This window comes from Halohasta salina (assembly GCF_024178165.1).
GTDB classification, from domain to species: domain Archaea; phylum Halobacteriota; class Halobacteria; order Halobacteriales; family Haloferacaceae; genus Halohasta; species Halohasta salina.
This window is the reverse complement of the sequence record NZ_JAMZIE010000006.1, coordinates 112276-153053: the sequence shown is the minus strand read 5'-3', so window position 1 is coordinate 153053 and position 40778 is coordinate 112276. Positions and strand designations below refer to the sequence as shown.

Below are 40778 nucleotides of genomic sequence, written 5' to 3'. Positions count from 1 at the left end.
GGGTGGGCAGTCGGTCGAGCGTTCGTCGCTGGTGTTCGCAGTTTGTACATTATTATAACCGCCAGCGACCGCATCAATCGCTAGATGATCGAACGCCAACTGAGGAGGTCGCTAACTAGACAGTGCCTGTGGAAACGGATGGGGTTAAGTGTCGCCCCTGCCGAACTCGGGTACCAATGAGTGCTGGCGCGATCGGCTCGTCACGATCCACGTACGCGATTCTCGGCTGCGGGAGCGTCGGCCACGCGGTCGCCGAAGAGCTCGCCGAGGAGGGCAACGACGTGCTCATCCTCGACAAGGACGACAGCCGTGTCGAGGCGTTGCGCGATCAGGACCTCAACGCCAAAGTCCAGGACATCAGCGACCCCGCGGTCGCCGACGTCGTCGACGACCGGGATATTATCCTCGTGTTAGCCTCCGACGTCGAGGCGAGCAAGGCCGCCGTCTCGGCGATCCGCGATCGCGGCAGCAACCAGTACATCGTCGTCCGAGCCTCGGATCCGGTCACCGAAGAGGAGCTCCGCGATCTGGGTTCGGACGTGGTGATCAACCCCTCGACGGTGATCGCCGAGTCCGCCCTCCGGAGCCTCGAATCCGGCGAACTCCAACACAAGGCCCGCCAGCTCGCCGACATCCTCGACGCCACCGACGACCGGATCGCCATCCTCACGCGTGACAACCCCGACCCCGACTCGATCGCCAGCGCCACGGCGCTGCAGGCGATCGCCGCCGAGTTCGGCGTCGAGGCCGACATCCTCTACGACGGCGACATCGGCCATCAGGAAAACCGGGCGTTCGTCAACCTGCTGGGGATCGAACTGCTGGCCCGTGAGGACGCCCCCGCTCTCGAAGAGTACGACCGGCTCGCCTTGGTCGACAACTCCAACGCGACCGACGACCGCCCCGAGCCGACGCCCGACGTCCTCATCGACACCTCCGAGCCCGACGAGGACGTCGACGCCGCCTTCGTCGACATCCGGACCAACGTCTCCTCGACGTCGACGATCCTCACCAAATACCTCCAGGAGTTCGACCTCTCGCCGAGCGAGACGGTCGCCACCGCCCTGCTGTACGGCATCCGGGCCGAAACGCTGGATTTCAAGCGGGATACGACACCCGCAGATCTGACGGCGGCGGCCTACCTGCATCCGTTCGCCAACCACGACACCCTCGAACAGGTCGAGTCGCCGTCGATGTCCCCCGAGACCCTCGACGTGCTCGCGGAGGCGATCCAAAGCCGTGAGGTCCAGGGGAGCCACCTGTTTTCGACCGCGGGGTTCATCCGGGACCGGGAGGCGCTCGAACAGGCCGCCCAGTACCTGCTCGATCTGGAGGGGATTACCACCAGCGCCGTCTTCGGGATCGTCGACGACGAGATCATCGTCGCCGCCCGGTCGAAGGATATCCGGATCAACATCGGGAGCGTCCTTCAGGGGGCGTTCGCGGAGAGCGGCGAGGTCGCCGGCCACTCCAAACAGGGGAGCGTCGAGGTGCCGCTCGGCATCTTCACCGGAATCGAGACCAGCGAGGACAACCGGGAGACGCTGCTCCAGTTGACCGAAGAGGCGGTCCGCAGAAAGCTCTTCGCGGCGATGGGTGTCGAGGGATCGGAGAGTACGAACGGGTCCTAAACGACGGCCTCTTCGGTTTCCTCTGGCTGTTTGAGGCGCTCGATGACGTCGTTGATCAGAATGACGTCGCCGACCGCGCGGACCCACCGATAGGGAACGATGATGCCCTCGCCGGGCGAGACGGTCTCGGCGAACAGCTCGGTGTTGAGCTGACCGACCGCCAGTCCCGTCACTGCCTCCTGATCGAGATTCAGTCGGACGTCCTCGACTTCACCGACGAATACACCGTTGTTCGAGTAGACTTCCCGTCCGACGAGGGTCGTGATCTCCTGTGGGGTCCCGTCCATGCCGTGACCGTTGGGTGTGTTGATAATAAGTTTTCGTGGTCGACCGCCAGTTGTCTGACAACACGGTCGACGCCACTGGTCGACCAATGGTGGCGACGACGCCGATCACTCGACAGACGGTGACGACAGCGGCTGGGACTGCAGTAGATGGTCGTTGATGCGCTCTCGGACCCACGAGACCGCCGGACCGGCGTCGGTCTCGATGAACGCCCGCGCGCCGTTGGCCTCGTCCATCACCATCAGCCCCGCGGTCGCTGTCGTCTCGTCTTCGGCGACCACCAGCCCGTAGGTCGGGGTCTCTTCGACCTGATGGAGCGAGAGACAGGCGTCGGCGATGAGCTGCTGGAGGGCCTCGGCGTGGCTCCCGACGAGCTTCTCGACCACCGGCTCGGTCAACACGATATCGGCCCGGATCATCTCGCCCTCGCACAGCGAGAGCCACCGGTCGAGGACCTGCGGAAACACCGCCGGGAAGACGGTCTGGATCCAGCGGGCCTCCCCCAGCAACGAACAGAGCGCCGAGACGGGCTGGTGGGGGGCATACTGGCTGGCGGTGACGACCGTCGCTTCCTCGAACACGACGGGGTCGAGATCGAACTCCGGAGGGAGATCCGACAGTAGCTGCTGGCCCTCCGAGAGCGTCTCGGCCATCGAGGCGAACTGGTCGTACTCCGCCAGCAGGAGCTCGCCGAACAGGGTGCGGCGGTAACCCGCGGCCGACCGCGCCAACAATCCGGCAGTCTCCAGCTCTCGGATGCCTCGGTCGACGGTCGACCGGGAGACCGCCAGCCGGTCGACGAGTCCGCGCTTGTCGGCGGCGTCGCTGCCGACCGCGCGCAACAACTGCTCGCGGCGCGTGAGCAGTCGGAGTATCTCGCCGGCTTGGGGCATTGACTCACTCACCTCCAGTACGGGTGACAGGTGCGTTTGCCACAGTATATAAACAACCGCCACATATATAAGTCTTGGTCACCCCCTGCGCGCCGGGCTCAAACAGTGAGGTAAAGATGGAACCGGCCGCTTGTATAGACGCCGGGGTGCCTCTGACAAACCGGCAACGTGATCGGTCGCCTTGCCCGGACGGTCGATCACCCCCGCTTGATGGCTCTTGCCCGGACCATCAGGCACCGCCAGCCGACTTTGCCCGGGTCGGTCTGGCCACGCGTTCGGCCGGCTACCGTTTGTGGCCGGGCGAACGTTTTCAGTTCTCACACGCCGAGTGACGACTCGTATCTGGAGGCCAGCTATTATCCCAACGCGTGCCGAACGGCCAGTCGACTATGAGCGAGGAGACAGCGCCGACGGTCTGTGTCGTCGGCGGCGGCCCGGCAGGACTGAGCGCAGCACTGTTCACCCAGAAGAACGGTCTCGAGACCCACGTCTTCGACACCGACGAGACGTGGATGCACAAGGCCCACCTGTTCAACTACCTCGGCGTGGGCTCCGACGACGGCACGGCGTTCATCGAGACCGCCCGCCGGCAGGTCGAGAGCTTCGGCGTCGAGCGGCATCAGGGCGAGGCCGTCGAGTCCGTCGACGAATCCGGCGACGGGTTCGTCGTCGAGACCGCCGACGGCGCCTACGACGCCGACTACGTCGTCCTCGCTACGGGGGCCGACCGCAGCCTCGCCGAATCGCTGGGGTGTGCGATGACCGACGACGGCGTCGTCGAGGCCGACCTCTCGATGCGGACCAGCGTCGACGGCGCGTACGCGACCGGTGCGATGGTGCGGGCCGAGGAGTGGCAAGCGATCATCGCGGCGGGCGACGGCGCGGCGGCGGCCCTCGACATCCTCTCGACGGAGAAGGGCGAGCACTTCCACGATTTCGACGTGCCCGCCGACGCCGATACGGTCTTCGGCGCGATGAGCGACGAGGCGTAGGCCGCCGAATACCACAACGTTTGACACCGAGGCCCACGAGAGGGGGCGTATGCGATTCGATAGAGCAAGCGGCGTGTTCCTCCATCTCACCTCCCTGCCGGGGCCCCACGGGATCGGCGACCTCGGGGAGGGTGCCCGGGAGTTCCTCTCGTTTCTGGAGACGGCCGAACAGGACTACTGGCAGTTCTGCCCGCTGGGACCGACCTCCTCGGCCCACGGCAACTCGCCGTACCAATCGTTTTCGGCCTTTGCCGGCAATCCCCTGCTGATCAGCCTCGATCGACTGGTAGCGGACGGCTGGCTGACCACAGAGGACCTCCAGCCCGTCCCGGAGTTCGACGACCATGACGTCGACTACGAGGCGGTCGGCGCGTACAAACGCGAGGCGCTCCGGACGGCCCACGAGCGGTTCCGCGAGACCGCCACCGAAGACGACTACGCCGCCCTTGATGCGTTCCGCGAGTCCGAACCGTGGCTCGACGACTACGCGCTGTTCCGGGCGCTCAAACGGAAACACGACAAGGTGGCGTGGGTCGACTGGCCCGAGCCGATCCGGACCCGAGACCCCGAGGCGCTGGCCGACGCGCGCGAAGAACTGAGCGAGGAGATCGAGTACCGAACCCTCGTCCAGTACTGGTTCGACAAACAGTGGCAGGCGTTCAAAGACGACGCCGAGGAGGCGGGCATCAAGCTGGTCGGCGACGTGCCGATCTACGTCGGTCTCGACAGCGCCGACGTCTGGTCGAGCCCCGAGGCGTTCCAACTCGACGCGGGGAACCGGCCCACTGCGGTCGCGGGCGTCCCGCCGAACGCCGGCGACTCGGGCCAGCGGTGGGGCAACCCGCTGTACGACTGGGAGCGGCTGGCCGACGACGACTACGACTGGTGGGCCCGCCGGCTCGACCGGCTCTTCGAGCAGGTCGACGTTACCCGACTCGACCACTTCCAGGGCTTTCTCGAATACTGGGCGATTCCCGCCGACGCCGACGACCCCGCCGCCGGCGAGTGGCGCGACGGGCCGGGGGCGGACTTCTTCGAGACGATCGGCGAGCGCCTCGGCGACCTGCCGTTTATCGCGGAGGATCTCGGCTTCCCCGACGCCGAACTGCAGGCGCTGATGGACCGGTTCGGCTTCCCGGGGATGCGGGTGCCGCAGTACGCCGACTGGTGTCAGGGCGGCAACGCCCACCAGCCGATGCACTACCCCAAAAACGCCGTCGGCTACACCTCCACACACGACACCGACACCATCCGGGGCTACTACGACGCCATGTCGGACCGCCAACGGGAGTGTCTCCACTACAACCTCGGCGTCGACGGCGAGGAGATCGCGTGGTCGGTCATCGAGGCGGTCTGGCGCTCGGAGGCGGGGCTGGCGTTTACGACGCTGCAGGACCTGCTGGGCCTCGGTAGCCACGCGCGGTTCAACACGCCCGGCACCGCCGAGGGCAACTGGACGTGGCGGGTGACCAGTGAAGGCCTCGACGAGGAGATCGCCAAACGGCTGGGGACGCTGACCCAGATCGAACTCCGGTAGCCGGACGATCGGGACGGCGGACTCCTGTCCGGACTCCTGAAAAAGGGTTTACACGCCGGCCCCCGAACCCGGATGAAGAATGCGTTCGACGACGTCGCTGCCACGGAGCCGGCGGGGGCTTTCCGACGCCGTCGACCGCCACTGGTTCCGGCTGCTCCTCGGCGGGTCGGCGCTAGTGGTGGGGGTGGTGACGCTGCTCCAGTTTTGGGCCGCACCGTTCTATATCAACAAGGACTCGGCGCTGTTCCAGCACGCGGGGTGGTCGATTCTCAACGGGGCGGAGCTCTACGTCGACATCTGGGACCTGAAGCCGCCGTTGATCTACTTCGTGACGGTGGTGCTGGCGGCGGTATCGTTCGGCGATATGGCCGTGTTGCACGTCCTCAGCGTGATCGTCGCCGTCGCGGCGGTCGTCGCCGGGATCACGCTGGTCGGCGTACTCACCCACCGCCTGACCGACGATGGCGTCGCCGCAATCCTCGCGGCGGGTTCGATGCTCGTACTGACGTCGCTGTACGGGTTTCCGTACGCGGGAATCCGCCCCAAATATCTCGCCTTCTGCTGTGGGGTCGGTGCGCTGGTGTTGGCGGTCGACGACCGGCCGTTTGTTGCTGGAGGTGTGGGCGCGATGGCCGCCGGCTTCTGGCAGCTCGGCGCGCCGATCGCCCTACTGGTCGTCGGGATGAGTGCCCAGCGGGGCGGCTGGGACGGCCTGTGGCGGGCGATCGGCGGCGGCGCAACCGTGACGGTACTGACTGTCGTCCCGTTCGTGGCACAGGGCAACGCCGTTCCGCTGTTCGTCGAGACCGTCCTCGCGCCGCTCTACGGTGTCGAGGGGTACACCATCGTCGGGCGGCTGCTTCGCTTCGTGATCGAGATCGGCTACGGCGTGGCGATCGTCCCGCTGGCGGTCGCCGGCTGGGGACTGGCTGTCGCCGACCGCGACCACTGGTGGGTGGCCGTCGGTGGCGGGCTCTACCTCTTTCAGCTCTTCCTCGAATTTCAGGGGGCGATTGAACTCGTCCTGCTGTTCGTCTTTCTCGCGGTGGGCGTCGGCCTGCTCGTCGCCGAGTGGTCGAGGCCATCCAGTCGGGCAGTGATCGCCGGCTGTGTCGTCCTGCTAATCGTCACCAGCGGCTACTGGAACCTCCACGGCGTCGTGGGAGAGAGCCCCGAGCCGCCGGGACGGGCAGCCATCGACGCCGAGTACGACCGGTGGGAGGTCCCGAAGTACGATTCGCTGCCCGACGACCCGGAGGGGTGGCCCTCGATGGAGACGATCTACTGGGAAAAACGCCAGCCCGACCAGTGTCACTACCGGTTGGGGCTCAAACAGCAGTACTTCGAACAGGAGACCGGCGGCAGCCTCTACAAGTCGACCTGCGGCCAGTGGCCCTTCGCGGAGCCACCCGCCGAGTGGCTCGCCGGGGCGGTCCTGCCGGGATGACCGGCTCGGTCTCGATCGGCGACTTGTTTTCATCTCTGTACGTCCGCAGAATTAACACCCAGTACGGCGTCGGACGCCTGTATGAGTGGTCAGCTCTCGCAGCCGGTAGCAGGCGGTGAAACGCCATGAGCGACGCTCTTGGCGTCGTTATTCCCGCCTACGAGCCGGACGTCGACGCGCTCGCGGCGTCGGTCGGCGCGATCCGATCGGCACTCGACCCGGTGACGGTTCGCATCGAGATCGACGCCCCCAGCGAGTCGACGCTGGCACGGGTCGAGCCGCTGGCCGACGAGTTGGGTGTGGCGAGGCGTCGGCGCGGTAAAGGTGGGGCGATCATGGACGGCTTCGACGAGCTTTCGACCGCCGTCCTCGCGTTCGTCGACGCCGACGGCTCGGTGCCCGCAGCGTCGCTGGCCGACATCGTCGACCACGTCCGCCAGCGGGCCGACACGGTGGCGATCGGCTCCCGTCGGCATCCCGAGGCGCGGATCGTCGACCATCAGACGGTCGGCCGGCGGCTGCTCGGCGACGCCTTCGCGGTCAGTGCCCGGAAACTGCTGCCAACAGCCTGTTACGACTACCAGTGTGGGGCGAAGGCGCTTCGGGCCGAGGCGTGGGCCGAGATCGGCCACCACTGCTACGAGTCGGGGTTCGCGTGGGATCTGGAGTTCGTCGCGGTCACCGGCGCGCTCGGCTACCGGATCACCGAGGTCCCCGTCACGTGGGAGGACCACCCGGAGTCGACCGTCGACCCGCTTTCGACCTCGCTGGAACTCGGGCGGGCACTGTTCGACGTCCGGCGGCGCGCGCAGGCCATCGCCACCAGCCCTCGCTACCGTGACGTCCAACCGACCCACGGGTCGACGCTCAGCCCGACGACCGATGGCGACTGAGTCGCCGCTGTCGGCGCTGGCCCACCGCGCCCGGATCGGGAAGTTCCTCTCGGTCGGCGCGCTCGGTGCGAGTATCGAGACGCTGGTCGTCGCCCTGTTGACTACCACCGCCGGGATCGGCCCGCTGGCGGCGAAGGCCGTCGGCGCTGAGCTGTCGATCTCGACGATGTTTCTGGTCAACGACCGCTGGACCTTTGCGGCGGCCGGCAACGCCGGCGCGAGGCCGGCCCTCGGTCGGTGGGGGCGCTCACATCTCGTCCGAGCGGTCGGTTTGGGGGTCGGCTTCGCCGTGCTGTTCGGGCTGACGAGGCCTATCGAGGCCACCTTGCCGATCGCCGGCGTCGACCTCTGGCCGACGGTCGCCAACGGGATCGGCATCTGTGTCGGCATGACGTTCAACTACGTCGCCGAGAGCCTCGTCACGTGGGACGTCGGCTAGCCCGTCCGGGACGGCCACACGACACCGAAAGGCCGAAGCGCGCCGCCTGTCAGGATCGGGTAATGGAACAGGGTGCGATTCCGATCGCGGAGCTAGCGGGGGGGTTCGACCTCCAGTCGACCGGCGAAAGCGGCCAGAGCTACCTGTGGGACCGCCCCGACGGCGAGATGTACACCACGACCGCGGCCCACGGCGGCGATGCGTGGTACGAGACGGTCGTCACGCCGATCCCCGACGTGATCGAGGAGTCGGCCGTCGTCCGGGTCCGGCAGGTCGACGGCGAACTCCGGTGGGAGTCGACGACGGATGCGGTGCCGCTCCTCACCCATCTCCTGCGACTCGACGATGACCTGCATGCAATCGAGGCCGACACGCCAGCCGACCCACTCCTCGACAGTGCCTTCGAGCGGTACCGCGGGATGCGACTCGTGCGCGATCCGGTCTTTCCGTGTCTGATCTCGTTTATCTGTTCGGCCCAGATGCGCGTCTCGCGGATCCACGGGATGCAGCGTCGACTGGCCCGCGAGTACGGCGACGAGATCCAGGTCGACGGTGAGACGTATCATGCCTTTCCGACGCCCGGCCAGCTCGCCGAGCGAACCGAGGAGGAACTTCGCGAGTTGAGCCTCGGTTACCGTGCACCCTACGTCCAGCGGACCGCCGCAATGATCGCCGACGGTGAGGCCGATCCACGGGCGGCGATGGGACTCGACTACGAGGACGCCCGTGACCACCTCACCCAGTTCGTCGGCGTCGGCGACAAGGTCGCCGACTGCGTCCTGCTGTTCTCGCTGGGCTTTACCGAGGCCGTCCCCCTCGATACGTGGATCCAGACCGCCATCGCCGACCACTATCCCGACTGCGATCAGGGCGGGTACGTCTCGACCTCACGAGCCATCCGCGAGCAGTTCGGCGGGCAGTATGCGGGCTACGCCCAGACCTACGTCTTTCACTATTTGCGGAACGGCGGAAACTGACAGACGGCAGCGGGACGAGTGTCTGTTTTTCGAGAATGTAGGCGAAGTTTCATACGCGCTGCGAGTCTATTTGGCCCCATGGACTGCCGAGTCGTCGTCGAGGCTGCGGTGCCCGTGTACGATGTCGAGACCGTGGACGAGGCTGTCCGGATCGCCATCTCCAAGACGGGAGAAATGCTGAACCCGGATCTCAACTACGTCGAGATCGAGATGGGGACGCGAACCTCGCCCTCCGGAGAGGAGTTGCCGCCCGCCTTCATCGCGGCCGACGAAGCATTGGTCGCCCTCGAACTCGAACTGATCGTCTTCAACGTCGAACAGGAACAACACGCCAGCCGCATCGCCCGTAAGGAGATCGGCCAACAACTGCACAATATCCCGTTGAAGGTGTTGTCGACCGAAGTAATACCGGAAGACGACGAGGATGAACAGGCCAATTAAAGTACAACGACGACCGCTATGACGCTGTTAACATCTCCTTGATTACAACCGAGTCGGAAGGCATGTGAATAATACGGACGGTCACTTTGTTTCCCGCGGGGACTTCGCAGGTACCGCTGATCATTCGAAACTGTATGAATTCGCCAGCGGAGAGCGTGTTCGTCGTATCACTTCGAAGAACAGTTCGGTCTGAGCGGAAGCTACTTTCGTCGAAAAAATCAGTTCCCTCGATATTTTCTGCATCGAGGCTATTCCCATCGGGTGGCAGCGCAACGACACGTCCTTGCGCATCGCCATCATCACACTCTGCATCGACCAAAATCTCGATATTGGAAACTGCTATCGAGTCACCGGCGACGTGCGTAAGACGAACAATCTGACCGGTAATTCCACTATCTGCCACAAATTTGGCATTCGACTCAGCGACGTTCGGAGCCGGCTCGCGGAGCTGCTCGGAGAAGCCGAGGCCGGCCCAGCCGACCGTGGCAGCGACGATCAAGACCATCGCCACCAATACCACAATGCCGATCACCGAAGATGTCGCCCGGTCGCAGTCGCCGGGTCGTCCCGCACCCCCCGCACCGCCGGTCGACCGACCGACCGCGGCCAGCCGGCTGGTCGGACGGGGCCACCGGTCGACCACCAGCGCCACCGCGGGATGTGTCGTATTCACTGACGTACTTTTGTACGTGACGGTGCTATATGTTTGGAACTGATCGGGGTCGACCGGCGGCCGGCGATGCTGGTGGTTTTTAAGAACCACGTCGCTACGTAGTAGCTATGGAGACACACATCGTCCCGGTCGGCTTCGACTACGACCGGCTCATTGCGCCGCTCATCCGCGATCAGTTCGATGTGGACCACGTCATTCTGCTGGAGGGCGCGGTCGGCAGCGAGGCCAACGTCGAATACTCCCGTCGACTCGCCACCAAACTCGAAACGGATTTTCAGAACTTGCTTGGCGCGGACACCGAGCGCATCCGCCTCGAAGACGTCTACGACTACGACGCCGCCTTCGAAGGAGCCTTCGAACTCATCAACGACCAACTCGACAGCGGCGCGGAGGTCTGGGTCAACGTCTGTTCGATGCCCCGGCCAGTGAGCTTCGCGTTTGCGACCGCCGCCCACTCGGTGATGGTCGAACGACAGGAGGACCGCGACCGGATCCACACCTACTACACCGCCCCCGAGAAGTACCTCGAAACCGAACTCGCCGAGGAGCTGCGGGCCGAACACGACCTCCTGTCGGACCTGCTTGAGGCGGGCGAACTCGACCGCGACCGCATGGAGACCAGACTCGACAGCATCACGGAACTGCTCTCGGAGTTCGACGAGCGCGGCGTCACCATCGGCGCAAAGGAGATCGGCGGCAGCCACATCGTCGAACTCCCGGTGGCGTCGTTTTCCAGCGTCAAACCGTTCGAGGAGCTCGTACTCTTTACGTTGGGCGAACACGGCGAGTTCGAGTCGGTCAGCGAGCTCGCGTCGACGCTCGCTCGCGACCTCAACGAGGAGTACACCGACAGCTTCCGCTCGAAGGTGATCTACAACGTCGACCGGCTCGGACCGGGCGGCAAGGGGTATATCGAACAGGAGGAGGTCGGCAAATCCTATCGGACGAAACTCTCCCGGATCGGCGAGCTGTGGGTGCGGTCCCACGCCGACGAGACCCGCGAGTAGTCAGGTCGACGACCGGTCGATCGCCTTGAACGCGGCCTCGAAATCGTCGAGTTCGACCATCAACTCCTCGGCCTCGCTGCGCATCTCGGCGGTCGCCCGCTTGAGGCGCTGGTACTCCTCGGAGTCCGCCAGTTCCTCCTCGCTCATCTCCTGTTCCAGCACGGTGAGTTTCGAGGTCGCCCGGAACAGGTCGCTGACCGTCTCGTCGTACTCCTTGGCGGTGAGCTGCTGTTCGATCGCCGCCTCCAGCGTCGCCTTGTCGACCGGCTTACAGAGGTAGTCGTCGAACGGCATCTCGATGATGTCGAACTCGGGGTCGATCGCCGTCACCATGATCACCCGGCAGTCGTAGCCGTCGGCCCGGATCCGTTCGAGGACCTCGTTGCCCGACATCTCGGGCATCCGCCGGTCGAGCAGCACCACGTCGACGCTCTCGTCGACCGCCTCGACGGCTGCCGGACCGCCGTAGACGGTGCGGACGTCGTACTCGTCTTCCAGTTGCAGCGTGTAGATATCGGCGATATCCTGCTCGTCGTCGACGACGAGCACGGTCGGCGTCTCCTGATCGTGAGTGGCCATGCAGATAGTCGTACGTATCGATAGGTAGACTGTTCAATATAAGTTTGGCTCCTCGGGGGCCTACCCGACGAGGCCGACGAGTCGAGCGGCGAAGCCGAGAACGAACGCCAGCACCAACAGCGCGGTCGTGACAATGACGACCGGCGACAGCGCCGTTTCGTCGATCTCGATGAACTGATCCATACTCCCCTTTGCCGACTCGGGGGATTAACTGTTTGTGGTCGACCGTTTGTTATCGGATCCGATATTTAGGGAGTGAAGTAAAAGTAACCCGACAGAGAGATGACGGTATGGAGCGGCGATATCAACCGGGAATCACACGGGCGACGCCGGGCGTCGACCGGGCGGCCACGCGGGCGGTATAGATGGCTCCCGCCCCGGCCGACGGTACAGCCGACGGCACGACTGACCGCATGGCCGACGCCCGGTCGACGCCGATCGAGCGGGTCGTCGCGGCCGACAAACCGCGTGAGATCTTTGCGGTTACCGAGACGGCGTTGACGGCGCTAGAGCCGGTCGAAGAGGCGTGGTGTTGGCGGTACGAACCCGACGACGAGCGGCTGGAACCCGCAGCCGACGATGGCCCGGCGTCACCGTCGACGGTGACCACTGCCGCCTTCGAGGCCGGAGCGCCGCGCTATCCGGCAGCCGACGACTCCGCACCGGACGCGGCCGCCCCGCTGGGAGAGGCCGGAGCGGTCGCTCTCCGTGCCGAGGCCTGTCCGCCGGCGGTGCGGACGCGTCTCGACCGGCTGTCGACGGTCGCCGGTGAACGACTCGAAGCGGTGTTGGCCTACAGGCGGCTCGAAGACCGGTTCCAGCAGGTCGCCGAACGGAACCGGGAGCTCACCCAGTTCGCCCGAACCGTCTCACACGACCTCAACTCGCCGCTGTCAGTGATCTACGGTCGGATCGAGCTCGCGTTGGACGAGCCGTCCAACGCCGAGTTACACCTCCGTGCGGCCCGGAACGCCGCCAAGCGGGTCGACTCGCTGGTCACCGACCACCTGCAGACGATCGAGGCCCACGACGACGACGCCACCGAACCCGTCTCGGTCCAGACGGTCGCCATCCGGGCCTGGCGGATCGTCGACCCCTCGACCGCCCGACTTCGGGTCGAACCCACGCTGGGGAGCGTCGAGGCCAACCCGATCCGGCTCCAGCAGTTGTTCGAGAACCTGATCCGCAACGCGATCGAACACGGCTCCGCGGAGTCGGTGGGTCTCGGGGCCGACGCGGGGCCGACCGATCCACACGCGGTGTTCGAGGACGACACCGACTCGGTGACGGTAACGATCAAGCCGACATCGACCGGCTTTGCCGTCTGTGACGACGGCCCCGGAATCCCCGACGACCAGCGGGAGGCGATCTTCGAGTCGGGGTACACCACCACCGAAGCCGGCAGCGGGCTGGGACTCCACATCGTCGAGGAGATCGTCGAGGCCCACGACTGGTCGATCGCGGTCGACGAAAGCGACAGCGGCGGCGCGCGGTTCGAAGTCAGCGTCGAGTAGTCACTGTCTACCATCGTCGGACGAACGGCAACAGCCGAGTAGGCAGTGCCTACTCCCGATCTTCGGGTGTGTCCGTCGGTACGTCGTCACCCTTCGCACGTGCGACCGAACGGTCGAGCCGATCGGTCGCTCCCCGGAAGACGCCCAACAGCGTGTGGACCTCCCGGTCGGTGGGGTGGGCCCGGCCGACCAGCCGCCGGAACAGCCGTCGTGTCTTGGCCGTTTTCCGCTCGTTGTAGGCTTGGGCGTCGAGGAAGTCCGCGAAGTAGTCGTATAGCCGCTCGATGTCGCGTTCCTCGGCCCGATAGTGGTCGACATCCGGGAGCTGTGTCTCCGCGACGGTCAGTTCGCGCAGTTCGTAAAACAGGATCGTCGCCGCCTGTCCGAGGTTAAGCACCGGATACTCGCCGCTGGCAGGGATCGAACACACCTCGTCGAGCCGCTCGATCTCGCGGTTGTGGAGCCCCCGACCCTCCCGGCCGAAGACGAGCGCCGTTCGGGTGTCGACGGTCGACAGCGACTCGCGGAGTTCGACCGGTGTTTTGAACGGGAACCGGACGTGTCGGCGGCTGTCCTCGCCCGTGATCGCGGTACAGCCCACGGTGTGGTAGGTGTCGATGATCTCGTCGAGGGTGACTTCCTCGGCGTTCGGGAGCACGTCCTCGCGGGCGTGGCCCGCGAAGCCGTAGGCTTCACCGTCGGGGTCGAGTTCCGGCGGGTCGACCAGTTTGAGATCGCTCAGTCCGAAGTTCTTCATTGCGCGGGCGATGGTACCGACGTTGCCCGGCGTCTCGGGTTCGACGACCACGACGACCGGGGGCTGCTGCCGCGGGCTCATTCGCCGGTCGGATACTCCGTATCGAGATCGAGGTCGTCGAACTCCTCGTCGTCGACCCGGTCCTCGGCGGGTGGTTCGTCGGGCTCGTCGATATACTCCCGGAGGTCGATCTCGCGGGGCTCGTAGTCTTCTTCGAGCCGGTCGTGGATCTCCTCGGGCGTCGGCAGATCCGGCAGGGCTTCGGGATCGGTCTCGACGTGGTCGACGCCGCCGAACCCCTCCGGAGCCCGGTTATCGTCGGCGAACCACTGGTGGAAGGCGGCGGCGAACTCGGGGTCGCCCCGGAGGTCGCTGCCGCCGGCGTTCTGGTACCAGTAGACGAAATCCGGCTCGTGGTCCGCACAGAGGACGATCTCGTCCATCGGCTCGCCGTAGACGTAGGCGGCCGGATTACACCGCTGTTTGTCGGCCTCGCCGTGGATCAGATAGCAGGCGTCGCACGGCTGTTCGACCAGTCGTGAGAGCCGTAGCAGTCGCTGCCGTGGGTCCTCGGGGATCTCTTCGAGGGGTTTGAACTCCTCGTCGTCGGTGAAGATCTCCTCTTCCTCGAACCGCCAGCCACGAAGCCCGATACTGACTTTGCCCATAGCGAAGCTAACGACTCGGCCGACAAAAAGCGACTGATGTGTGGGATCGCTCCCCGTAGACCGGACCGCCTATGTCGGCGGCGTTCCCAGTAACGGTATGCGAACTGTCGACGCTGCCGGCCTGAAGATCGGTGACGACCAGCCCCCGCGAATCATGGGCGTACTGAACGTCAGCTCGGAATCCCCCTACAAGCCGAGCGTGTTCAACAGTCCGAGCGAGGCCGCCGCGTACGTCGACGAGGAACTGATCGACGAGGGCGCGGACATCGTCGACGTCGGCCTCGAATCAGCGAATAAAAAGTTCGAAGTCCTCAGCGCCGAGGAGGAACTCGATCGCCTCGATACCGCCCTCGAAACCATCGAAAGCGTTTCCGGGGATGCAGTCTTCTCGATCGAGACGCGCTACCACGAGGTCGCCGAGGCCGCCCTCCGGGGGGGCTTCGACATGGTCAACGACATCTGTGGCTTCGCCGACCCGAAGATGCCCGAGATCTGTGAGGAGTACGACGTCGCCGTCGCCAAGATGGCCTCGCCGCCGGACCTCGAACGGCCGGGGGCGGTCGAAGACGTCGACGACATCTACGAGGCCCTCGAACTCAACGGACTGACCGACAAGACGATCGTCGACCCCGCCTTCGGCGGCTGGAGCGAGGACAAGACGATCGAGGACGATCGGGAGACCTTCCACCGCCTGCGGGAGTTCCGCGGCTACGGCCAGCCCATTCTCGTCTCGATCAACCGGAAGAACTTCCTCCGGTCGGTCGCCGGCCGGGACACCGAGGGGGCACTGCCGGTCTCGCTGGCCGCCACCTCGATGGCCGTCGAGCGCGGGGCCCACGTGATCCGGACCCACGACGTGGCCGAAACGCGGGACGCCGCGCTGATCGGCCACGAGTTCGGCCGCCCGCGGCTCCGGGAGACCGTCGACGGGATCGCCGTCGAGGAACTCGACGTGACGAGGAGAGGGGAGGCCCGCCGCCATCTCGACCGACTCGGTGTGACCGAGAACGTCGAGGCGATCGTCGACCGGAGCGTGACACGGGTGTTCGAACTCTCGGGGATGGACGCAGACACCCACGACCGGCTGGCGGCCGCAAGCGAGGCCGCGGGCGTCGACTGTGTCAGCCGTGCGTCTGACAGTCCCGTGGTATTGGTTGGCACCAAATCGGAGTACGATCGGCTTACCGAGGCGCTGGCTGGCGGTTCCGACGGAATTTCGGCCGTCGTCGAACGTATCAGAAACGCGTGCTGTTAAGAGAAAACTTATGCCGGATCATGTGAAACGAGGCAATGGACGCCGGAGGGGCATTCGGGTAGGGGTACTTGATGCCAATCCGGCCCATACAATATCACAACCGACGAGCCACTGGCTCGATCGGCGGATTGTATCAGGGATCGATGAGCAGTAGCCCCAGCTTTCCAGAGTGGGAGCCGATCTACGAGGCGATCCTCGCGGATCTCGGCTTCGATCGGGCGGCCGACGAGCGCGCCCGGGACGTCGCCGCCGAACTCGCTCGGCCGTTCGACGACGACCGGCTCACCCACCTCGATGGCGCGACTGTCGCCGTCGTCGGGGCGGCCCCGACGCTTTCGGCCGACCTCGCGGCGTTCGATCCCGAGAGCGTCGACGCTATCGTCGCCGCCTCGACGGCCGTCGACGTGCTCGCCGACCACGGCATCAGGGTCGACCTGATGGTGACCGACCTCGACAAGAACGTCGACACCGCCAGCGAGTTGACCCGCGAGGGGACGCCGGTGGCAGCCCACACCCACGGCGACAACATCCCGACGCTGCGGGAGTGGCTGCCACGGTTCGACCTCGCGTCGACGCTGGTGACGACGCAGGCCGAACCGCGAGGGCCGGTCGCAAACTACGGCGGGTTCACCGACGGCGACCGGGCCGCCTTTATCGCCGACGCGTTCGGAGCCGCGGAGCTTCGGTTCCTCGGCTGGGCGTTCGACGACCCGTCGGTCGACCCGCTGAAGGCCCGGAAGCTTCGGTGGGCCGAGCAGTTGCTCTACTGGCTCGAACGGCGGCGTGGTGAGCGGCTCGCCGTACTCGACGGGCGGCGTGGGTCGCTGGCCGACGACCCGTCGACGTTCGCAACCGGGGAACGGCTGTAGGGTTACTGCTGTTCGGCCGCCTTCTTCAGGATCTGTGGCGTGACGAAGATGTCGAGCAGCGCGATCCCGTAGGCAACCAACTGAACGGTACCACTCAAAAAGAAGAACGCGACGGCGGCAACGGCGAGCCCGCCGGACAGACCGATTCCCCAGCGGACGGCCGGGTTGTGAAGTACCATACGTTCGCCTCCGTGGATGGCGGGGAAAAGTCGACGATGCGTTCAATCGGCATTGAACCGTAGTCGGGGGTCGTGTCGGCTCCACAAGGTTCCTTAGCCGTCCGGCCGTGGTGTCGGTATGCAACTCCACTGGCACCGGCGGGATCTCCGCGGATCGGACAACCGGGCGTTGGCGGCCGCCGCCGAGGCGGCACGCGAGGCCGACGGCGGCGTCCTCGCGCTGTTCGTCTTCGACGACCGGGTGCTCGACCACGCCGGTTCGCCGCGGGTGTCGTACCTGCTCGATTCGCTGGCCGAACTCCGAGCGTGGTACCGCGACCGCGGCGGCGAACTGCTTGTCCGCCACGGCGACCCGGTGGAGGCCGTTCCCGCGGTGGCCGAGGCGGTCGACGCCGACCGCGTGGTCTGGAACCGTGACTACTCCGGGTTGGCCCGCGAACGCGACGCCGCAGTTCGGCAAGCACTCAACGAGGCCGAAATCCCTCGCGAGTCGTTCCACGACGCCATCTGCCACGAACCCGGCTCGATCACGACCAACGCGGGCGATCCCTACTCCGTCTTCACCTACTTCGGCCGCAAGTGGGCCGACCGCGAGAAGGACGACCCCTATCTGGCTCCCAACGAAAAGTTAGTCGACGCAGACACCGCGGGTGTCGACGCCGGATCGCTGTCGACGCTGGCCGACCTCGGCTTCGCGGAGCCGGAGGCCGATCTCTTGGATGCCGGAACCGAGGCCGCCCGCCAGCGACTCGCCGCGTTCTGTGAGGACGGGGTCTACCGTTACGACGAGGATCGGGACTATCCGACCCGGGAGTCGACCTCGCGGCTCTCGGCGGACCTCAAATACGGCACCATCGGGATTCGGGAGGTCTACTGGGCCACCGAGGACGCCCGCGAGGACGCGACAGAGGCCGAACTGGAGTCGATCGACGAGTTCCAGTCCCAGCTCGCGTGGCGGGCCTTCTACACGCACGTGCTGTGGTTCAACCCCGAGGTCGTCTCGCAGAACTACAAGACATACGAGAACGAAATCGAGTGGGAAAACGACGCCGACCGCCTGCAGGCGTGGCAGGACGGCGAGACGGGGTATCCTATCGTCGACGCCGGGATGCGCCAGCTCCGACAGGAGGGCTTTATGCACAACCGCGTCCGAATGATCGTCGCCTCCTTCCTGACAAAGGACCTGTTAATCGACTGGCGCGAGGGGTACGACTGGTTCCGCCGGAAGCTGGTCGACCACGATACGGCCAACGACAATGGCGGTTGGCAGTGGGCCGCCTCGACGGGGACCGACGCCCAACCCTACTTCCGGATCTTCAACCCGATGACCCAAGGCGAGCGCTACGATCCCGACGCCGAGTATATAAAACAGTACGTGGAGGAACTGCAGGACACCGACCCCGAGATCATCCACAACTGGCACGAGGCGTCGCTGACCCAGCGGCGCAATGCGGCCCCCGACTACCCCGATCCGATCGTCGACCACAGCGAGCGCCGTGAGGCGGCGTTGGCGATGTTCGAGGCCGCCCGCGGGGAGTGAGGTGGCCGTTCTCTCAAGGCCCCACACTGTCGTTAAAAGTGTTAACACACCGAAACTTTAGGACGGATTCGACCGTCGGTGTAGAGGCATGACGTACGAACTACCAGCCCTCCCATACGACTACGACGCACTCGAACCGCACATCGATTCCCGAATCATGGAACTCCACCACGACAAGCATCATCAGGGCTACGTCAACGGCGCGAACGCCGCCCGTGAGGCCCTCGAAGGGATGCGGGACAGCGAGGAGTTCGGCGACGTCAAGAGCGTCAAGCGGGCGCTGGCGTTCCATCTGTCGGGCCACGTCAACCACACCATCTTCTGGGAGAACATGTCGCCGGACGGTGGCGGCGAGCCCGGCGGCGAGCTCGCCGACCACATCGAACGGGATTTCGGCTCCTACGAGGCGTTCACGTCCGAGTTCGCGGCTACCGCCGGTGGCGTCGAAGGCTCGGGCTGGGCACTGCTCTGCCACGATGCCGCCAGCGACGAACTGATCGTCGCTGCGGCGGAAAACCACCAGAACCAGACCCCACAGGCGACGACGCCGATCCTCGTCTGCGACGTCTGGGAACACGCCTACTACCTCCAGTACGAGAACAACCGCGGCGAGTACGTCGACAACTTCATGCAGGTCGTCGACTGGGACGACGTCGCCCGGCGGTTCGACCAGTGTCAGGGCCGCTCGATCTGAGCCAGTCGAGTTAGCGAACCGACACGACTGCGGCAATCATTCTATTTACGAACTCGAAGGGTTGTTACCGGAATACGTTGAATAGTGGCCGTATACGTGCTATATGTTATCAAACTACTCCTCAAGCTTTAACAGCAATCGAGACAATGTTGAACTGGAGGAATTACATATGAGCTACGAACTAGATCCACTGCCGTATGACTACGACGCCCTTGAACCGCATATCGACGAGCAGATCCTGAAATGGCATCACGACACCCACCATCAGGGGTACGTCAACGGCTGGAACTCGGCCGAAGAGACGCTGGCGGAGAACCGCGAGAGCGGCGACTTCAGCTCCAGCGCGGGCGCTATCCGCAACGTGACCCACAACTCCTCGGGTCACATTCTCCACGACCTGTTCTGGCAGAACATGTCCCCGGAGGGTGGCGACGAGCCGTCCGGTGACCTCGCCGACCGCATCGAGGAGGACTTCGGCTCCTACGAGGCCTGGAAGGGCGAGTTCGAAGCCGCGGCCGGCAACGCCAGTGGCTGGGCGCTGCTCGTCTACGATTCGTTCTCGAACCAGCTTCGGAACGTCGTGGTCGACAAACACGACCAGGGCGCGATCTGGGGCGGTCACCCGATTCTCGCACTCGACGTCTGGGAACACTCCTACTACTACCAGTTCGGTCCCGACCGCGGAGGCTTCATCGACGCCTTCTTCGAGGTCGTCGACTGGGAGGAACCGAGCGAGCGCTACGCAGCAGCCGTCGAGGCATTCGAGTAACCGGGCAGTTCACACCATTTTTTGCGACGCCACGCCGCCAGCGACAGCACCCGCGCCGGTGATTCCGAACCCCCACTGTTTTCCCGGCCAGCAGTCCTACAACCGCTCATGCCACGACCGAAAGACGACTTCGAGGAGCTGTATCCCTGTGATTTCTACACGCCCGAGGAACTGCTCGACGAGGAGCTACTGTACACCGTCTACGAGATCGCCCGCCTGCTGCAAGGATTGGAGGCCGACGCCGAGATCGACGAGGGCGTCGAGGACATCCTTCTGGACTGGGCGATCCCGTGGATCATGCGGAACGCCGAGGAACTCGTTATCGCCGAGCCGCCGAGCGACGACGAACCGGGCTACTACGGCCTGAAATCCGAGTCGACCGAGGAGTAGTCGACGCCTCACTCATGAAACTGTTAGTAGCAGGTGACGCCCGCGTCGACGCCGGAAAGACGACGTTCGCCGCCGGACTGCTGGCCTCGCTGTCCGATGCGGTGGGGTTCAAACCACGAGCGGGCAACGACTACTGGTTCGACCACGACGACGTGGCGGCCGCACTGGACGAGGGACGGCTCTACGGCAAGGACGTGGCGACACTCGCCGCCGCGGCCAGCGAGGGCGGCGACCTGCGGGAAGAACGGCTCAATCCGGTCCATCGATTCTGGCGGCCGACGCCCGACCGGACGGGGCTGCTCGGCGAGAGCGGGCGGACGTTTCTGGTCGACCGCGTTACCACGCCCGAGGGCCCGCAGTTCGTCGTCAACGGCGCGGCCGAAGCCGCCGGGCTACTTCCGGACGTCGTTAGGCAGTCCCTACCACTGGCCGAGGCCCCCCGTGTCCGGACCGTCGACGGCTTCAACGAACTGATGGCCGAGCAGTATCTCCCGGCCTTCGAGCGGATCACCGAGCGGATCGCCGACACCGATCCCGCCGTGGTCGAGTCCTACAGCGATATCGCGCTGCCGGTCGAGGGAATCGCTTTCGACGCGGTCGCGGTTGTGGGCCCGACGCGGGCGCGGATCTACGACGGCCAGCGCTACACGAAGGCCTGCGAGATCGCAAGCGGCAGCGCCCGCGAGGGACAGTTGGAGGAGCGCGTCGACCGGGTGATCGAGATGATCGAGCCGGTGTCGACACACGATCTCACTCCACTGACGAGCGACGGGCGCGCGGATCCATCGACCGTCGCGGACCGGTACGAACCGGTCTACGAATCACTACTCGATGTCGCACTTCGGACGGCGTAGAGTCATCCGAACACCTCGAAAACGAACACGAGGTAGTAGAGCCCGACGCTGACGAGCACGAGACCGGTCACCCGGTTAATTGGCTTTTTGTATCGAGCGAGGTGTCGCGTGAGACGCTGGCCCGAGGATTCGGAGACCGCCGCAATCGCCAACAGCGGCGCACCGATTCCCAACCCGAAGGCGAGAAAACCGAGCATACTCTGGAGTTGGGTCTCGAACAACACCGGCGCACGGGCGAAGAACAGCGCGACAAGCCCCGGATTACACGGGATAATGATCGCCCCGAAAAAGAACCCGTAGCTGAACGCCGTCGTCGAGGGGTAGTTGAACTGCGGCGGGTCGACGGTCGGCACACGCGCGAACAGGTCCAGATCCGCGAGCAAGACGACCCCGATGCCGATCAAGAGAGCGAACGCAAGCGGGGAAACGGTCTCGATCACACGGGTCAGCGACGTCTGCAGGAGTCGCGTAAACACGAAGCCGATCCCTCCCATGAACGTGACGACGCCCGCGACGACGAACCCGCCGAGGACGATCGGCCGCGAGCGCACAGCCCCCTCGGTCGACTCGTTGTTGGCGAGATAGGCGACGAAGGCCGGGTAGAGTGGGATGACACACGCCGCACTCAGTGGCGTCCCGATACCGATGGCGAAGACTTCCGCGAGGTCGACGAGCAACGACATCAACAGGTTTCGAGCTCGGAGCGGAGCGTCGCCGGCGATTTGATGCCGTTTTCGAGCCGTTTGAAGCGTCCATCGGGACAGAGCAAAATCATCGGCGCGTTCGGCGGATGGGTGACCGAGGTGCCGAACTGATCGACCAGACTCTCGGTGACCGCCGAGGGGGGGAGTGACCCACTGCCACTCGTAGCTGTTGGATGTGGCGTGCTCCCGGACCGCCTCGGCGTCTTCGTTGGGGTCGACGTTGATACTCACCATCGCGAACGCGGTGTCGCCCTCGCTCCGCAGTGTGTCGACCTGTCGCTCCTGCTCGTCACAGGTCGAACACCAGACGGCGAACGTCTGGACGAGAACCGGCTCCTCGAAGTCGGCGATCCGAAACGACTCGCCACCACGAACGTCTTCGAGTGTCGCATCGAACCACTGGCTCCCATCCGACTCGATCTCGTTGATATTCCCCGACGTGGATGTGGCTTCGTCGGCTTCGGATCCGCCGAGACAGCCGGAGAGACTAATCGCGCCGAGACCTCCAACGAGTTCCACGGCCCGCCGCCGACTGAATTGCATACGCCGACTAGTCGTAACTGTCACACAAAACTGCCGCTGTTGTGCACTCCTGTCGCACACGAAATACGTCGCGTTCGTTCACAGTCGGCTGATAAACAGGAAATAACGAACCAATTAATACCGTCGTTGCGCTCCATTCACCAACAGCCGCGTTCGCGGCAGCTCTACCATGCAGCAGTATCTCGATCTCGTCGACAGCACGCTTTCGGGCGGCAGCTACAAGCCGAACCGGACCGGCGTGGACACGATCGCATCGTTCAGCCGCTCCTATACGGTCGACCTCCAGGAGGGGTTCCCACTCCTCACCACGAAGGACCTCTCGGGATTCCGCTGGAACTCCCTGATCCACGAGTTCAAGTGGTATCTCTCCGGCGAGGAACACATCCGCAACCTCCGCGAGGAGACCAGGATCTGGGACGCGTGGGCCGACGAGGAGGGGAGGTTAGACACCGCCTACGGTCGCTTCTGGCGGCGGTATCCAGTGCCTAGCGAGGGGCTCGACGGCGAGGCGTGGCCCGACGAGGACCACCGCTGGCGGAACGACGACGGCACCTTCGACCAGATCCAGTACGTGGTCGACACCCTAAAGCAGTCGCCCAACAGTCGACGGCTCGTCGTCTCGGCGTGGCACCCCGCCAACGCCGCCGTGAGCACGCTGCCGCCGTGCCATTACACATTCGTGTTCAACGTCCAAGGAGACACACTCAACTGCCATCTCACCCAGCGGTCGGGCGACATCGCGCTGGGCGTTCCGTTCAATATCGCCGCCTACTCGCTGCTCACACATGCAGTCGCCCAGGAGACCGGCTTCGAGGTCGGGGAGTTCGGCCACACCGTTGTCGACGCCCATGTCTACTGTGGGACCGACGAGCGCGGCGCGTGGTACGCCGAAAACCTCGAGGAACTCCAACAGCGGCTCGGCGAGGTCGACAGCCGCAATGGGTATCGCGATGTTCGCGAGTGGCTGACCGAGACCGCCCCCGCCGAACGCGAGGACAACGAGCGATACGATCACGTTCCCGGCCTCCTCACCCAACTCTCGCGGGAGCCGCGGTCACGGCCGCGTATCGAGATCGCCGACAAACCGCTGGACGACCTCGAGTTCGAGGACATCCACCTGACCGACTACGATCCCGCCGACGGGATCCGGTTCGCGGTCGCGGAGTGACCATGAGCGACGACGCTCCCGAAATCGCGCTCATCGCGGCGGTGGCCGACAACCGGGTGATCGGCCGCGACGGCGAGATGCCGTGGCACCTCCCGGCCGATCTTCGGCATTTCAAGGCGACGACGATGGGTCATCCCGTGGTTATGGGTCGACGAACGTACGACTCGATCGCCGCCGACATCGGCGGCCCGCTGCCGGGCCGGACGAACATCGTGTTGAGCCGCGGGTCGCCCGACCTCCCCGACGAGGTGGTCGTCGTCGACGCCATCGAGCGGGCTGTCGACGCCGCCCGAAAAGCAGCCGACGACACCGGAACGGTGTATGTGATCGGCGGCGCGACGATCTACGAGCAGTTCCTGCCGCGGGCCGACCGACTAGTGCTCACCGAGATCGACGAGGCCTACGACGGCGACACACGGTTTCCCGAGTGGGACTCCGAGGCATGGACCGAGCGACGCCGCGAGGACCACGACGGCTTTTCCTTCGTCGAGTACGAGCGACATTGAAGCCTCCACAACGTCTTTGATTGCAAATTTCGTGTCGACGGTATGGAATCCCCGGAACTGGACGACACCGGCTGTCCGAAATGTGGCCACAGGGAGACCGAGGTCGACGATATCGCCACCAGCGGGACCGGCCTGACGAAGCTGTTCGACGTACAGAACCGGCGGTTCACCGTCGTCTCCTGTGCGAACTGCGGCTACTGCGAACTCTACAAGGGCAATTCGAAACACGATCTGGCGGACCTCTTTCTCGGGTAGCCGGCGACGACCACGGCCCGACCGTGCGTCGCGGCCGGCTCGAACCCACGGTCGGGGCGTGTCCGGTTCGGCGTCGACCGGCCGTCCGAGAGGCGACCGCCGCCGAGGCGTGGTCGACGATGCTATCGGGGGAGGCCGACACCACCGAGCCGCCACCGGGAACGGACCGGGTAGCAAGGGTTTTTCCTGTCCGGACCGTTAGCCTCGAACAGATGAACGAGTACGGATGTCGGTTCGGACGGAGGGTGCGATGAGAGGCAACGACCAGCAGGCCTACGACCGCGGTACGTCGCTGTTCTCGCCGGACGGCCGGATCTATCAGGTCGAGTACGCCCGCGAGGCGGTCTCCCGCGGCGCGCCGAGCGTCGGCCTGCGGACGACAGAGGGCGTCGTGCTGGCCGCCCAGAGCCGGGCGGGCTCGCCGCTGATGGAATCCGAGAGCATCGAGAAGATCCACAAACTCGACGACCACGCCGGCGCAGCCAGCGCGGGCCACGTCGCCGACGCCCGGCAGTTGGTCGACTTCGCCCGCCGACAGGCGCAGGTCAACCGGCTCCGGTTCGGCGAGCCGATCGACGTCGAAGCGCTGACCAAGGGGCTGACCGACCACATTCAGGAGAACACCCAGCGCGGCGGCACCCGGCCGTACGGCGCAGCGCTGTTGGTCGGCGGCATCGAAAACGGCGAGCCGCGGCTGTTCGCCGCCGATCCCTCGGGGACGCCCAACGAGTGGAAGGCGACAGTCATCGGTGGCTCCGGACGTGACATCCAGGAGTTCCTCGAAGAGGAGTGGACCGACGCCGCCGACCTCGACACCGGCCTCGGACTGGCCGCCCGCGCACTCCGGGTCGCCAACGACGAACTCAGTCCCAGCGAGGTGAGCCTCTCGACGGTGACCCCCGAGGAAGGGTACCGGACGCTGTCGGTCGACGAGATCGAGGACGTCTTCGCCGAGGCAGAGATCGACCTCTCTGACGAAGACGACGAGGAGTAGCCACGGTTCCTGCGGGACGTTTTTCAAACTGCCGGCGTATGAGGACGTATGCCAGATACGTCGAGCGACGAGCCAACGGACGGTCAGTTCCGGTCGCCGAGCCGGACGGCCACGGTCGACCGCCTGCGGATCTATCCGATCAAATCACTCGACGGCCGATCGGTCGACGCGGTCGAGATCGTCGAGAACGGCGGCCTCGCCGGCGACCGGGAGTTCGCGCTGTTCGACGCCGACGGCGAGTACGTCAACGGCAAACGCGAGCGGCGCGTCCACCGGCTGCAGGCCGACTACGAGGGCGACGGCGCGCGGATCGACGCGGTGGAGTTGTCGACCGCCGACACCGATTCGCGGCGCTTTGCGGCCGACGAGTTGGTCGACGGCGCGGCCGTCGACTGGCTCGGCGAGCAGGTCGGCTACCCGGTCTCGCTGGCTCGCGATCCGGCAGGCGGGTTCCCCGACGACACCCACGCGGCCGGCCCGACGATCATAAGTACCGCCACCATCGAGACCGTGGCGGGCTGGTTCGACGGGATCGATACCGCGGGAATGCGGCGACGGCTCCGGGCCAACATCGAACTCGGTGGGGTGCCGCCGTTCTGGGAGGACCACCTGTTTGCCGACCGGACCCACCACGTCGCGTTCACGATCGGCGGCGTCCCGTTCCGCGGCGTCAACCCCTGTCAGCGGTGTGTCGTGCCGTCGCGTGATCCGGAGACCGGCGCGGAGCACGACGGGTTCCGGTCGACGTTTATCGAACGGCGACGCAAGACGATGCCGGTCTGGAGCGGCGGCGACTGGTTCGACCACGAATTCCGGCTGATGGTCAACACGACGGTGCCACCGTCGGCGTGGGGGCGGTCGCTGTCGGTGGGCGATACGGTCGAGGTCGGCCAGCCGATCGCCGTGGACTCCTAATCCGGCACGCCGACCGTCACGGTCCCCGCAGACGGCGGTGACCTCGCGCCTTCGGCGGTGGCACGAACCGTGTCACCGGAGCACAAACCTTTATCTACTGCACGACATCCACACTGTCAACGAGTCGTGTATATGGAATCAATCGAGTTACTGTCGCCGGCGGCCCTCCGGGAGCACCCCGGACTCGCGGTCGTCGCGGCGATCGGGCTGTTGTTGTGTGTCGACCTGCTTGCAAAACTCGCCGGGCTCCAAGTCGGCCCCCTCGGCGGAAGTCTGTCGGTGGCGCGGCTGGGATCGAACCTCTGGAACGGGCTGGTGATCGGGCTGGTGATCGGGTTGGCGGGAATCGGCCTCTCGATGACCTACAGCATTCTGAACTTCGCCAACTTCTCCCACGGCGATCTCGTTTCGACCGGCGCGTTCACGGGGTGGGGCGTGGCTTTCGTGGTCGCGGCTGCCGGCAGCCAGCCGCTCGGCGCGCTGGTGACCGTCCGGGATGCGGGCGACGTTACCCCCGGCGCGATCGGGGCTCACGTGCTGTCGACGCCCGGTGCGATCGTCGTCGGGCTGCTCGCGGCGTTCGCCATCACGGCGGTGGTTTCGCTGGCGATCGACCGCGCGTTCTACAAGCCGATGCGCGACCGGGGCGGTATCGCGCTGTTGATCACCTCGGTCGGGGTTGCGCTGGTCGTGCGGTACCTCATCCAGTTCGCCTATGGGGCCGACCGCCGGGGGATCACCGCCAGCGTCGACGGCGACACTCTCGCGACCCCGCTGGGGGTCTCGGTGACCGCCCACCAGTTGACGATCGCGGTCGCCGCCATCGGGCTCATGGTGGCGATGCACTACACCCTCCAGCGGACCAAACTCGGGACGGCGATGCGGGCGATGGCCGACAACAAGGATCTGGCGCTGATCACTGGTATCCCCGCCGAGCGCGTCGTCGCGGCGACGTGGATCCTCGGCGGCGGCCTCGCGGGAGCGTCGGGCTACCTCTATGTCCTGTTGCGGGGGACGATCCAGTTCGACTTCGGCTGGAGCCTCCTGTTGCTCATCTTCGCGGCGGTCATCCTCGGCGGCATCGGCTCGATCTACGGCGCGATCGCCGGCGGGCTCGTCATCGGACTGGTCTTTACGACGTCGACGGTCTGGATCTCCTCGGATTTCAACGCCGCGGCGGCCTTCGCAGTGATGATTCTCGTTCTCTTGCTTCGCCCTGAGGGGCTGTTCGGCGGGGTGTCGACCGCATGAGCGACGCCACCGCGCCGGACGATACGATGGTCGACCGGGAGCCCGACAGTGCGCTGGCGGCGGTCCTCGCGGCCGCCAAGCGGAGCGATCTCGGGCTGGTCGTCCTCACGCTCGGCCTGATCTACCTCGGGGCGACGCTGCTGACGTTCACCGACGGCCTCAACAGCGTCGTCGGGCTGCTACGGACGCTGACGTTCCTCGGATTGGTGTACGCGCTGTCGACGCTCGCGCTCAACCTCCACTGGGGGTACACCGGCCTCTTTAATATCGGCGTCGCGGGGTTCATGGCAATCGGCGTCTACACCATGGGGATCGTCGTCCGATCGCCGGATCCGGCCTTCGGCCCGCCGGGATTCGGCCTCCCGCTGCCGGTCGGCATCGTTGCCGGCATGGCGATGGCGTCGCTGTTCGGGCTGATCGCAGCGCTGCCGGCGCTCCGGCTCCGGGCGGACTACTTCGCCATCGTCACCCTCGGCCTCTCCGAGATCATCCGGCTGACCCTCCAGTCGAGCACGTTCGATACCGCGCTCCGCGAGACGCTGGGCGTCGGCACCGGCGGCGGCCGGGGGATGGGGATGCCCCAGAACCCGGTCCGGGGACTGTTCCTCGTCGACGGGCGGGCGGGCGATCCGACCGCCCTCGGGGCGGCCGTCTTCGGCACCCTCGGAGAGGGCGGCCTCGGCATCTCGAACAACATCCTCATCGGCTGGGGGTATATCCTCGTGTTGGCGGTGTTCGTCGTCGCCTTCTACGTGCTGCTCGAACGGCTCGGGCGGTCGCCGTTCGGCCGGACGCTGAAGGCGATCCGCGAGGACGAACTCGTCGCCGACTCGCTCGGCAAGAACGTCGACCTCATCAAGATCAAGGTGTTCATGATCGGCTGTGCGCTGATGGGGCTGGCGGGCATTCTCTGGTTCGGCAGCCAGGGCAACGTCTCGCCGTCGCCGCAGTTCGAGCCGATCCTCACCTTCTACATCTTCGTCGCGGTCATCATCGGCGGCTCGGGGTCGAACACCGGCAGCGTCCTCGGCGGCATCGTCTTCGCGGCGGTGTTGTTCGAGGGCCCCCGCCGTGTGGGAGCAGTGCTCCGAGATACCATCGACGCGCCGACGCCACCGACGTTCGGCGACGCGGTCGCGGCAGCCGATCCGGTCGGGCTGCTGGCGTACGCCACCGACAACATCGCGCCACTCCAGTTCGTCTTGCTGGGGTTGGTTCTCATCTTCATCATGCATCGTCGACCCGACGGGCTGCTCGGCGACCGGATCGAGACCGCCGCGGCCGTCGACCTCACGCGCCGCGAGGGAGGTGAGCGCGATGAGTGAGCCAGCGGCCGATACGGACCCCGAGGCAGCGGATTCGCCGGTCGAACAGGCCGCCCAGCGGACGCCGTCGGGGCTCCCGCTGCGGGTCGACGGGCTCCGCAAGGAGTTCGGCGGCATCACGGCCGTCGACGGCGTCTCCTTCGAGGTCGAATCCGGGAGCCTGACGGGACTGATCGGCCCCAACGGCGCGGGGAAGTCGACGACGTTCAACTGCATCACGGGCGTCCACGAGCCGACCGCGGGGGACGTCTACCTCAACGGCGAGGCGATCACGGGGCTCGCGCCCTACGAGATCGCCCAGCGCGGGCTGGTCCGAACGTTCCAGATCGCCCGTGAGCTGCCGGAGATGACGGTCCTGGAGAACCTCATGTTGGCCCCGAAAAACCAACAGGGGGAGTCGGCGCTCCGATCGGTGCTGCCGGGGCTCCGTGGGGGTGTGGTCGACCAAGAAGAACAGCTCCGCGAACGGGCGTGGGAGACCTTGGAGTTCTTCGAGATCGACCACCTCGCGACCGAGTACGCGGGGAGCCTCTCGGGCGGCCAGCGGAAGCTCTTGGAGATGGCCCGCGCGCTGATGACCGACCCCGAGGTGGTGTTGCTCGACGAGCCGCTGGCCGGCGTCAACCCAACCCTCGAAGAGAAACTGTTAGATCGGGTCGACGACCTCCGGGCAGAGGGGTACACCTTCCTGCTGGTCGAACACGACATGGACGTGATCATGCACCACTGCGAACACATCATCGTCATGCATCAGGGACAGGTCCTCGCCGAAGGCGGGGCCGAAGAGATCAGAACCAACGACCGCGTTATCGAGGCCTATCTGGGGGATGACCTATGAACGGCGACTCGGCGGATGTCGGCACCGACGCGGATCCTAACGAGTCAGCGGGGGCGACCGCCCGCACCGACCACACCCTCGACGACGAGGCGATGCTTCGCATCCGCGGGCTCGATGCTGGCTACGGCGACCTCCAGATCCTCACCGACGTCGACCTCGACGTGGCCGACGGCGAGTACGTTACCATCGTCGGCCCCAACGGCGCGGGGAAGTCGACGGTAATGAAGACGGTCTTCGGGCTGACGACCTACATGGACGGCACCATCGAGTTCGACGGCGAGGCCATCGAAGCCACCCCGCCCGAGGAGATCATCCACGAGGGGATCGGCTTCGTCCCCCAGACCGACAACGTGTTTCCGGGGCTCAGCGTCGAAGAGAACCTCGAAATGGGGGCCTACATCCTCGATTCGGTCCCCCAAGACCGGCTCGAAGCCGTCTACGACCGGTTCCCGATCCTCCGGGAGCGCCGCGACCAGAAGGCCGGGAACCTCTCGGGCGGCCAGCGGCAGATGGTCGCCATGGGTCGGACGCTGATGCTCGACCCCGACCTGCTGTTGCTCGACGAACCCTCGGCGGGGTTAGCTCCCGACCTCGTCGACGACATGTTCGACCGCATCGACCGGATCAACGAGTCGGGGACGGCGATCCTGATGGTCGAACAGAACGCCAAGGAGGCCCTCCGGCGGTGTGACCGGGGGTACGTGCTGGTCGACGGCGAGAACCGCTACACCGACCGCGGGGAGACGCTGCTGGGCGACGAGCAGGTCCGGCAGGACTTCCTCGGCGGCTAACTGCCCGCGAGGTCGTCGCCGGACGACGGCCCCGACTGTTTTAGCCGTGGGGAGCGTTCACAACACACATGGTCACCGAAATCGCTAGCATGACGGCCGAACAGCAACTCCTCCTGAAACTCCAGTCGACCGTCACGATCCTGGCGTTCGGGGCGGTCACCGGGCTCTTGCTGCGTCAGGTCTGCCGGCGCGTCTTCGGCCCGGAGTTCATGACGGCGAGTCCCTCCCGCCGGTCGCCGCTGGAGCCATAGCGGGTGACAGCCGCGACAGCGGGTGGAACTCGGATCACGGCGTCCCCGATCACCGAGGGTCGACCGCCGGGCAGTTCCGGTCGGAAATAACAGCGACGACGCTACGCTACTGGTTCAGGACGGTGCTCCACTGGCTGGAGTAGGAGGCCTGTTCGGGCTCGAAGGAGACGCGCTGGCCGATCGAGCCGCCGTTGTCCTCGAAGTTGGTAGCGTACTGTTCTTCGAGCGCCTGTCCGTAGGCGTCGTTGAGGTAGAGCGTCCCCGAGCTCTCGGCCTCGACGTACTCGCCGCGGGCGAGTTCCGCCAGCGCCGGCCCCTGCAAGACGTCCGAAGGACAGGTCCGGAAGATGTAGCCATCGTCGTCGAGATCGGTCACGTCCGGATCGGTCGACGACGGCGAGATGCCGACGACGCCGCTCGGAATCAACACCTGATCGGCCACCTGCAGGTTGACGTTGGACGACGCCGGGCCGACGACCGCGCCGTAGCCGGCGTTGACCAGTGCGTTGGCTCCCGAAATCCCCGCCTGTGGGTTGGTCTGGGTGTCCTCGACCTGCGTGTCGACGGTAACGTTGATGTCGGCGGCGTTGATCTGGTCGGCCGCCAGCAGTGCGCCGTCGCGGATCGGCCCGCCGAGCGGGCCGAGATCACCGGTTTCGGGCATCAGCACGCCGACCATCGCCTCGAAGGAGTCGACGCCGACCGGATCGGCCGCAGTCGCGTTTTCGTCCTCCTCGGAGAGTCCGGTGCCGAACTCGACGGTGTCGATCGTCTCCAGCGCGCCGTCCTGGAAGTCGCGGATGTCGTAGGCCGCGGTGACGATGTCACCGTTGACATCGAAATTGGCGCTCGAGGAGGCTCCCACGTAGTGGACCGGATCGCCGGCGGCGACGGTCTCGACGGCGTCGACCAGCGTCTCGGGGCCGAACTCCTCGCCGCCGGGGTTGGCGACCGTCCGGATCCGGTCGCGGATCGCGCTGCCGGAGTTCTCGCCGGCAGCGACCGCCGCCAGCACGTTGATCGCCATCGCGTCGTAGGCCTGCGCGGTGAAGACGCCGGGCTCCTCGTCGTAGGCGGCCTGATACTCGCTGGTGAAAAACTCCGCACCCGGACCGCCCGCCGAGGGCTGAGTCCCGATGACGTTGTTCATGTCGTTGTCGACCTCGCCGGGCAGATCGGCGTCCATCAGCCCGTCGGGAACGATAATATCGAGATCGGACGCATCGCTGGCGAACTCCGAGTAGTAGTCGCGGAACAACTGGACGCCCGACTCCGGGAAGCCGACGATCATCACCGCGTCCGGGACGCCGCCGGCCCCGCCGTCGTCCGAGCCGTCGCCCGTATCCTCGGGCGATTCGTTGCCGGCACAGCCGGCTAGCCCTGCCACGCCGGCGATGCCGAGTCCTCTCACCACATCACGTCTATGTATGTCACGATACATGTGATGTGTGATACCACACTTGCGGGTATAAATCTATTTTGTTTTGTTGGTATGTCTATGTTGAACAAAGGAAATCCGGCGCCGCCGGCACGTCCGTCCCGGCGGCTGCTACCAGTCGCTGAACTCGCCGCCGATCAGTGTCTCGGCCTGCTTGCGGATATACTGACGCTGGGTCGACTGGATCGCTTCGGCCAACGGGTCGCCCTCGTCGAGTCGGCGGCGGACCTGCCGGCGTTTCCAGCTCGCGGGGGTGGTGCCGTTTTCGATCCGCCACTGCAGCGGCTGGAGGTAGCGGTCGACGCCCTCCCGATCGAGGCCGACCACCCGGAGTCCTTCGGCGGCGTGTTCCAGCAGGTCGGTCAACGCCAGATCGAGGTCGGTCGTTTCGGCGCCGTCGGCGGTGAGCCACGTGATGTCGGCGTCGAGGCCGTCCCGCATCGCCGCATAGAAGTTGTCGCGGGCGACCTCCCACGGCAGGTCCGCAACCGGGTGTTCGGTCCGGGTGAGTCCCTCCATCGCCCCCGCGAAGGCGACCGTCAGTGCCATCGAATCCCTGACCGTGGGCTGGGCCGGCAGGGGGCGGAATTCGATGCGGGCGTTGGCCTGCGACCGCGTGGGACCGTCGAACACCGGCCGGACCCACCGCCAGTAGGTGCCGTGTTTCCGGCGCAAGGTCGCAAAGTTGTCGTGGAACTCCCCCTCCCGGTCGACCGGCATCGGGACCATCGTCTCGTCGCCGACCACGCGGTCGACTGCGGCCTCGACGCTGTCGAGGTCCGCCGGGAACCGGACCTTGTCGGTCTCGGTGGCGCTGTTGAGGACGGATTCGAAGACGGCGATCCGGTTTTCTTGCCACGCGTTCGCAAGGAGCCACTCGGGGTCGATCCCCTCCTCGTAGCAGTCCGGCGGGAAGAAGGGGGCGTTGACGCCGAGTGCGAGCAGGGGGCCGGCGAGCCGGACCGCGTAGGTGAAATACCGCGGGAGATCCATCGCCTGCTGGACCTGATAATGCGGCTGAATGGAGGTGATGAGGCTCTCGGGCATCACGGTTCGGGCGTCGAGGTCGACCCCCGGCGCCTCGACGCGGAACCGGCCGCTGCCGCTGTTGGCCATCGCGTGGTAGCGGACGGCGTCGGTCATGTTGGTGGCGATCCGGACGCCGTCGTCGTCGACGCTGTCGGTGAGATAGCCGCGGGCGGTCTCGCCGGTCGGCGGGATCGTCCAGAGGCCATCGCTGACCAACCGCAGTCCCTCAGCGCGGCTGCAGTCGAGGGCGGCCTCCAACCGACTGCGGACCTCGGCCTCGATGGCGTCGATGCCGTGGCTGTTGAACGGCTGGGGGCTGGCGGTCATCTCGGCGTTATGCAAGCCGAGTTCCTTCTCGAAGCCGATCAGCTCCAGCAGCCGGCGCGGCACCCGTGCCAGTGCGAAGTCGTTTTCGCGGCCGGTCTGCCAGCGGTCCTCGGAGACGCCGTAGAACTCGTATTCGAGCCCGAGGATCGACTGGTGGTTGTCGAACGTTCCCGCGTCCAACTCGGACAGCACGAAGTCGGCGTCGGCTGCCGCCTCGGTCGCGTACGCCTCGGTGTCGACCGCGAGGACGTCCCTGACGGCGGTTGCCAACTCGGAGTGGGTCATCGGTTGGCCCAACTCTCGTTTCGAGGGCCTTGAAGCCACCTAGCTCGACCGATCAGCGGCGCTTCCAATCGAGGGTGACCGAGATCGTCTCCCGGCTGCTCCGGAGCAGGGAGTTCGTCTCGTGAACGCTGACCTCGTAGCTGACGGTCTCGGGCGGCTGGAGCCGAACCGACTTATTGCCGACCCGTACGTGAACGTCCTCGCCGGCTTCGAACTCGTCGGCGAGCGAGCGCAGGCTCTCGGCGACGCTGGCCCTGTCGAGTTCGCTGTCGTGGACGGTCTTCTCGACCATACGTGACACTCGGAAACATCGCCCATAAATCCAGTTCGTGGTTGGCGTGAACGAATCGCCGCCAGCGAACGGATCGTCGGCTTTAGAAGCCACGGCGGGCTATCGCGGCCAATGGAGTTCGAGGCGTTCGCCGAACGGGTCGACGGGATCGAAGCCGAGTCGGGGGATATCGAGACGATCGAGCGGGTCGCGGCCCTCTTCGAGACTGCTGACGCCGAACTGCCGGTCGTCGCCCGGTTCGTCCAAGGGCGGGTCTTCCCCGCGTGGTCGTCCCGCACGCTCGATATCGGCCCCTCGCTTTGTTATACGGCCATCGCCCGCGCGGCAGGGCCGAACGTCTCGGCCGACGACATCGAGGCCCGGCTGGCCGACCGAGGGGAGATCGGCGCGGTCGCCGCAAGCTACGAGTTCGGCGACCAACAGGGGTTGGCAGCCTTCGGCGGCGGCTCGATCAGTGGGCTGACCGTCGACGACGTCGACACCGATCTCCGGGCGCTCGCTGCGGCCGACGGGTCGGGGAGCCAGGACCGGAAGGTCGACATCCTCTTTGGTCTCTTTCGCCAGTGCTCGCGGCTCGAAGCCCGCTATCTCGCCCGGCTCGTCCTCGGCGAGATGCGAATCGGCGTCGGCGAGGGGACCGTTCGGGACGCCATCTGCGAAGCCTTCGATCAGCTGCCCGAAGCCGTGGCCCGCGCCCTCCAAGTCACGAACGACTACGGCGAAGTGGCCGCGGTCGCCCGCGAGGAGGGCCAAGCGGGCCTCGACGGCCTCGAACTCGACATCGGTCGACCGGTCCAGTCGATGCTCGCCCAAGCCGGCACCGCCGCCGAAGCCCTCGATAGCTGGGAGGAGGCCGCCGCGGAGGTCAAGTTCGACGGCGCGCGCGTCCAGATCCACGTCGAAGCGGGCGAAGACGGTGGGCTCGGCGAGGTGTCGATCTACTCCCGCAACATGGACGACGTGACTGCGGCGCTGCCCGACATCGTCGACGTCGTGAGGCAGTCGGTAACCGAGCCCTGTATCCTCGATGGCGAGGTCGTCGCCGTCGACGACGCGGGCGATCCGCTCCCCTTCCAGCACGTTCTCCGGCGGTTCCGCCGCAAACACGACGTCGACCGAATGGTCGAGGAGGTCACGCTCCGACTCCACGCCTTCGACTGTCTCCGCGCCGGGAGCGAGGGCCTCCTCGAACGGCCGCTCGTCGACCGCCACCGGCGGCTCGAAGCACTAGTTACTGACGACGAGGCTGTCGCCGACCTCCTGCTGTCCGACGACCCCGACGAACTCGCCGCCTTCGAGGCCGAGGCGCTGGAAGCGGGCCACGAGGGAATCATGCTGAAAAATCCCCAATCCACCTACTCGCCGGGCGACCGGGGGCAAAACTGGCTCAAGCGCAAACCCGACGTGGAGACGGTCGACCTCGTCGTCACGGGCGGGGAGTGGGGCGAAGGTCGACGGGCGAGTTTTCTGGGAACGTTCCTGCTGTCGGTCCGCGAGCCCGAGACCAATGGCTACCGGACGATCGGCAAGGTCGCCACGGGGATCACCGACGAGAAACTGGCCGAGTTGACCGAGCTGCTGGAACCGCATATCACTGCGGAGTCGGGCCAGACGGTCGACATCCAGCCGTCTGTCGTCTTCGAGGTCGGGTATGAGGAAATCCAGCCGTCGCCGACCTACTCGTCGGGCTACGCGCTGCGGTTCCCCCGGTTCGTCGCGGTCCGGCCGGACAAATCGCCCGCCGATTGCGAGACGGTCGACCGGATCGAGCGGCTCGCCGAGAGCCAATAGCCAGCTACAAACCGCTCGCCGGGGTAGCCCAGCCATGACCGTTCGCCACCGGAATCTCACCGTCGACTGGCTCGGCTACGCCACCGCGCGGCTGGAATCGACCGCCGGCACCGTCGTCTACACCGACCCCGGCCGGTACGGGGTGCTCGACGGCCAGCACCCGAAGGACGGCCACCTCGTCGTCGTCACCCACGGCGACCACTACGATTCGGATGGGATCGAACGGGTCGCCCGCCAAGACGCGACGGTCGTCGTCTTCGAGGGCGTCGACGCCGAGCGGATCGACCGCGAGGTACGGCCGGTTGAGGAACTCCCCTACGAGGTCCTCCGCTGTAGCGACGACGACTACCTGACGGTCGACCTCGAATCCGATGGCGGACCGACGACGGTCGACGTCTGGACGGTGCCGGCGTACAACCGACCCGATGGCCCCTGTGCGGACGCCGACGGGACCGTCCCCCATCCCGAGGGCGAGGGCTGTGGCTTCCGGCTTGCTATCGACGGCACGACCGTCTTCTGGCCCGGTGATACCGACGCCCTCGACGGCCTCGCCGAACTGGAAGTCTCGCTGTTGTTGGCCAACATCGGCGGCAGCGTCGTGATGGACCGCCACGCGGCGGCCGAGCTCGCCGAGCGGATGGATCCCGATCTGGTGGTACCGATCCACTACGACACCTTCGACCTCTTGGCGGCCGACGACGAGGCGTTCGCCGCCGATGTGGCCAGGCGGTCGGTGCCGGTCGCGCTCGACCGCCCGGAATGATATCTAAGTAGTCACTGGCTACTGCCGTAAGGCGCAAGGTCGACGGCCCGAGAGCACAGCTATGACGTGGCAGATCATGCCCGCCTACGATTCCCTCGAGGCGGCTCGCCAGCAGTTCGCGTGGGAGCTCCCCGAGGCGTACAACCCCGCAGACGATTTTTTACGAGAGCACGACCCTGACCGGTCCGCGCTCATCTATGAGGAGCCGGATGGCTCGGTGTCGACCCACAGCTACGGCGACCTCGACGAGCAGTCGGACCGACTCGCTGCCGCACTCGATGCTCTCGGCATCGAGCCGGGCGACCGCGTGGCGGTCGTGGTGCCGCAGAAGCCTGCGAACCCGATCACACACCTCGCCAACTGGAAACTCGGCGCGATTTCCGTCCCGCTTACCGTCCTCTTCGGGCCGGAAGCCCTCGAATACCGGCTCGAAGACAGCGGGGCAAAGGCAGTCGTGGTCGACCCCGGTGTCCGCGAGACGGTCGAGGCGGTCCGTGAGTCGTGTCCGGCTCTCAACCACGTGATCGAACTCGGCGAATCAGCGACGGAAGATGCTCACGCGTTCGAGGATCTCGTGGACGATCACGAACCCGGAATCAACAGCTACGAGTCGACGCCGGAGACCCCCTCGGCGATCATGTACACCAGCGGGTCGACCGGCCCGCCGAAGGGGGTGCTCCACTCCCACGCGCTGTGGCTCGGTCGGGCAGCCGCGGCCTACAACTACTTCGATCAAGGGGTGGCGGGGTCGACGCTGTGGACGCCTGCCGACTGGGCGTGGGGGGCGGCCCTCGGCGGGACGCTGTGTGCCGGGCTCCACTACGGCGCGACGGTCGTCGCGTGGCCGCGCGAGGGGTTCGATCCCGAAGCCGTCTTCGAGTTTCTGGCGCGCCACGACGTGACACACTCCTTTATGCCGCCGACCGCGCTCCGGATGCTGATGGACGTCGACGATCCAGCCGACCGCTACGACCTCTCGCTTGAGGCCCTCGCTGCGGCGGGCGAACCCCTCACACCTGAAATCCTCGAGTGGGCCGCCGAGAGCTTCGACGACGTGCCTGTCAACGAGTTCTACGGGCAGACGGAACTCAACCTCGTCGTCGGCAACAGTGCGACGTGGTTCGAGGCCCAACCCGAAAGCATGGGCCGGCCGCTGCCGGGCTACGAGGTTCGGGTGGTCGACCCCGACGATCCCGACCCCGACGAGCCACTCCCGCGCGGCGAGGCTGGCGAACTCGCAGTCAAGCCCGACGACCGACGCGTGTTCTTCGACGAGTACTGGCACCTACCGGAGCAGACCGCTGAAAAGGAGGTCGACGGCTGGTTTCTGACCGGCGACATCGTCGAGCGTGACGCCGAGGGCTACTGCTGGTTCGTCTCGCGGGCCGACGACGTGATCCTCACCAGCGGTTACCGTGTCGGGCCGATGGAAGTCGAGAGCGTGCTGCTGGAGCATCCGACCGTCGAACAGGCCGGTGTGGTGGGGGTCCCCGACGAGACCCGCGGCGAGGCGATCAAGGCGTTCGTCCAGCCCACCGAAGCGGGGTCGGCGGCGCTCCGCGAGGAGTTGCAAACGCTCGTCCGCGAACAGCTCGCCGCCTACGAGTACCCCCGCGAGATCGAGTTCGTCGACACGCTGCCGACGACCACGACGGGCAAGATCCAGCGGCGCGAACTCCGGGAACGGTCCGAGTAGAGCCCTATTCGGGGTACAGTTCGAGCGTTCGGTCGATCTCGTCGATCCGTCGACACTCCGCGTCGGTGAGGTGTACCTGTTGGGCGTCGAGATTGGCTTCGAGATGGCGGCGGCTGCTGGCCTTGGGGATCGTCACCACGTTCGGTTTCGAGAGGACCCACGCGATCGAGACGGCCTCGGGTGTCGTGTCGTGGTCCGCGGCGATGTCGACGATCGTGTCGATCTCGCGGACTTGTCCGCCTGCCAGCGGCGAGTAGGCGACCAGTTGATAGTCGTGTTCCTGCGCGTCGGCGAGCAGATCGGTCGACCAGAACAGTGGATGGAACTCGACCTGATGGGCGGCGACAGGCACCGAGAGTTCGGCTCTGGCCTCGTTGAGTTGGTCGACGGTGAAATTGCTCAGGCCGACCGCACCGATCGTCCCCTCGGCGTGCAGGTCGGCGAATGCCACCAGCGTCTCGCTCGGATCGTAGCTCTCGATCGGGCGATGGACGTACAGCAGGTCGAGATGGTCGACGCCGAGTCGGTCACAGCTTTCGGCCGTCGTTCGGTGGACAGCGTCGGCGCGGAGGCTGTCGGCCCAGACCTTCGTCGCCACCGTCACCGACTCGCGGTCGACGTCGCTGGCGGCGAGTCCGTCGCCGACGACGGCCTCGTTGTCGTATATCTGTGCGGTATCGAGATGTCGGTAGCCCACGTCGAGCGCCGTGGTGATCGTCGACGCCCGCTCGATGCCCATGGTGCCCAGCCCGATTGGTGGTAGATCCATACGATGGGTCGGGTGCTGATCGACAAGAACCCTGCTGGTTCGGTACTGATGACTCGGCGTGAAAGTCTCGAAAACCCCCGTTTCACACGGCATACTAAGGAAATCCCCGTGGTACCTCAGTGACGATGCAACGGAACGACTCGACAGCACAGGCCGACGGCGTCGACATCCACGGCCCCGACGACGCCCCATCGGTCGTCTTCGTCCACGGGGCGGTTTTCACCCGCAGTATGTGGGCCCCCCAACGGGACGCCCTCGCATCGGATCGCCGAATCATCGCGCCGGACCTCCCCGGCCACGGCAGCCGTGCGGCCCAGTCGTTCGAGTTCGAGCGGGCCGTCGACCTCGTCGAGTCGGTCATCAAGGACTACGCCACCGAGGAGTGCCTACTGGTCGGCCTCTCGCTGGGCGGCTACGTTGCCACCGAGTACGCCAATCGCCACCCCGACCGAATCGACGGCCTCGTGCTCTCGGGCAGCAGCGCGAACCCGGTCGACGGGATGGAGCTACTGACCCGAGCAGCGGGTGGGATCGCCCGCCTTGCGACACGGAGCGACCGGATCGAACGATTCGTTGAGGATCGGGCCGCGAAATGGGTCCGCGAGCGCCCCCTGTCGACGGCGCAGGCCACCGAGATCACCGAGGCCGGGTTCTATCCGAGAACGTTCGGCACGGCTGGCCCCCAGCTCGCGGGGCGGGATTTCCGTGACGCACTGGCGGCGTACCCCGGCCCGACCCTGATTCTCAACGGCGAACGGGATTACGTGATGCGCCGCGGCGAAGACGAGCATGCGGCGGCGGCCCCGCAGGGGTCAATCGAAGTGATCGACGACGCGGGCCACGTCTGTACCCTCCACCGTCCGACGGCCTACACCGACGCACTCCGGGAGTTCATGCGCCAGCGGGTACTCGCCTGATCAGATGGCGACGATCCACGCCGTGTAGTCGACGGCGTAGCCGTAGACCGTCTGGAACGCCTCGTCGACGAACGTCGCCAGCCGATCGGGATCCGACCGGGCGGTAATCCGGGCGTGGGTTCCCTCGGCTTCTTCGGGGCTCTCGAGGCTCTCGGCACGGAACTCGGGATACTCGTCGAGCAGTCCCTTCAACCGATCCAACTCGGCGTCGGTGCAGTCCATCGAGATCGTAGTGTCGCTGAACTGGACCCACGGCAGAAGTTCCTCGTCCGATCCCGGCGGCAACTCGTCGGGCTCGATTGTTATGAACTCGCTACCGCGCTCCCGGTGAGCGTCGATCGCTTCGGCGAACAGCTGCCGCCGTTCGGTCGGCGTGTCGGCATCGAATCGGGTCATACCGGCGGTAGCCACCGCCTCCCCAAAGGGGCGGTGTTTCGTCCCTGCCGAAGTGCCCCGCCCGCGGTTCGCACCGTCGGTGTCGAGTCCGGACGCTCCAAGGTGCCGACAGATCGGGAGTCCGGAACGCTTGAAACCCTCTGCCCCGAACCGTCGCTGTGAGTCGACGCCGACTGTTTGGCTCGTTGTGTGGGCTCGTCTTCTTCCTCAACCTCGCGAGGATCGTCTTCGCGCCGCTGCTCGATGTGTTC

At 66.0% G+C, this 40778-nt stretch carries 47 protein-coding genes (1 of these 47 running past the window's edge); 33 read left to right on the top strand and 14 right to left on the bottom strand.

Annotation, left to right across the window (positions count from 1 at the left end; translation table 11 throughout):
- Both NKJ34_RS12980 and NKJ34_RS12975 read left to right on the top strand, forming a co-directional pair.
- Positions 1-119, top strand: a 119-nt coding sequence (locus NKJ34_RS12980; protein ID WP_253738127.1) for an integrase core domain-containing protein, incomplete at its 5' end; no start/stop codon positions are given.
- A 57-nt stretch (positions 120-176) separates the two neighbouring features.
- Positions 177-1631 (top strand): DHH family phosphoesterase, encoded by a 1455-nt coding sequence (locus NKJ34_RS12975; protein ID WP_253738730.1) that lies wholly within the window; start codon positions 177-179, stop codon positions 1629-1631.
- Here NKJ34_RS12975 and NKJ34_RS12970 read toward each other — a convergent pair.
- Complete coding sequence (locus NKJ34_RS12970; RefSeq protein WP_253738729.1) at positions 1628-1918, bottom strand: PRC-barrel domain-containing protein; 291 nt, start codon at positions 1916-1918, stop codon at positions 1628-1630. The two genes, NKJ34_RS12975 and NKJ34_RS12970, sit on opposite strands and share 4 nt — an antisense overlap.
- A gap of 105 nt (positions 1919-2023) precedes the next feature.
- Complete coding sequence (locus tag NKJ34_RS12965) at positions 2024-2809, bottom strand: helix-turn-helix transcriptional regulator (protein WP_253738728.1); 786 nt, start codon at positions 2807-2809, stop codon at positions 2024-2026.
- A gap of 389 nt (positions 2810-3198) precedes the next feature.
- On the opposite strand from NKJ34_RS12965, the gene NKJ34_RS12960 reads away from it, so the two are divergent.
- From NKJ34_RS12960 to NKJ34_RS12930, 7 genes are all read left to right on the top strand, one after another.
- On the top strand, positions 3199-3801 hold the full coding sequence (locus NKJ34_RS12960; protein WP_253738727.1) for an NAD(P)/FAD-dependent oxidoreductase: 603 nt from the start codon (positions 3199-3201) through the stop codon (positions 3799-3801).
- 49 nt (positions 3802-3850) lie between these two features.
- Positions 3851-5338 carry a 4-alpha-glucanotransferase gene (gene malQ / locus NKJ34_RS12955; RefSeq protein ID WP_253738726.1) on the top strand — a complete coding sequence of 496 codons (1488 nt, stop codon included), beginning with the start codon at positions 3851-3853 and terminating at the stop codon, positions 5336-5338.
- A 79-nt stretch (positions 5339-5417) separates the two neighbouring features.
- Entirely contained in the window at positions 5418-6785 is a 1368-nt protein-coding gene (locus NKJ34_RS12950; RefSeq protein WP_253738725.1) for a DolP-mannose mannosyltransferase, read from the top strand.
- A gap of 125 nt (positions 6786-6910) precedes the next feature.
- A complete protein-coding gene (locus NKJ34_RS12945) occupies positions 6911-7678 on the top strand; it encodes a glycosyltransferase (RefSeq protein WP_253738724.1) in 768 nt (255 codons plus the stop codon).
- Positions 7668-8117, top strand: a complete 450-nt coding sequence (locus NKJ34_RS12940; RefSeq protein WP_253738723.1) for a GtrA family protein — start codon at positions 7668-7670, stop codon at positions 8115-8117. Before NKJ34_RS12945 ends, NKJ34_RS12940 begins: the two co-directional genes overlap by 11 nt.
- A 62-nt stretch (positions 8118-8179) precedes the next feature.
- On the top strand, positions 8180-9094 hold the full coding sequence (locus NKJ34_RS12935) for a DNA-3-methyladenine glycosylase family protein (protein ID WP_253738722.1): 915 nt from the start codon (positions 8180-8182) through the stop codon (positions 9092-9094).
- A 78-nt stretch (positions 9095-9172) separates the two neighbouring features.
- Positions 9173-9535, top strand: coding sequence for a DUF555 domain-containing protein (locus NKJ34_RS12930; RefSeq protein WP_253738721.1), 363 nt, complete (start codon positions 9173-9175; stop codon positions 9533-9535).
- Between the two features lie 16 nt (positions 9536-9551).
- Here the strand turns inward: NKJ34_RS12930 and NKJ34_RS12925 are convergent, their stop codons facing one another.
- A complete protein-coding gene (locus tag NKJ34_RS12925; protein ID WP_253738720.1) occupies positions 9552-10208 on the bottom strand; it encodes a type IV pilin N-terminal domain-containing protein in 657 nt (218 codons plus the stop codon).
- A 107-nt stretch (positions 10209-10315) separates the two neighbouring features.
- On the opposite strand from NKJ34_RS12925, the gene NKJ34_RS12920 reads away from it, so the two are divergent.
- Positions 10316-11215, top strand: coding sequence for an HFX_2341 family transcriptional regulator (locus NKJ34_RS12920; protein ID WP_253738719.1), 900 nt, complete (start codon positions 10316-10318; stop codon positions 11213-11215).
- Here the strand turns inward: NKJ34_RS12920 and NKJ34_RS12915 are convergent, their stop codons facing one another.
- Together NKJ34_RS12915 and NKJ34_RS15770 are read right to left on the bottom strand one after the other, a co-directional pair.
- Positions 11216-11794: a response regulator gene (locus NKJ34_RS12915; protein WP_253738718.1), complete on the bottom strand. Its 579-nt coding sequence runs from the start codon at positions 11792-11794 to the stop codon at positions 11216-11218.
- 60 nt (positions 11795-11854) lie between these two features.
- Positions 11855-11977 carry a hypothetical protein gene (locus NKJ34_RS15770; RefSeq protein ID WP_256488745.1) on the bottom strand — a complete coding sequence of 41 codons (123 nt, stop codon included), beginning with the start codon at positions 11975-11977 and terminating at the stop codon, positions 11855-11857.
- Positions 11978-12159: 182 nt separating this feature from the next.
- Between NKJ34_RS15770 and NKJ34_RS12910 the strand changes: the two genes are divergently transcribed.
- On the top strand, positions 12160-13308 hold the full coding sequence (locus NKJ34_RS12910; RefSeq protein WP_253738717.1) for a sensor histidine kinase: 1149 nt from the start codon (positions 12160-12162) through the stop codon (positions 13306-13308).
- Positions 13309-13357: 49 nt separating this feature from the next.
- Here NKJ34_RS12910 and NKJ34_RS12905 read toward each other — a convergent pair whose 3' ends face one another.
- Together NKJ34_RS12905 and NKJ34_RS12900 are read right to left on the bottom strand one after the other, a co-directional pair.
- Positions 13358-14146 carry an RNA methyltransferase gene (locus NKJ34_RS12905; protein WP_253738716.1) on the bottom strand — a complete coding sequence of 263 codons (789 nt, stop codon included), beginning with the start codon at positions 14144-14146 and terminating at the stop codon, positions 13358-13360.
- Entirely contained in the window at positions 14143-14733 is a 591-nt protein-coding gene (locus NKJ34_RS12900) for a DUF8114 family protein (RefSeq protein ID WP_253738715.1), read from the bottom strand. Before NKJ34_RS12900 ends, NKJ34_RS12905 begins: the two co-directional genes overlap by 4 nt.
- 97 nt (positions 14734-14830) lie before the next feature.
- Here NKJ34_RS12900 and NKJ34_RS12895 point away from each other — a divergent pair, with 97 nt between their 5' ends.
- A complete protein-coding gene (locus tag NKJ34_RS12895; RefSeq protein ID WP_253738714.1) occupies positions 14831-15988 on the top strand; it encodes a dihydropteroate synthase in 1158 nt (385 codons plus the stop codon).
- Positions 15989-16131: 143 nt separating this feature from the next.
- Entirely contained in the window at positions 16132-16857 is a 726-nt protein-coding gene (locus NKJ34_RS12890) for a 6-hydroxymethylpterin diphosphokinase MptE-like protein (RefSeq protein WP_253738713.1), read from the top strand.
- Positions 16858-16859: 2 nt separating this feature from the next.
- Here the strand turns inward: NKJ34_RS12890 and NKJ34_RS12885 are convergent, their stop codons facing one another.
- A complete protein-coding gene (locus NKJ34_RS12885; RefSeq protein ID WP_253738712.1) occupies positions 16860-17036 on the bottom strand; it encodes a hypothetical protein in 177 nt (58 codons plus the stop codon).
- Positions 17037-17154: 118 nt separating this feature from the next.
- On the opposite strand from NKJ34_RS12885, the gene NKJ34_RS12880 reads away from it, so the two are divergent.
- The 5 genes from NKJ34_RS12880 (at position 17155) to NKJ34_RS12860 (ending at position 21283) form a co-directional block, all read left to right on the top strand.
- Entirely contained in the window at positions 17155-18576 is a 1422-nt protein-coding gene (locus NKJ34_RS12880; protein ID WP_253738711.1) for a cryptochrome/photolyase family protein, read from the top strand.
- 88 nt (positions 18577-18664) lie between these two features.
- The gene (locus NKJ34_RS12875) at positions 18665-19270 is read left to right on the top strand and encodes a superoxide dismutase (RefSeq protein ID WP_253738710.1); all 606 of its coding nucleotides are present in this window, start codon (positions 18665-18667) and stop codon (positions 19268-19270) included.
- A gap of 169 nt (positions 19271-19439) precedes the next feature.
- Positions 19440-20039 carry a superoxide dismutase gene (sod, locus tag NKJ34_RS12870; RefSeq protein WP_253738709.1) on the top strand — a complete coding sequence of 200 codons (600 nt, stop codon included), beginning with the start codon at positions 19440-19442 and terminating at the stop codon, positions 20037-20039.
- Between the two features lie 108 nt (positions 20040-20147).
- A complete protein-coding gene (locus NKJ34_RS12865) occupies positions 20148-20429 on the top strand; it encodes a DUF5827 family protein (protein WP_253738708.1) in 282 nt (93 codons plus the stop codon).
- A 14-nt stretch (positions 20430-20443) separates the two neighbouring features.
- Complete coding sequence (locus NKJ34_RS12860; protein ID WP_253738707.1) at positions 20444-21283, top strand: ATPase; 840 nt, start codon at positions 20444-20446, stop codon at positions 21281-21283.
- 2 nt (positions 21284-21285) lie between these two features.
- On the opposite strand, the gene NKJ34_RS12855 is transcribed toward NKJ34_RS12860, so the two are convergent.
- Complete coding sequence (locus NKJ34_RS12855) at positions 21286-22530, bottom strand: cytochrome c biogenesis protein CcdA (protein WP_253738706.1); 1245 nt, start codon at positions 22528-22530, stop codon at positions 21286-21288.
- Between the two features lie 169 nt (positions 22531-22699).
- On the opposite strand from NKJ34_RS12855, the gene thyA reads away from it, so the two are divergent.
- From thyA to NKJ34_RS12805, 10 genes are all read left to right on the top strand, one after another.
- Positions 22700-23698 carry a thymidylate synthase gene (gene thyA, locus NKJ34_RS12850; protein ID WP_253738705.1) on the top strand — a complete coding sequence of 333 codons (999 nt, stop codon included), beginning with the start codon at positions 22700-22702 and terminating at the stop codon, positions 23696-23698.
- A 2-nt stretch (positions 23699-23700) separates the two neighbouring features.
- Positions 23701-24204 carry a dihydrofolate reductase gene (locus NKJ34_RS12845; protein ID WP_253738704.1) on the top strand — a complete coding sequence of 168 codons (504 nt, stop codon included), beginning with the start codon at positions 23701-23703 and terminating at the stop codon, positions 24202-24204.
- A gap of 42 nt (positions 24205-24246) precedes the next feature.
- Positions 24247-24459, top strand: coding sequence for a zinc ribbon domain-containing protein (locus NKJ34_RS12840; protein ID WP_253738703.1), 213 nt, complete (start codon positions 24247-24249; stop codon positions 24457-24459).
- A 250-nt stretch (positions 24460-24709) separates the two neighbouring features.
- On the top strand, positions 24710-25453 hold the full coding sequence (locus tag NKJ34_RS12835) for an archaeal proteasome endopeptidase complex subunit alpha (protein WP_253738702.1): 744 nt from the start codon (positions 24710-24712) through the stop codon (positions 25451-25453).
- A gap of 48 nt (positions 25454-25501) precedes the next feature.
- A complete protein-coding gene (locus NKJ34_RS12830) occupies positions 25502-26368 on the top strand; it encodes an MOSC domain-containing protein (RefSeq protein ID WP_253738701.1) in 867 nt (288 codons plus the stop codon).
- 132 nt (positions 26369-26500) lie between these two features.
- On the top strand, positions 26501-27619 hold the full coding sequence (locus tag NKJ34_RS12825; RefSeq protein WP_253738700.1) for a branched-chain amino acid ABC transporter permease: 1119 nt from the start codon (positions 26501-26503) through the stop codon (positions 27617-27619).
- A complete protein-coding gene (locus NKJ34_RS12820; protein WP_253738699.1) occupies positions 27616-28944 on the top strand; it encodes a branched-chain amino acid ABC transporter permease in 1329 nt (442 codons plus the stop codon). Before NKJ34_RS12825 ends, NKJ34_RS12820 begins: the two co-directional genes overlap by 4 nt.
- Complete coding sequence (locus NKJ34_RS12815; RefSeq protein WP_253738698.1) at positions 28937-29782, top strand: ABC transporter ATP-binding protein; 846 nt, start codon at positions 28937-28939, stop codon at positions 29780-29782. Before NKJ34_RS12820 ends, NKJ34_RS12815 begins: the two co-directional genes overlap by 8 nt.
- Positions 29779-30573, top strand: a complete 795-nt coding sequence (locus tag NKJ34_RS12810; protein ID WP_253738697.1) for an ABC transporter ATP-binding protein — start codon at positions 29779-29781, stop codon at positions 30571-30573. Before NKJ34_RS12815 ends, NKJ34_RS12810 begins: the two co-directional genes overlap by 4 nt.
- 68 nt (positions 30574-30641) lie before the next feature.
- Entirely contained in the window at positions 30642-30824 is a 183-nt protein-coding gene (locus tag NKJ34_RS12805; protein ID WP_253738696.1) for a hypothetical protein, read from the top strand.
- A gap of 106 nt (positions 30825-30930) precedes the next feature.
- On the opposite strand, the gene NKJ34_RS12800 is transcribed toward NKJ34_RS12805, so the two are convergent.
- From NKJ34_RS12800 to NKJ34_RS12790, 3 genes are all read right to left on the bottom strand, one after another.
- The gene (locus NKJ34_RS12800; RefSeq protein WP_253738695.1) at positions 30931-32265 is read right to left on the bottom strand and encodes an ABC transporter substrate-binding protein; all 1335 of its coding nucleotides are present in this window, start codon (positions 32263-32265) and stop codon (positions 30931-30933) included.
- A gap of 108 nt (positions 32266-32373) precedes the next feature.
- Positions 32374-33903: a glutamate-cysteine ligase family protein gene (locus NKJ34_RS12795; RefSeq protein ID WP_253738694.1), complete on the bottom strand. Its 1530-nt coding sequence runs from the start codon at positions 33901-33903 to the stop codon at positions 32374-32376.
- 52 nt (positions 33904-33955) lie between these two features.
- Positions 33956-34195, bottom strand: a complete 240-nt coding sequence (locus NKJ34_RS12790; protein ID WP_253738693.1) for an amphi-Trp domain-containing protein — start codon at positions 34193-34195, stop codon at positions 33956-33958.
- A 111-nt stretch (positions 34196-34306) separates the two neighbouring features.
- On the opposite strand from NKJ34_RS12790, the gene ligA reads away from it, so the two are divergent.
- The 3 genes from ligA (at position 34307) to NKJ34_RS12775 (ending at position 38445) form a co-directional block, all read left to right on the top strand.
- Positions 34307-35986, top strand: coding sequence for an ATP-dependent DNA ligase LigA (gene ligA / locus NKJ34_RS12785; protein WP_253738692.1), 1680 nt, complete (start codon positions 34307-34309; stop codon positions 35984-35986).
- A 34-nt stretch (positions 35987-36020) separates the two neighbouring features.
- A complete protein-coding gene (locus tag NKJ34_RS12780) occupies positions 36021-36749 on the top strand; it encodes an MBL fold metallo-hydrolase (protein ID WP_253738691.1) in 729 nt (242 codons plus the stop codon).
- A 61-nt stretch (positions 36750-36810) separates the two neighbouring features.
- Positions 36811-38445: an acetate--CoA ligase gene (locus NKJ34_RS12775; RefSeq protein ID WP_253738690.1), complete on the top strand. Its 1635-nt coding sequence runs from the start codon at positions 36811-36813 to the stop codon at positions 38443-38445.
- A 4-nt stretch (positions 38446-38449) separates the two neighbouring features.
- Here NKJ34_RS12775 and NKJ34_RS12770 read toward each other — a convergent pair whose 3' ends face one another.
- Positions 38450-39214, bottom strand: coding sequence for an aldo/keto reductase (locus tag NKJ34_RS12770; RefSeq protein ID WP_253738689.1), 765 nt, complete (start codon positions 39212-39214; stop codon positions 38450-38452).
- A gap of 125 nt (positions 39215-39339) precedes the next feature.
- Here NKJ34_RS12770 and NKJ34_RS12765 point away from each other — a divergent pair, with 125 nt between their 5' ends.
- The gene (locus NKJ34_RS12765) at positions 39340-40131 is read left to right on the top strand and encodes an alpha/beta fold hydrolase (protein WP_253738688.1); all 792 of its coding nucleotides are present in this window, start codon (positions 39340-39342) and stop codon (positions 40129-40131) included.
- Here NKJ34_RS12765 and NKJ34_RS12760 read toward each other — a convergent pair whose 3' ends face one another.
- Positions 40132-40527 (bottom strand): DUF7975 family protein, encoded by a 396-nt coding sequence (locus NKJ34_RS12760; protein WP_253738687.1) that lies wholly within the window; start codon positions 40525-40527, stop codon positions 40132-40134.
- Between the two features lie 158 nt (positions 40528-40685).
- On the opposite strand from NKJ34_RS12760, the gene NKJ34_RS12755 reads away from it, so the two are divergent.
- A protein-coding gene (locus NKJ34_RS12755; RefSeq protein WP_253738686.1) for an MFS transporter crosses the window boundary here: on the top strand, positions 40686-40778 show its 5' portion. It continues 1065 nt past the right edge of the window; 93 of the gene's 1158 nt are visible here — the first part of the coding sequence; its start codon is at positions 40686-40688; the stop codon falls past the right edge of the window.

Excerpts from the sequence above, each read along its gene's own strand:
- NKJ34_RS12975 (WP_253738730.1), top strand. The coding sequence starts at position 177 with ATGAGTGCTGGCGCGATCGGCTCGTCACGATCCACGTACGCGATTCTC.
- NKJ34_RS12970 (WP_253738729.1), bottom strand. The coding sequence starts at position 1,918 with ATGGACGGGACCCCACAGGAGATCACGACCCTCGTCGGACGGGAAGTC.
- NKJ34_RS12965 (WP_253738728.1), bottom strand. The coding sequence starts at position 2,809 with ATGCCCCAAGCCGGCGAGATACTCCGACTGCTCACGCGCCGCGAGCAG.
- NKJ34_RS12960 (WP_253738727.1), top strand. The coding sequence starts at position 3,199 with ATGAGCGAGGAGACAGCGCCGACGGTCTGTGTCGTCGGCGGCGGCCCG.
- malQ (WP_253738726.1), top strand. The coding sequence starts at position 3,851 with ATGCGATTCGATAGAGCAAGCGGCGTGTTCCTCCATCTCACCTCCCTG.
- NKJ34_RS12950 (WP_253738725.1), top strand. The coding sequence starts at position 5,418 with ATGCGTTCGACGACGTCGCTGCCACGGAGCCGGCGGGGGCTTTCCGAC.
- NKJ34_RS12945 (WP_253738724.1), top strand. The coding sequence starts at position 6,911 with ATGAGCGACGCTCTTGGCGTCGTTATTCCCGCCTACGAGCCGGACGTC.
- NKJ34_RS12940 (WP_253738723.1), top strand. The coding sequence starts at position 7,668 with ATGGCGACTGAGTCGCCGCTGTCGGCGCTGGCCCACCGCGCCCGGATC.
- NKJ34_RS12935 (WP_253738722.1), top strand. The coding sequence starts at position 8,180 with ATGGAACAGGGTGCGATTCCGATCGCGGAGCTAGCGGGGGGGTTCGAC.
- NKJ34_RS12930 (WP_253738721.1), top strand. The coding sequence starts at position 9,173 with ATGGACTGCCGAGTCGTCGTCGAGGCTGCGGTGCCCGTGTACGATGTC.
- NKJ34_RS12920 (WP_253738719.1), top strand. The coding sequence starts at position 10,316 with ATGGAGACACACATCGTCCCGGTCGGCTTCGACTACGACCGGCTCATT.
- NKJ34_RS12915 (WP_253738718.1), bottom strand. The coding sequence starts at position 11,794 with ATGGCCACTCACGATCAGGAGACGCCGACCGTGCTCGTCGTCGACGAC.
- NKJ34_RS15770 (WP_256488745.1), bottom strand. The coding sequence starts at position 11,977 with ATGGATCAGTTCATCGAGATCGACGAAACGGCGCTGTCGCCGGTCGTC.
- NKJ34_RS12910 (WP_253738717.1), top strand. The coding sequence starts at position 12,160 with ATGGCTCCCGCCCCGGCCGACGGTACAGCCGACGGCACGACTGACCGC.
- NKJ34_RS12905 (WP_253738716.1), bottom strand. The coding sequence starts at position 14,146 with ATGAGCCCGCGGCAGCAGCCCCCGGTCGTCGTGGTCGTCGAACCCGAG.
- NKJ34_RS12900 (WP_253738715.1), bottom strand. The coding sequence starts at position 14,733 with ATGGGCAAAGTCAGTATCGGGCTTCGTGGCTGGCGGTTCGAGGAAGAG.
- NKJ34_RS12895 (WP_253738714.1), top strand. The coding sequence starts at position 14,831 with ATGCGAACTGTCGACGCTGCCGGCCTGAAGATCGGTGACGACCAGCCC.
- NKJ34_RS12890 (WP_253738713.1), top strand. The coding sequence starts at position 16,132 with ATGAGCAGTAGCCCCAGCTTTCCAGAGTGGGAGCCGATCTACGAGGCG.
- NKJ34_RS12885 (WP_253738712.1), bottom strand. The coding sequence starts at position 17,036 with ATGGTACTTCACAACCCGGCCGTCCGCTGGGGAATCGGTCTGTCCGGC.
- NKJ34_RS12880 (WP_253738711.1), top strand. The coding sequence starts at position 17,155 with ATGCAACTCCACTGGCACCGGCGGGATCTCCGCGGATCGGACAACCGG.
- NKJ34_RS12875 (WP_253738710.1), top strand. The coding sequence starts at position 18,665 with ATGACGTACGAACTACCAGCCCTCCCATACGACTACGACGCACTCGAA.
- sod (WP_253738709.1), top strand. The coding sequence starts at position 19,440 with ATGAGCTACGAACTAGATCCACTGCCGTATGACTACGACGCCCTTGAA.
- NKJ34_RS12865 (WP_253738708.1), top strand. The coding sequence starts at position 20,148 with ATGCCACGACCGAAAGACGACTTCGAGGAGCTGTATCCCTGTGATTTC.
- NKJ34_RS12860 (WP_253738707.1), top strand. The coding sequence starts at position 20,444 with ATGAAACTGTTAGTAGCAGGTGACGCCCGCGTCGACGCCGGAAAGACG.
- NKJ34_RS12855 (WP_253738706.1), bottom strand. The coding sequence starts at position 22,530 with ATGCAATTCAGTCGGCGGCGGGCCGTGGAACTCGTTGGAGGTCTCGGC.
- thyA (WP_253738705.1), top strand. The coding sequence starts at position 22,700 with ATGCAGCAGTATCTCGATCTCGTCGACAGCACGCTTTCGGGCGGCAGC.
- NKJ34_RS12845 (WP_253738704.1), top strand. The coding sequence starts at position 23,701 with ATGAGCGACGACGCTCCCGAAATCGCGCTCATCGCGGCGGTGGCCGAC.
- NKJ34_RS12840 (WP_253738703.1), top strand. The coding sequence starts at position 24,247 with ATGGAATCCCCGGAACTGGACGACACCGGCTGTCCGAAATGTGGCCAC.
- NKJ34_RS12835 (WP_253738702.1), top strand. The coding sequence starts at position 24,710 with ATGAGAGGCAACGACCAGCAGGCCTACGACCGCGGTACGTCGCTGTTC.
- NKJ34_RS12830 (WP_253738701.1), top strand. The coding sequence starts at position 25,502 with ATGCCAGATACGTCGAGCGACGAGCCAACGGACGGTCAGTTCCGGTCG.
- NKJ34_RS12825 (WP_253738700.1), top strand. The coding sequence starts at position 26,501 with ATGGAATCAATCGAGTTACTGTCGCCGGCGGCCCTCCGGGAGCACCCC.
- NKJ34_RS12820 (WP_253738699.1), top strand. The coding sequence starts at position 27,616 with ATGAGCGACGCCACCGCGCCGGACGATACGATGGTCGACCGGGAGCCC.
- NKJ34_RS12815 (WP_253738698.1), top strand. The coding sequence starts at position 28,937 with ATGAGTGAGCCAGCGGCCGATACGGACCCCGAGGCAGCGGATTCGCCG.
- NKJ34_RS12810 (WP_253738697.1), top strand. The coding sequence starts at position 29,779 with ATGAACGGCGACTCGGCGGATGTCGGCACCGACGCGGATCCTAACGAG.
- NKJ34_RS12805 (WP_253738696.1), top strand. The coding sequence starts at position 30,642 with ATGGTCACCGAAATCGCTAGCATGACGGCCGAACAGCAACTCCTCCTG.
- NKJ34_RS12800 (WP_253738695.1), bottom strand. The coding sequence starts at position 32,265 with ATGTATCGTGACATACATAGACGTGATGTGGTGAGAGGACTCGGCATC.
- NKJ34_RS12795 (WP_253738694.1), bottom strand. The coding sequence starts at position 33,903 with ATGACCCACTCCGAGTTGGCAACCGCCGTCAGGGACGTCCTCGCGGTC.
- NKJ34_RS12790 (WP_253738693.1), bottom strand. The coding sequence starts at position 34,195 with ATGGTCGAGAAGACCGTCCACGACAGCGAACTCGACAGGGCCAGCGTC.
- ligA (WP_253738692.1), top strand. The coding sequence starts at position 34,307 with ATGGAGTTCGAGGCGTTCGCCGAACGGGTCGACGGGATCGAAGCCGAG.
- NKJ34_RS12780 (WP_253738691.1), top strand. The coding sequence starts at position 36,021 with ATGACCGTTCGCCACCGGAATCTCACCGTCGACTGGCTCGGCTACGCC.
- NKJ34_RS12775 (WP_253738690.1), top strand. The coding sequence starts at position 36,811 with ATGACGTGGCAGATCATGCCCGCCTACGATTCCCTCGAGGCGGCTCGC.
- NKJ34_RS12770 (WP_253738689.1), bottom strand. The coding sequence starts at position 39,214 with ATGGATCTACCACCAATCGGGCTGGGCACCATGGGCATCGAGCGGGCG.
- NKJ34_RS12765 (WP_253738688.1), top strand. The coding sequence starts at position 39,340 with ATGCAACGGAACGACTCGACAGCACAGGCCGACGGCGTCGACATCCAC.
- NKJ34_RS12760 (WP_253738687.1), bottom strand. The coding sequence starts at position 40,527 with ATGACCCGATTCGATGCCGACACGCCGACCGAACGGCGGCAGCTGTTC.